Annotated in this window: 49 protein-coding genes; 26 read left to right on the top strand and 23 right to left on the bottom strand. The window is 71.6% G+C overall.

The window, feature by feature from the left end:
• From ACLL9L_RS11090 to ACLL9L_RS11080, 3 genes are all read left to right on the top strand, one after another.
• Positions 1 to 185, top strand: a 185-nt coding sequence (locus ACLL9L_RS11090) for a hypothetical protein (protein ID WP_411284716.1), incomplete at its 5' end; no start/stop codon positions are given.
• A gap of 29 nt (positions 186 to 214) precedes the next feature.
• Entirely contained in the window at positions 215 to 1,723 is a 1,509-nt protein-coding gene (mptB, locus tag ACLL9L_RS11085) for a polyprenol phosphomannose-dependent alpha 1,6 mannosyltransferase MptB (RefSeq protein ID WP_411284715.1), read from the top strand.
• A 23-nt stretch (positions 1,724 to 1,746) separates the two neighbouring features.
• Positions 1,747 to 2,964, top strand: a complete 1,218-nt coding sequence (locus ACLL9L_RS11080) for a pyridoxal phosphate-dependent aminotransferase (protein WP_411284714.1) — start codon at positions 1,747 to 1,749, stop codon at positions 2,962 to 2,964.
• Positions 2,965 to 2,973: 9 nt separating this feature from the next.
• Here ACLL9L_RS11080 and ACLL9L_RS11075 read toward each other — a convergent pair whose 3' ends face one another.
• From ACLL9L_RS11075 to ACLL9L_RS11060, 4 genes are all read right to left on the bottom strand, one after another.
• Positions 2,974 to 3,339, bottom strand: coding sequence for a DUF4190 domain-containing protein (locus ACLL9L_RS11075; RefSeq protein ID WP_411284713.1), 366 nt, complete (start codon positions 3,337 to 3,339; stop codon positions 2,974 to 2,976).
• Positions 3,340 to 3,705: 366 nt separating this feature from the next.
• Entirely contained in the window at positions 3,706 to 4,932 is a 1,227-nt protein-coding gene (locus tag ACLL9L_RS11070; protein ID WP_411284712.1) for an RNA polymerase sigma factor, read from the bottom strand.
• Positions 4,929 to 5,327: a YciI family protein gene (locus tag ACLL9L_RS11065; RefSeq protein WP_411284711.1), complete on the bottom strand. Its 399-nt coding sequence runs from the start codon at positions 5,325 to 5,327 to the stop codon at positions 4,929 to 4,931. Before ACLL9L_RS11065 ends, ACLL9L_RS11070 begins: the two co-directional genes overlap by 4 nt.
• A gap of 117 nt (positions 5,328 to 5,444) precedes the next feature.
• The gene (locus tag ACLL9L_RS11060; RefSeq protein ID WP_411284710.1) at positions 5,445 to 6,632 is read right to left on the bottom strand and encodes a cysteine desulfurase-like protein; all 1,188 of its coding nucleotides are present in this window, start codon (positions 6,630 to 6,632) and stop codon (positions 5,445 to 5,447) included.
• A 95-nt stretch (positions 6,633 to 6,727) separates the two neighbouring features.
• Between ACLL9L_RS11060 and ACLL9L_RS11055 the strand changes: the two genes are divergently transcribed.
• From ACLL9L_RS11055 to ACLL9L_RS11040, 4 genes are read left to right on the top strand one after another with little or no spacing between them, the layout of a single operon-like run.
• Positions 6,728 to 7,186, top strand: coding sequence for an OsmC family protein (locus tag ACLL9L_RS11055; RefSeq protein ID WP_411284709.1), 459 nt, complete (start codon positions 6,728 to 6,730; stop codon positions 7,184 to 7,186).
• On the top strand, positions 7,187 to 8,200 hold the full coding sequence (locus tag ACLL9L_RS11050; protein ID WP_411284708.1) for an LLM class flavin-dependent oxidoreductase: 1,014 nt from the start codon (positions 7,187 to 7,189) through the stop codon (positions 8,198 to 8,200). It abuts the gene before it with no gap.
• A gap of 49 nt (positions 8,201 to 8,249) precedes the next feature.
• The gene (locus tag ACLL9L_RS11045; RefSeq protein WP_411284707.1) at positions 8,250 to 9,122 is read left to right on the top strand and encodes an aminoglycoside adenylyltransferase domain-containing protein; all 873 of its coding nucleotides are present in this window, start codon (positions 8,250 to 8,252) and stop codon (positions 9,120 to 9,122) included.
• The gene (locus ACLL9L_RS11040) at positions 9,119 to 10,129 is read left to right on the top strand and encodes a Gfo/Idh/MocA family protein (RefSeq protein WP_411284706.1); all 1,011 of its coding nucleotides are present in this window, start codon (positions 9,119 to 9,121) and stop codon (positions 10,127 to 10,129) included. Before ACLL9L_RS11045 ends, ACLL9L_RS11040 begins: the two co-directional genes overlap by 4 nt.
• Here ACLL9L_RS11040 and ACLL9L_RS11035 read toward each other — a convergent pair.
• Positions 10,114 to 11,388 carry a GAF domain-containing protein gene (locus ACLL9L_RS11035; RefSeq protein ID WP_411284705.1) on the bottom strand — a complete coding sequence of 425 codons (1,275 nt, stop codon included), beginning with the start codon at positions 11,386 to 11,388 and terminating at the stop codon, positions 10,114 to 10,116. The genes ACLL9L_RS11040 and ACLL9L_RS11035 overlap by 16 nt on opposite strands.
• 151 nt (positions 11,389 to 11,539) lie before the next feature.
• Here ACLL9L_RS11035 and ACLL9L_RS11030 point away from each other — a divergent pair, with 151 nt between their 5' ends.
• Positions 11,540 to 13,357, top strand: a complete 1,818-nt coding sequence (locus ACLL9L_RS11030; RefSeq protein ID WP_411284704.1) for an NAD(P)-binding domain-containing protein — start codon at positions 11,540 to 11,542, stop codon at positions 13,355 to 13,357.
• A gap of 25 nt (positions 13,358 to 13,382) precedes the next feature.
• Here ACLL9L_RS11030 and ACLL9L_RS11025 read toward each other — a convergent pair whose 3' ends face one another.
• Positions 13,383 to 14,174, bottom strand: coding sequence for a thioesterase family protein (locus ACLL9L_RS11025; RefSeq protein ID WP_411284703.1), 792 nt, complete (start codon positions 14,172 to 14,174; stop codon positions 13,383 to 13,385).
• 119 nt (positions 14,175 to 14,293) lie between these two features.
• On the opposite strand from ACLL9L_RS11025, the gene ACLL9L_RS11020 reads away from it, so the two are divergent.
• Entirely contained in the window at positions 14,294 to 14,944 is a 651-nt protein-coding gene (locus ACLL9L_RS11020) for an LON peptidase substrate-binding domain-containing protein (protein ID WP_411284702.1), read from the top strand.
• On the opposite strand, the gene ACLL9L_RS11015 is transcribed toward ACLL9L_RS11020, so the two are convergent.
• Positions 14,937 to 15,458, bottom strand: a complete 522-nt coding sequence (locus tag ACLL9L_RS11015) for a MarR family transcriptional regulator (RefSeq protein WP_411284701.1) — start codon at positions 15,456 to 15,458, stop codon at positions 14,937 to 14,939. The two genes, ACLL9L_RS11020 and ACLL9L_RS11015, sit on opposite strands and share 8 nt — an antisense overlap.
• A gap of 115 nt (positions 15,459 to 15,573) precedes the next feature.
• Here ACLL9L_RS11015 and ACLL9L_RS11010 point away from each other — a divergent pair, with 115 nt between their 5' ends.
• Both ACLL9L_RS11010 and ACLL9L_RS11005 read left to right on the top strand, forming a co-directional pair.
• Positions 15,574 to 17,724 (top strand): MMPL family transporter, encoded by a 2,151-nt coding sequence (locus ACLL9L_RS11010; protein ID WP_411284700.1) that lies wholly within the window; start codon positions 15,574 to 15,576, stop codon positions 17,722 to 17,724.
• Between the two features lie 4 nt (positions 17,725 to 17,728).
• Positions 17,729 to 18,118: a TIGR03618 family F420-dependent PPOX class oxidoreductase gene (locus ACLL9L_RS11005; RefSeq protein ID WP_411284699.1), complete on the top strand. Its 390-nt coding sequence runs from the start codon at positions 17,729 to 17,731 to the stop codon at positions 18,116 to 18,118.
• A gap of 65 nt (positions 18,119 to 18,183) precedes the next feature.
• On the opposite strand, the gene ACLL9L_RS11000 is transcribed toward ACLL9L_RS11005, so the two are convergent.
• The 7 genes from ACLL9L_RS11000 to ACLL9L_RS10970 form a co-directional block, all read right to left on the bottom strand.
• Positions 18,184 to 18,345 carry a hypothetical protein gene (locus ACLL9L_RS11000; RefSeq protein WP_411284698.1) on the bottom strand — a complete coding sequence of 54 codons (162 nt, stop codon included), beginning with the start codon at positions 18,343 to 18,345 and terminating at the stop codon, positions 18,184 to 18,186.
• 124 nt (positions 18,346 to 18,469) lie between these two features.
• Positions 18,470 to 18,610, bottom strand: a complete 141-nt coding sequence (locus tag ACLL9L_RS10995; RefSeq protein WP_411284697.1) for a hypothetical protein — start codon at positions 18,608 to 18,610, stop codon at positions 18,470 to 18,472.
• A gap of 2 nt (positions 18,611 to 18,612) precedes the next feature.
• Positions 18,613 to 21,906: an SNF2-related protein gene (locus tag ACLL9L_RS10990; protein ID WP_411284696.1), complete on the bottom strand. Its 3,294-nt coding sequence runs from the start codon at positions 21,904 to 21,906 to the stop codon at positions 18,613 to 18,615.
• A gap of 171 nt (positions 21,907 to 22,077) precedes the next feature.
• Complete coding sequence (locus ACLL9L_RS10985) at positions 22,078 to 23,511, bottom strand: DUF222 domain-containing protein (protein ID WP_411284695.1); 1,434 nt, start codon at positions 23,509 to 23,511, stop codon at positions 22,078 to 22,080.
• Positions 23,512 to 23,664: 153 nt separating this feature from the next.
• Positions 23,665 to 23,868: a hypothetical protein gene (locus ACLL9L_RS10980; protein WP_411284694.1), complete on the bottom strand. Its 204-nt coding sequence runs from the start codon at positions 23,866 to 23,868 to the stop codon at positions 23,665 to 23,667.
• Between the two features lie 223 nt (positions 23,869 to 24,091).
• The gene (locus tag ACLL9L_RS10975; protein ID WP_411284693.1) at positions 24,092 to 24,925 is read right to left on the bottom strand and encodes an SDR family oxidoreductase; all 834 of its coding nucleotides are present in this window, start codon (positions 24,923 to 24,925) and stop codon (positions 24,092 to 24,094) included.
• 43 nt (positions 24,926 to 24,968) lie between these two features.
• Positions 24,969 to 25,634 carry an SDR family NAD(P)-dependent oxidoreductase gene (locus ACLL9L_RS10970; protein WP_411284692.1) on the bottom strand — a complete coding sequence of 222 codons (666 nt, stop codon included), beginning with the start codon at positions 25,632 to 25,634 and terminating at the stop codon, positions 24,969 to 24,971.
• Between the two features lie 55 nt (positions 25,635 to 25,689).
• On the opposite strand from ACLL9L_RS10970, the gene ACLL9L_RS10965 reads away from it, so the two are divergent.
• Positions 25,690 to 26,466: an isocitrate lyase/phosphoenolpyruvate mutase family protein gene (locus tag ACLL9L_RS10965; RefSeq protein ID WP_411284718.1), complete on the top strand. Its 777-nt coding sequence runs from the start codon at positions 25,690 to 25,692 to the stop codon at positions 26,464 to 26,466.
• A gap of 15 nt (positions 26,467 to 26,481) precedes the next feature.
• Here ACLL9L_RS10965 and ACLL9L_RS10960 read toward each other — a convergent pair whose 3' ends face one another.
• Both ACLL9L_RS10960 and ACLL9L_RS10955 read right to left on the bottom strand, forming a co-directional pair.
• The gene (locus ACLL9L_RS10960; protein ID WP_411284691.1) at positions 26,482 to 27,732 is read right to left on the bottom strand and encodes a globin domain-containing protein; all 1,251 of its coding nucleotides are present in this window, start codon (positions 27,730 to 27,732) and stop codon (positions 26,482 to 26,484) included.
• Between the two features lie 280 nt (positions 27,733 to 28,012).
• Positions 28,013 to 29,185 carry a glycosyltransferase gene (locus ACLL9L_RS10955; RefSeq protein WP_411284690.1) on the bottom strand — a complete coding sequence of 391 codons (1,173 nt, stop codon included), beginning with the start codon at positions 29,183 to 29,185 and terminating at the stop codon, positions 28,013 to 28,015.
• Positions 29,186 to 29,284: 99 nt separating this feature from the next.
• Here ACLL9L_RS10955 and ACLL9L_RS10950 point away from each other — a divergent pair, with 99 nt between their 5' ends.
• Entirely contained in the window at positions 29,285 to 29,824 is a 540-nt protein-coding gene (locus ACLL9L_RS10950; protein WP_411284689.1) for a hypothetical protein, read from the top strand.
• Between the two features lie 24 nt (positions 29,825 to 29,848).
• On the opposite strand, the gene ACLL9L_RS10945 is transcribed toward ACLL9L_RS10950, so the two are convergent.
• Complete coding sequence (locus ACLL9L_RS10945; protein ID WP_411284688.1) at positions 29,849 to 30,565, bottom strand: class I SAM-dependent methyltransferase; 717 nt, start codon at positions 30,563 to 30,565, stop codon at positions 29,849 to 29,851.
• Between the two features lie 363 nt (positions 30,566 to 30,928).
• Between ACLL9L_RS10945 and dnaK the strand changes: the two genes are divergently transcribed.
• The 6 genes from dnaK to ACLL9L_RS10915 all read left to right on the top strand — a co-directional run bounded on the left by dnaK (position 30,929) and on the right by ACLL9L_RS10915 (position 37,828).
• Entirely contained in the window at positions 30,929 to 32,827 is a 1,899-nt protein-coding gene (dnaK, locus tag ACLL9L_RS10940; protein ID WP_411284687.1) for a molecular chaperone DnaK, read from the top strand.
• On the top strand, positions 32,824 to 33,429 hold the full coding sequence (gene grpE / locus ACLL9L_RS10935) for a nucleotide exchange factor GrpE (protein WP_411284686.1): 606 nt from the start codon (positions 32,824 to 32,826) through the stop codon (positions 33,427 to 33,429). Before dnaK ends, grpE begins: the two co-directional genes overlap by 4 nt.
• Positions 33,430 to 33,496: 67 nt before the next feature.
• Positions 33,497 to 34,672 (top strand): DnaJ C-terminal domain-containing protein, encoded by a 1,176-nt coding sequence (locus ACLL9L_RS10930; protein ID WP_411284685.1) that lies wholly within the window; start codon positions 33,497 to 33,499, stop codon positions 34,670 to 34,672.
• Positions 34,672 to 35,121, top strand: coding sequence for a heat shock protein transcriptional repressor HspR (locus ACLL9L_RS10925; protein WP_411284684.1), 450 nt, complete (start codon positions 34,672 to 34,674; stop codon positions 35,119 to 35,121). Before ACLL9L_RS10930 ends, ACLL9L_RS10925 begins: the two co-directional genes overlap by 1 nt.
• Positions 35,122 to 35,502: 381 nt before the next feature.
• Complete coding sequence (locus ACLL9L_RS10920; RefSeq protein WP_411284683.1) at positions 35,503 to 36,831, top strand: hypothetical protein; 1,329 nt, start codon at positions 35,503 to 35,505, stop codon at positions 36,829 to 36,831.
• Positions 36,832 to 36,838: 7 nt separating this feature from the next.
• Positions 36,839 to 37,828 carry an Abi-alpha family protein gene (locus ACLL9L_RS10915; RefSeq protein ID WP_411284682.1) on the top strand — a complete coding sequence of 330 codons (990 nt, stop codon included), beginning with the start codon at positions 36,839 to 36,841 and terminating at the stop codon, positions 37,826 to 37,828.
• A gap of 30 nt (positions 37,829 to 37,858) precedes the next feature.
• Here ACLL9L_RS10915 and ACLL9L_RS10910 read toward each other — a convergent pair whose 3' ends face one another.
• The gene (locus tag ACLL9L_RS10910; RefSeq protein ID WP_411284681.1) at positions 37,859 to 39,355 is read right to left on the bottom strand and encodes a response regulator; all 1,497 of its coding nucleotides are present in this window, start codon (positions 39,353 to 39,355) and stop codon (positions 37,859 to 37,861) included.
• 200 nt (positions 39,356 to 39,555) lie between these two features.
• On the opposite strand from ACLL9L_RS10910, the gene clpB reads away from it, so the two are divergent.
• A complete protein-coding gene (gene clpB, locus ACLL9L_RS10905) occupies positions 39,556 to 42,144 on the top strand; it encodes an ATP-dependent chaperone ClpB (protein WP_411284680.1) in 2,589 nt (862 codons plus the stop codon).
• 158 nt (positions 42,145 to 42,302) lie between these two features.
• Here clpB and ACLL9L_RS10900 read toward each other — a convergent pair whose 3' ends face one another.
• The gene (locus tag ACLL9L_RS10900) at positions 42,303 to 42,821 is read right to left on the bottom strand and encodes a MarR family winged helix-turn-helix transcriptional regulator (protein WP_411284679.1); all 519 of its coding nucleotides are present in this window, start codon (positions 42,819 to 42,821) and stop codon (positions 42,303 to 42,305) included.
• Positions 42,822 to 42,914: 93 nt separating this feature from the next.
• Here ACLL9L_RS10900 and ACLL9L_RS10895 point away from each other — a divergent pair, with 93 nt between their 5' ends.
• From ACLL9L_RS10895 to ACLL9L_RS10880, 4 genes are all read left to right on the top strand, one after another.
• Positions 42,915 to 43,562 (top strand): YceI family protein, encoded by a 648-nt coding sequence (locus ACLL9L_RS10895; protein WP_411284678.1) that lies wholly within the window; start codon positions 42,915 to 42,917, stop codon positions 43,560 to 43,562.
• A gap of 3 nt (positions 43,563 to 43,565) precedes the next feature.
• On the top strand, positions 43,566 to 44,468 hold the full coding sequence (locus ACLL9L_RS10890) for a dioxygenase (protein ID WP_411284677.1): 903 nt from the start codon (positions 43,566 to 43,568) through the stop codon (positions 44,466 to 44,468).
• Between the two features lie 340 nt (positions 44,469 to 44,808).
• Positions 44,809 to 45,717, top strand: coding sequence for a zinc metalloprotease (locus ACLL9L_RS10885; protein WP_411284676.1), 909 nt, complete (start codon positions 44,809 to 44,811; stop codon positions 45,715 to 45,717).
• 4 nt (positions 45,718 to 45,721) lie between these two features.
• Positions 45,722 to 46,030, top strand: a complete 309-nt coding sequence (locus ACLL9L_RS10880; RefSeq protein WP_411284675.1) for a hypothetical protein — start codon at positions 45,722 to 45,724, stop codon at positions 46,028 to 46,030.
• Between the two features lie 87 nt (positions 46,031 to 46,117).
• Here the strand turns inward: ACLL9L_RS10880 and ACLL9L_RS10875 are convergent, their stop codons facing one another.
• Together ACLL9L_RS10875 and ACLL9L_RS10870 are read right to left on the bottom strand one after the other, a co-directional pair.
• Positions 46,118 to 48,214 carry a M14 family zinc carboxypeptidase gene (locus ACLL9L_RS10875; RefSeq protein WP_411284674.1) on the bottom strand — a complete coding sequence of 699 codons (2,097 nt, stop codon included), beginning with the start codon at positions 48,212 to 48,214 and terminating at the stop codon, positions 46,118 to 46,120.
• Positions 48,215 to 48,381: 167 nt separating this feature from the next.
• Positions 48,382 to 49,179, bottom strand: coding sequence for an MOSC domain-containing protein (locus ACLL9L_RS10870; RefSeq protein ID WP_411284673.1), 798 nt, complete (start codon positions 49,177 to 49,179; stop codon positions 48,382 to 48,384).
• Between the two features lie 98 nt (positions 49,180 to 49,277).
• On the opposite strand from ACLL9L_RS10870, the gene ACLL9L_RS10865 reads away from it, so the two are divergent.
• Entirely contained in the window at positions 49,278 to 50,297 is a 1,020-nt protein-coding gene (locus ACLL9L_RS10865; protein ID WP_411284672.1) for an App1 family protein, read from the top strand.
• A gap of 19 nt (positions 50,298 to 50,316) precedes the next feature.
• On the opposite strand, the gene ACLL9L_RS10860 is transcribed toward ACLL9L_RS10865, so the two are convergent.
• Positions 50,317 to 50,634: a putative quinol monooxygenase gene (locus ACLL9L_RS10860; protein WP_411284671.1), complete on the bottom strand. Its 318-nt coding sequence runs from the start codon at positions 50,632 to 50,634 to the stop codon at positions 50,317 to 50,319.
• A gap of 108 nt (positions 50,635 to 50,742) precedes the next feature.
• Between ACLL9L_RS10860 and ACLL9L_RS10855 the strand changes: the two genes are divergently transcribed.
• Positions 50,743 to 51,642, top strand: coding sequence for an NAD-dependent epimerase/dehydratase family protein (locus ACLL9L_RS10855; RefSeq protein WP_411284670.1), 900 nt, complete (start codon positions 50,743 to 50,745; stop codon positions 51,640 to 51,642).
• 21 nt (positions 51,643 to 51,663) lie between these two features.
• Here ACLL9L_RS10855 and ACLL9L_RS10850 read toward each other — a convergent pair.
• The coding region (locus ACLL9L_RS10850; protein ID WP_411284717.1) for a peptide-methionine (R)-S-oxide reductase at positions 51,664 to 51,780 on the bottom strand (117 nt) is incomplete at its 5' end.

Here is a 51,780-nt window from a genome sequence, read left to right as displayed (position 1 = left end):
TTGTCCTCGTCGGCGAACTCGACCTCGTCGAGTTCCAGGCGCGGAGCGAGTCAGCGGCGCAGCGGATCCGCGGCGCGACGTGTGTCAGGCTGCCCGGCGTCGCTCACCTCCCGACCCTCGAGGGTGACCCGGGCTGCCTCGAGGCCATCGCACGGTTCGTCGGGTCGATCGCCGGGGCGCCTTAGGATTGCGGGGCCCCCCGAGGAGGAGATCCGTGAAGCTGGCTGTGCCCGATCGGCTGCGACCGTCGAAACAGCAGCTGCCCCCGGGGCGGTGGCGGTTCGTGGGCTTCGTCGCGGGCCTCGTCCTCGCGCTGACGTCATGGTTCTGTGCGGCGGTCCCGCGTGAGTTCCCGGGGGTCTGGCCGGGCCTGGTCCCGTGGCGGGCCGTCGGCGGCTCTCCCCTCGCGGCCTCCTTCGTCTTCATCGCGCTGGGCGCGATGATCTACGCCTGGTGGGCCCTGCGGGACCTCGACGTCACGGTCCGCTGGCTGGCCCATACGGCGCTGCTGTGGTTCGGGCCCCTCCTGCTCAGCGCGAGCCTCTTCAGCCGGGACATCTACTCGTATGCCGCGACGGGGCTGATGCTGGACGTCGGCCTCGACCCCTATACCCAGGGCGTCCAGGACCTCCAGTCGCCGTGGGCCCTCTCGGTCTCGCAGGTGTGGCTCGACACCCCGGCACCCTACGGGCCGGTCTTCATGCTGCTGGCGCGCGGCGCCGCGTCCGTCTCGGGGGGCCACCAGCTCGTGGCCCTGTTCCTCCTGCGCCTGCTCGCCGTCGCCGGCGTGGTCGTCATGGTGTGGGCGGTGCCGACCATCGCCCGCCGGCTCGGCGTCGACCCCGTGCGTGCAGCCTGGCTCGGCTTCCTCACGCCGATCGTCGGGGGCCACCTCGTCTCCGGGGCCCACAACGACGCGTTGATGGTCGCCGGCATGCTCGCCGGCCTGGCCCTCGCCCTCGGGCGGCACTACGTCTGGGCGCTCCTGGCGGTCGCGCTGGCCATGACCATCAAGGTCCCGGCTGTCGTCGTGGCGCCGTTCATCGCCATCCTCTGGGCCGTCGACCACGACGGCGCGAGGGCGATGACCTGGCTGCGGCTCATCGGTCGCAGTGCCCTCGCGGGCGCCGCGACCCTGGCGGCCTTCACCGGGCTGAGCCTCGCCACCGGGCTCGGCTTCTCCTGGCTGCCGGCCCTCGGGACGCCCGGCAAGAGCATCCAGTGGACCTCGGTCTCGACGTCGTTCGGGATGGCCGTGGGGGCGATCGGCCACCTCTTCGGCGCCGACGTCACGGACGGCGCCATCGAGGGCTTCCGAGCCGTTGCCCTGCTCGCACTCGGGGGCCTTCTCGTGGTGATCTGGCTGCACGCCGTCAGGCACAGCCACGACCGGCGCCTCGTCTGCCAGTCGGCCGGGCTCGCCGTCCTGGCCGTCGTCGTCCTCGCGCCGGCCTTCCACGGGTGGTACCTCCTGTGGGCCCTGCCGATCCTCGCTGCGACGACCACCGACCGTCGGGGCCTCACCCTCCTCGCGGCGGTCGCGTCGCTCCTGGCCGTGGCCGTCCTGCCCGGCGGCTACGGACTCGCCCTGACGACGACCTGGGTGGGGGTGCCGCTGATGATCGCTGTGACGGTGGTGCTGGCCGTGCGGGCCGTCCACACCGTGCGGCGCTACCCCTGGCGCGATCTGTTCCGCCTCGTCGAGCCCGCGCCGCAGCGCTAGGCGAGCGTGGGAGGGTTGAGCCCATGCGCCGGATCGTCCAGAGCAAGAAGCTGCAGCACGTCCGCTACGACGTGCGCGGCCCCATCCTCCAGGAGGCCCAGCGGCTGGAGGCCGAGGGACACAAGATCCTCAAGCTCAACATCGGCAACACGGCGCCCTTCGGCTTCGAGGCGCCCGAGGCCATCCTCGCCGACATGATCCACAACCTGCCCGAGGCGCAGGGCTACAGCGACTCGCGCGGCATCTACTCGGCCCGGACGGCCGTGGCGCAGTACTACCAGTCCAAGGGCCTGACGGAGACCGTCGTCGAGGACGTGTTCATCGGCAACGGCGTGTCCGAGCTGATCTCGATGGTGCTGACGGCGTTCGTGGACGACGGCAACGAGGTCCTCGTGCCGGCGCCCGACTACCCGCTGTGGACCGGGGCCGTGACCCTGGCCGGCGGCACCCCGGTCCACTACCGCTGCGACGAGGCCGACGGCTGGAACCCCGATCTCGAGGACATCGAGTCGAAGATCACCGAGCGCACCCACGCCATCGTCGTCATCAACCCCAACAACCCGACCGGCGCGGTCTACAGCGCGGACGTCGTCAGGGGACTCATCGACATCGCCCGCCGGCACCAGCTCGTCGTCATGGCCGACGAGATCTACGAGAAGATCATCTTCGACGACCACGTCCACCACCACGCGGCGACGTATGCCGGCGACGACGTCCTCTGCCTGACCTTCAGCGGGCTGTCGAAGGCCTATCGGGTCTGCGGCTTCCGCGCGGGCTGGGTCATGGTCTCCGGCCCGAGGCACCTGGCCGAGGACTTCCTCGAGGGCATCACCCTCCTGGCCAACATGCGGATGTGCGCCAACGTCCCGGGGCAGCACGCGATCCAGACGGCGCTCGGTGGCTACCAGTCGATCACCGAGCTCATCGTGCCGGGCGGTCGCTTCCACGAGCAGAGCAAGCTCGCGTCCGAGCTGCTCAACGCCATCCCCGGCGTCTCGTGCGTCGAGCCGCAGGGCGCGCTCTACTGCTTCCCCCGGCTCGACCCCGCGGTCTACCCGATCGAGGACGACGAGCGGTTCGTCATCGACCTGCTGCGCGCCAAGAAGATCCTCGTCACGCACGGGACCGGCTTCAACTGGTTCGAGCCGGACCACTTCCGGCTGGTGACCCTCCCCGATGTCGACGTCCTCACGGAGGCCATCGGGCGGATCGCCGACTTCCTCGAGGGCTACAGCCAGTAGGTCAGGTCGTCAGGGGGTCCGGGTGCCCGCGACGACGAACACCACGAACGCCACGACGGCGAAGACGACCACGACGAGCATCACCGTCCCGATGATGCCGAGGACCATGCCGGCGACGGCGACCCCACGGTTGCTCCCCGCGGTCTCGTCGGCGGCATCTGCGGCCTGCACGGCCCGGCGCCCGAGGATCCAGGCCACCGGCCCGAAGAACGGCATACCGACGACCGACAGGATGCCCAGCACGAAGGCCACCGTCGCGCTGGTGCCCGCAGTCGCCGCCCCGACCCCGCCGTCCTCGCGGTCGTAGGCCGGCATCGGCGCGCCGGGGACCACGTCCTGCACGTCGTCCGGCTGGTCCCGCGGCGGTTGGCTCACATCGGCACGATACGTCAGCGGGTGGGCCCGCGGTTGGCGAGCATGAGGATCCTGTCATCGAGCACACCTCCGTCCCGTATGCCGTGCCTCGCCCTGGCGGGGACTCCCGCCAGGAGGTCGGCGCGCGAACCCCCTGGCCGTCAGGTCGCGGGCGGCGTCACCGTGCCGCTGCCGACCTCGTCGAGGGTTGGGGTGACGTCCTCTTGGCGTCTCGATGGTGCCCCACTACTGGCGGAGGGTCTCGTCCCACACGGGCGTGCGCATGTGCGTGAATGGTTTCGGATGGACCAACCGAGCACGTTCTGTCCACCCGGGGTCTCACGGGCTCCCCGAGGCCGTCGTGGCCGGCGTCACTCCGGGGTTGAGTTACTCGCCCCGTGCGCTCAGGTTGGCGGCGCGCGCCATCCGGTAGTCGCGCTCCGCGACGCTGGTGGTGCGCGCGGCTGCACGAAGGTAGAGCGTGATGGCCTTCGGGTGGTCGCCGGCCATCTCGAACAGGTGCGCCCGCACGGCATCGAGGCGGTGATGCCCGGACAGGCGTTCGTCAAGGTCGGTGAGAAGCTGCAGCCCGGCCGTCGGCCCGTCGACCATGGCAGTGGCGACCGCGCGGTTGAGCCGCACTATGGGGTTGCCGGTCATCTGTTCGAGCAGACCGTAGAGGGCAAGGATCTGTGGCCAGTCGGTGTCCTCGACCGAGGCCGACTCGTCGTGCACGGCCGCGATCGCGGCCTGCAGCTGGTACTCGCCGACCCTTCCCCGGGGCAGGGCGGCAGACACCATCGCAACCCCCTCGGCGATGAGGGCCCGGTCCCAGCGCGAGCGGTCCTGCTCTGCAAGGGAGACCAGCTCGCCATGCGGTCCGCTCCGAGCGGGTCGGCGGGCCTCGTCCAGAAGCATCAAGGCCAGCAGACCGGCCACTTCGGGATCGTCCGGCAGGGAGGCGTGCGCCATCCGGGTCAGGCGGATCGCCTCCACAGCCAGGTCGCTGCGGGCCACGAGGGTGCCGGTGCTCGCGGCATACCCCTCGGTGAAGAGCAGGTAGAGCACGTGCAGCACCGAGCTGATCCGGTCGTCCCAATCGTCACGACCCGGCGGCATGAAGGGCACACCCGATGCCCTGATCCGCTGCTTGGCGCGGCTGATCCGTTGCGCCATGGTGCTTTCCGGGACGAGGAAGGCGCGGGCGATCTCGGCGGTGGTCAGGCCACCGACGGCACGCAGAGTCAGGGGGATGGCCGAGGCAGGGGTCAGTGCCGGGTGGCAGCACAGGAAGAGCAACAGGAGCGAGTCGTCGCGATCGGGCACGGGCGGGTGTCCGGCCGTCGGCTCCTGCGCGACCACGAGGTCCTCGCGTCGCCTGCGCGCCTGCTCGCGTCGCACGCGGTCGATCATCCGACGGCCGCCGACCACGATCAGCCAGCCGGACGGATGGTCAGGGATTCCGTCGACCGGCCATTGCGTCGCCGCCGCCAGGAGCGCTTCCTGGACGGCGTCCTCAGCGTCGTCGAAGTCGCCAAAGCGTCGGGTGAGGGCCGCGAGCACGCCTGGCGCCAGGTGCCTCAGCAGGTCCTCGATCCCGGAAGCAGCTGTCACGGCTGCATGTCGGGTCGGACCATCACCGGCCGCACCTGGATCTCGCGGGCCGTGGGCGCTCCGCCGGGGCCTGGCGCCGCAGACGTCCTGGCGGCGATCTCGATCGCTCTCGCCTCGGATTCGACGTCGATGAGCCAGTAGCCGGCGAGGAACTCCTTCGACTCAGGGAACGGCCCGTCGGTGACGACTGGCGCACCAGCACCGTCGAACGTCACGATCTTGGCGGCGTCAGGCCCGGTCAGCCCCTCGGCCCCGACGAACTCCCCGCGTTCGGTGAGCTCCTGGTGGATGGCGCCCATGGCCTCGCCGCTTGCCTTGGCGTCCTCGGACGTCCACTCGGTTGCCGGCGCCGTGGCCGGGGTCTGGATGTGGTTCATCAGCAGCATGTACTTCATTGTGCGCTCCTTGGTCACGGCGACGCCCGAATGGCATCGTCATGAGTGTGTCGAAGCCGGCGCTGCCCGCTCGACAGCCCACCGTCCGAGCCGTGGTGACCTGGCCGGGCCGATACCTCACAGGGTGGCGAGGGCGGCAAGCAGCCGGTCGACGTCCTGGTCGTCGGTGTAGGGGGCGACCCCGATCCGCAGTGCACCGTCGTCGCCGAGACCGATCCGGCGGGAGGCCTCGAGGGCGTAGAACGACCCCGCCGGCGCGTTGATGTCGGCCTCGGCCAGGTGCTGTCGGACGGCCGCGGACTCGTGGCCCGCGATGGACGCCAGCAGGGTGGGGGTGCGTCGGGCTGCCCGTGAGTACACCGTCGCGCCGAGGTCCACGAGGCCCGCCTCGATCCGGTCGCGGAGCCGGTCCTCGTGCTCCTCGATCGAGGTCCAGGCCGCAGCCAGCGCTGCTCGCCGGCCCAGCCCGTCGTCCGCGCCGATCCCGGCGAGGAAGTCGACCGCAGCGGTGGCGCCGGCGAGGGCCTCGTAGGGCAGCGTCCCGAGCTCGAACCGTTCTGGCACCACGTCGCTCGACGGCAGGAGCTTGTCCGGGTGCAGCGACTCCAGGAGCTCGGGGTCGGCGGCGAGGACCCCGCAGTGGGGGCCGAGGAACTTGTAGGGCGAGCAGACGAAGACGTCGGCGCCGAGGGCGTTGCGGTCGACCAGCGCGTGGGCGGCGTAGTGGACGCCGTCGACGTAGCTCAGCGTGCCGGCACCACGAGCGAGGTCCGTCATGGCCCGCACGTCGGGCATCGTCCCGATGAGGTTCGACGCGGCCGTGACGGCGACGACCCGCGTCCGGTCGGTCAGGAGCGGTTCCAGCGAGTCCAGCTCTCCCGTCTCGGGATCGAAGTCGAGCCATCTCACCGTGGCGCCCACCGCCTCCGCTGCCTGGACCCACGGACGGATGTTCGCGTCGTGGTCGAGCCGGGTCACGACCACCTCGTCACCTGGCCGCCACGTCTTCGCCATGGCCCGCGACAGGTCGTAGGTCAGAGCGGTCATGCTCCGCCCGAGGACCACCCCCCGCGGGTCGGTCCCGATGAAGTCGCCGAACGCGGCCCGGGCCTCCCGGACGACGTCCTCCGCACGCTGCTCCGCCCGGGTCACCGTCCCCCGGTTGGAGATGCCCGACGTGAGCACGGCGGCCATCGCCGCGCCGACGGCCGACGGCACCTGCGAGCCGCCCGGTCCGTCGAAGTGGGCGGCGCCGTCAGCGAGGGCGGGGAACTGGGAGCGAATGGCGGTCACGTCGTAGGTCACGGGGCCGATCCTCGCACCCATCATCACCGCACGAGCGCGAAGAGCCGGGTATCCCGCCAAGATCCCCGACGGGCGCGAGTCCTAGGCTGGACAACATGTCGACCGAACAGGGGCGCCCGGCGGATCTGCCGCCGGAGAAGCCCTCCCACCGCAGCATCAGCCTCGGACGTCGCGACAAGGGGCACTACACGGTGACCAACCCCCGCGGCGGCACGATCCCCGTCTCGAGCGGCGCCAACGACGACTTCACGCCCGTCGAGCTGCTCCTGGCCGGGATCGCCGGGTGCACGTCTGTCGACGTCGACTTCCTCACGGCCCGGCGGGCCGAGCCGGAGTCCTTCGTCGTCGACGTCTCGGCGCAGAAGGTCGCGGACGAGCGGGGCAACCACCTCCAGGACATCGTCGTGACCTTTCGGATCGCCTACCCGGAAGGGGACGGCGGCGATGCGGCCCGGGCGATCCTGCCCGACATCGTCCAGAAGTCGCACGACCGGCTCTGCACGGTCAGCCGCACCGTCATGATCGGGACCGACATCTCCACGGTCATCGCCTAGGTGGCCACCGACCGGGACCGGCCCGTCCTCAACGTCCTCGACCTCGTCCCCGTCGTCGAGGGTGGCGATGCCGCCGACGCGGTCCGGGTCACCGTCGAGATGGCCCGCGCCGCAGAGGAGCTCGGCTACCGGCGGTACTGGATGGCCGAGCACCACAACATGACCGGCGTGGCCTCGTCGTCGACGGCCGTCCTGATCGCCCACGTCGCCGCGAGCACCTCGACGATCCGGGTCGGGGCCGGCGGGATCATGCTGCCCAACCACGCTCCCCTCGTCGTGGCCGAGCAGTTCGGCACCCTGGCGACGATCCACGGCGACCGGATCGACCTCGGCCTGGGGCGCGCTCCGGGCACCGACCAGCTGACCGCGCTCGCGTTGCGCCGCGACGACCGTGCGGCGATGGACTTCGCCAGCGAGGTCTCGCAGGTGCTGCGCTTCATCGGGCCCGCCGACGAGACCGCCCGAGTCCGGGCGGTCCCCGGCGAGGGGACCAACGTGCCGGTGTGGATCCTCGGGTCCAGTCACGGCGGGGCCCAGGTCGCCGCCGCCCTGGGGCTGCCCTACTCGTTCGCCTCCCACTTCGCGCCCCGGATGCTCCTGAGCGCGCTCGACGTCTACCGGCAGGGCTTCCACCGCTCCGACCGGAACGGCGCGATCGAGCGGCCACACACCATGGCGGCGGTCAACGTCATGGTCGCCGACACCGAGGCCGAGGCCCGTCACCTCTGGGGCTCGACACTCCAACGCTTCCACAGCATCGTCACCGGACGCCGGGGCGCCCTGCAGCCCCCCGCTCAGGGGGAGGTCACGACGGCCTGGTCGCCCGCCGAACGGGCGGCGGTGGAGCAGATGACGAGCTGTTCGTTCGTCGGGACCCCCACGCAGGTCCGCGAGGGCCTGCACGAGTTCGTGCGGCATACGGGTGTGGACGAGGTCATCGTCGCCAGCTCGGCGCACGCGACCGCGGCCCGACGGCGTTCCCTCGAGCTCCTCGCGCAGGCGTGGGCCGCCTGACCCGAGTGGCGCCACGGGATCGGGCCGCCGCGCACCTATTGTCGGACCCGTGACGAGCTCGCTCTCTGCCGATGCGCTGCCCGTCAACGTCTCGAACAGCGTGGCCAGGGTCGTCGAGGACTATCTCGCCGACCTCGAGGCCACCGTGCCCGGCCTCGTCGACGGGGTCTACCTCACGGGATCGGTGGCCCTCGGGGACTTCCACGGCACGTGGAGTGACATCGACTTCGTGACGGTCGTGGCAGAGCGGCCGGGCACGGACCACCAGTCGCTCCTCGCGGACGTCCACGAGCGGATCACCAGCAGGCACACCAGGCCCCGGCTGGACGGTCACTACCTCACCTGGGACGACCTCACGTCCCCACCGGACCGCGACACCACCCTCGGACTCCAGGCCCACGACGGCGTCCTGCACGCCGGCAAGAACTGGGTGCCGTCGATCCTCGTCTGGCACGAGATGCACGACCACGGCCTGCACGTGCACGGACCGAGCCTCGCGGACCACGACATCGCCCTCGACCCGGCAGCGTTGCGGCAGTGGTGCCTGGCGGAGCTGGCCGAGCACTGGACCCCGTGGTGGTTCCGCACGGCCAAGCTGCTCTCGACCCCGGGCGTGGGCAGTCTCGGGTCGTGGGCCCCGGCCGCCGGGGTCCTCGGCGTCGCCCGGCTGCACTACATGCTCACCACCGGCCGGATCACCTCGAAGTGCGGCGCCGGCGAGTGGGCCCTGGCGATCTGCGAGCCGGAGTGGAAGCGCCTGCTCGAGGAGTGCCTGCGCATTCGCAACCGTCCGGACAAGCGCTCGCTCTACGGCACCCCGTTCCGGCGGCGTCGCGACGCGCTCACCTTCATGGACCTGCTCATGACCGTCGACGAGGAGACCTTCGGCGACGCAGCCTCGACCCAAGGGATGCCCCGATGACCGTGCCCGACCCCCAGGACGCTCCGCCGCTGCGTTGGGGGATCCTCGCCCCCGGCGGCATCGCCAACAAGTTCGCCGAGGCGGTGCGCGGCCTCACGGCCGGGACCGTCGTCGCCGTTGGCTCGCGCGACGGGGGGCGGGCGGTTGACTTCGCCGCGCGCCACGGCATACCCCGCTCGTATGCCGGGTACGAGCAGCTCGTGCGCGACGACGAGGTCGAGGCCGTCTACGTCGCGTCACCGCACTCCGCCCATCGCGACCACGCCCTGCTGGCCATCGGGGCCGGCAAGCACGTCCTCATCGAGAAAGCGCTGGCGCGCAACGGCTCCGAGGTCGAGGAGATCTTTACCGCAGCCGAGGCGGGAGGGGTGTTCGCCATGGAGGCGATGTGGACCCGGCACCTGCCGCACATCGCCTGGGTCCGCGACCGGATCGCCTCTGGCGCCATCGGCGAGATCGTCACCATCACCGCCGACCACGGTCAGTCCCTCGACCTGCCTGCCGCGCACCGGCTCAAGAACCCGGACCTCGCGGGCGGGGCGATCCTCGACCTCGGCGTCTATCCCGTCTCCTTCGTCGTCGACCTGCTCGGCGCCCCGCAGGAGGTCAAGGCGGTCGGACGGCTCACCGAGACGGGCGTCGACGGCCACGTGTCGATGGTCCTCGGCTATCCCGGCCGCACGCTCGCCCAGGTCGACACGACGCTGTGGACCAAGACGCCGACGACCGCGGTGGTCTCCGGCACCGAGGGCAGCATCGAGATCGACGGCGACTTCTACGGCCCCGGCCTCGTCCGGCTGCGCAGAGCCGACCGCACCCGCTCCGTCGTCGAGGAGTGGGACGGCAGCGCTGACAACGGGTTTCAGTTCCAGGCGGCTGAGGTGGCGAGGGGTGTCGCCGCGGGCAGGCACGAGAGCGTGCGGATGACGTGGGACTCCTCACGCGCCGTCATGGCGGTCATGGACGAGGCCCGGCGCCAGGTGGGTGTCGTCTACCCGGGGGAGTGAGCAAACGCCAGGGCGCGGACGCCGGGGCTCGTTGACGACGACAGGAACGCGCACTCGCCCAGCGACCCGGACGGCCCGAGCGCCAGGGTGAGACGGACCCCGTCCGCCATCCGGTAGGGCTGGGTGTCGACGAGGGCGCCGAGGCTACGGCGCAGTCGTGAGACCTCGGCCCGCGTCGTGACGAGGTGCGCGCCGTCGCCGTAGAGACGACGGCTCAGCTGCTCGGTGGTGAGGCCCGGCGCCCCGGCGTCGTGGAGCAGCAGGAGGATCTCCGCGTGCCGGGTCGTCAGGGTGGTGCGCCACGGCGCCGCGCCCGCACGCACCTCCAGCATCGGCGTCCCGGTGAGGTGGAGCTCGGCCACGACGGAGTGCTCGGCGCCCGAGGGGCGGATCAGCCAGCCGTCCGCCAGGGGCTCGGGCAGGCACAGGCCGAGGCCCGGGACGGCGAGCGCCCGGTCGGGCCGTGGGGCCGCGATCCGCTCGCGGACGGCGATGCCCGAGCTGTGCGCGACCCAACCGTGGTCGTCGACGAGCAGCATCGGCCCGCTCAGGGTGGCCAGCAGGGGGGCGGCCGAGCGACGCAGCCGTTCGAGGCCATCCTCGTGGTGGCGCCAGAGGCGCGCCTCGGCCAGGCGCACGCCGGTCTCGACGAGGGCGCTGATCGCCGGGTGGAGCGTCATCGCCGGCCCGCTGACGTCGACGATGCCGAGCAGCTCGCCCGTGCGGGGGTCGTGGATGGGCGAGGCGGTGCAGTACCACGGGTGCTGGTTCTGCTCGAAGTGCTCTGCCGAGAACAGCTGGACCGGTGCGGCCTCGGCGAGGGCGGTGCCGATCGCGTTGGTCCCGACCATCGACTCGGTCCACAGGGCCCCCTCACTGAAGCCGAGGGTGTCGGCCTGGCGCCGGACCGACGAGGCTCCCTCGCGCCAGAGGACGATCCCGTCCGCGTCGGTCACGACCATGAGGAAGTGGGACGCGTCGGCGACGGATGACACGACCTGCGTGAGGTCGCCGATGACATGGCGCAGCGGCGAGTCGCGCCGGCGGCGCTCGACCTCGTCCATCGGCAGCGGGTCGCGGGTGTTCATCCCGTCCGGGTCGAGCCCGAGCTCGAGGGCGCGCCTCCAGGAGCGGGCGACGAGGTCTCGGGGGCGCATCGACGGACGGGTGCCGCCGAGGACCGCATCGTGGGTGCGCGCGAGGTCGCGCGCGTGCTTCGACAGGTCGGTGCCCGGCCGGATCGCGCTGAAGTTGCTCACGGTCAGCGTCTCTCTTCGTTGAGTTCCTGCGAGCAGTTGACTTCCTGTGAGCATAAGCAGCGCAGGGAGGCGATGCAACGCGCTGCAACCCTTGCCACGGCATACCCCGAGGGTCTGGAGTCAGGGCAGGCCCAACGACAGGAGCTCCACCATGACCCAGACCATCGAGCAGAGGGAAAAGACCGCAGGCCCCCAGGCCCGGGTCGACACGTGGCTGGCGGACTTCGAGGGGGCCCTGGCCGCCCGGGACGTCGAGCGTGCCGCTGCGATGTTCGCCACCGACTGCTACTGGCGCGACCTCGTGTCGTTCACCTGGAACCTCAAGACGCTCGAGGGTCGGGACGCGGTCGCGGCCATGCTGCGGGCCACGCTCGACGAGATCGACCCGTCCGGGTTCCGCACCAGTGAGGAGCCGAGCGAGGGCGGGGGCGTGACGGAGGCGTGGATCGAGTTCGACACGGCGGTCGGGCGCGGCCGGGGCCAGCTGCGCCTCAAGGAGGAGGGGGCGTGGACCCTGCTCACGACGCTCTACGAGCTCAAGGGCCACGAGGAGCCCAGGGGGAAGGGGCGCCCTCGAGGGGCCGAGCACGGCGCCAACCGCGAGCGGGAGACCTGGAGTGAGAAGCGGGTGCGCGAGGCGGCCGAGCTCGGGTATGCCGCGCAGCCCTACGCCCTCGTCGTCGGTGGCGGCCAGGGCGGGATCGCCCTCGGCGCCCGGCTGCGCCAGCTCGGCGTCCCCACCATCATCATCGACAAGCGGGGCCGTCCGGGCGACCAGTGGCGCAGCCGCTACACGTCCCTCTGCCTGCACGACCCGGTCTGGTACGACCACCTGCCCTATCTGAAGTTCCCCGAGAACTGGCCGGTGTTCGCGCCCAAGGACAAGATCGCCGACTGGCTCGAGTCATACACCAAGATCATGGAGCTCAACTACTGGACCAACACGGAGGCCACAAGCGCCCGCTGGGACGAGGGCACCCGCGAGTGGACGGTCGAGGTCGAGCGCGACGGCCAGCCGCTGGTCCTGCGGCCGAAGCAGCTCATCCTCGCGACGGGGATGGCGGGCAAGCCCAACGTCCCGGCCTTCCCGGGCATGGACCGCTTCCGCGGCGAACAGCACCACTCCTCTGCCCACCCCGGCCCCGACGCCTACGCCGGGAAGAAGGTCGTCGTCGTCGGGTCGAACAACTCGGCGTTCGACATCTGTGGTGCCCTGTGGGAGAAGGGCGCCGACGTCACGATGGTGCAGCGCTCGTCGAGCCACATCGTCAAGTCGGACTCGCTCATGGACATCGGTCTCGGGGCGCTCTACTCCGAGGAGGCCGTTGCCAGCGGGATGACGACGGAGAAGGCCGACATGGTGTTCGCGTCGCTGCCCTACCGCATCATGCACGAGTTCCAGATCCCGCTCTACGACCAGATGCGCGAGCGCGACAAGGACTTCTACGACCGTCTCGAGGCCGCCGGGTTCGATCACGACTGGGGCGACGACGGGTCCGGGCTGTTCATGAAGTACCTGCGGCGTGGTTCCGGCTACTACATCGACGTCGGTGCGGCTGAGCTCGTGGCCAACGGCGACGTCAGGCTCGTCGGCGGCCAGGTCAAGGAGCTGACCGCGGACTCGGTGGTGCTCCAGGACGGCACCACGCTGCCCGCCGACCTGGTGGTCTACGCGACGGGCTACGGGTCGATGAACGGCTGGGCCGCCGACCTGATCTCGCAGGAGGTCGCCGACCGGGTGGGCAAGGTCTGGGGCCTCGGCTCAGCGACGACCAAGGACCCCGGGCCCTGGGAGGGCGAGCAGCGCAACATGTGGAAGCCGACCCAGCAGGAGTCGTTGTGGTTCCACGGCGGCAACCTGCACCAGTCGCGCCACTACTCGCTCTACCTCGCGCTGCAGCTCAAGGCGCGCTTCGAGGGCATCCCGACTCCCGTCTACGGACTCCAGGAGGTCCACCACCTGTCCTGACACCGCGCCACACCGTGGCGCCCGTTCACCCCGTGGGCGGCGGCAGACGCCGCACGGTGAGGATCTGCTCGCAACGACCGAGGGCGCCCTCGACGTCGTGGAGGGTGGACGAGGTCAGGCCCACGCCGCCGGTCCCGAAGACCACCGTGGTGTCGAGCCCCACCCAGCCAGGGACCGGCTCGCGCCACAGGTGCACGGACAGGTCGACGTTGGGGAACATCCACTCGCGGGGGTCCTGCCGCACGGCAATCCCGTTTGCGGTGTCGACGACGCTGAGGAAGGCGGCGGTCGGGCTCACGTCGACGCCCTCGACGAGCGTGGTGTCGGTGCGGAGCCAGACCTGCCCGCGTCCTGCCTCGTGGCCCGGGCCGACCCGCCCGTCCAGCGAGGAGATGAAGCCACCGGCCCACGTGGCCGCGCCGTCCCAGACGGCCAGGGAGTCCGGCGCCGGAAGGGGGTCGGGGTGGCCGCCGCCCACGTCACCGCTGTCCTGCGAGGCCAGGCGCCACGCGGTTGCCCGCACGACCGGACGCCCACCGGCGACGAGGGTCGCCTCCACGAGCTCGATGGTGCGTCCCGGTCGCACGGTCCGCACCGTGATCTCACTGCGCTCTGTGGGGATCATCCCGAGGATCTCGTAGGTGAGCCGCGCCAGCACCATCCCCTCCCTCGGCTCGTGCTCGTCGATCGCGTGGGCGATGAGGCCCGAGACCGGTCCCATGTGCTGCTCACCGGGGTTCCAGACCCCTTCGACGTGGGGGGTGGGCTGGTAGGCCCCGGCGCCGAGCGGCACGTAGTAGGCGTTCTCCTGGGTCACCCGGCCACTCTAGGCACGGCGCCCGAGCACCCAGCCCGCACCTCCCGCGTCGAGGTGGTGGACCTATCGGGTTGGTCACCCGCGATGACGGCTGCGATCGAGGAGGCTTATCGTCGGGCATGGCCTCGCTCCCGCTCTTCCCGTTGGGCACCACCCTCCTGCCCGGAGGTCAGCTGCCGCTGAAGGTCTTCGAACCGCGCTACGTCGTCATGCTGCGGGATCTCCTCGCGGAGCCGCGCGAGGAACCGGGCTTCGGCGTCGTGGCGATCCGGCGGGGCTTCGAGGTGGGCGTGGAGCGTGCGAACGACCTGCACGGGATCGGGTGCTTCGCCGAGCTCGACCAGATCGCCGAGATCGCTGAGGCCGTCTTCTTCGTCCACGCCACCGGGTCACGCCGGTTTCGGCTGGACAGCATCGACACCGCCGCGGGGACGCCGTACCTCATGGCCGACGTCACGTGGTTGGAGGAACGGGACGGGGACCCGGCGACGTTCCCGGCCCTGGCCACCCGCCTGCGTGCCGCGGTGACGGCATACCGGGAGGTCCAGGACCTCGAGGAGGCCGAGGCCCCGACGGATCCCACGGAGCTGTCCTACTGGGCCGCGCCGGCCGCCGGCCTCGGCGCCGGTGACCGTCAGCTGCTGCTGGCGTGCGGGGAGACGAGTGCCCGGCTCGGCCTGGCACTGCGGATGGTCCAGCGTGAGGCGGCCCTGACGCAGAGCCTCGGCGTGGTCGGACTGCTGCCGGGCGGACCGGCCAGCCTCAACTGAGCTGCTCGCGCGACGGTCCGGCGTCGCGCGGCATCGCGTCGATCCTCGTCGAGTGGCTGTCGTAGACCCCGACGACCTCGGACAGGAAGCGCTCGACGACCGCGAGCTCCGCGTCGGTGAAGCCGTCCAGCACGGCGGACACGCCTGCGCCGAGGGGCCCGAAATAGCGTTCCCCCAGCGCCCGCGCGCCAGCGCCGTAGCGCAGGTGGACGCGACGGCGGTCCACGGTGTCGCGGTCGCGGCGGGCGTGGTCGAGACCCTCCAGGCGGTCAATCACCGCCGTCGTCGCGCCGGAGGACAGGCCGAGGATGCGCTGCAGGGCCCCGGGCGTCATGGCCCGGCCCGCGTTGTCGGCCTCCATGATGTGCATCAGGGCCGCGAGGTCGGTGTGGTTGACACGCTGGTGGGCCGCGACCGCGGTCGCGAGCCGGTCCCCCTCGGCCTTGAGCCGGCGCAGGAGCGTGACCACCGCGAGGACCCGGGCCCGTCGAGGTGCCTCGGCGCTCGCGGTCATGGCTGACGTTCCTTCGGGTGCGGCGGGGGGTGGGGTGGACTCCGGCGGGGTCTGTGCATAGTATTCCGACCAGCGTACATCTCGAATTTCGAGTAACACGATAAGTGAGGCAATCATGGACGCGTTGTCGAGGGCCGTCGGTCGAGTCAGCACGGGTCGTTGGGGAGCCCGGGCCACCGCGGTGCTGTTCGTCGCCATCGTCGCAGTGATGTTCTCCATCACGGTGGATGCGCCGATGTCGAGTCCCTCCGCGTCGGACCTGCCCGCCGACGTCGAGTCGGTCCGGGTGAGCCAGCTCGCGACGCAGCTGCCCGGGTCGCGCTACAACCCGGCCCTTGTGGTCGTCAGTCGGGCGGATGCCCCCCTCACCGGCGAGGACCGGGCCGCGGCTGCCTCTCTCGCCGGGTCGCTGGCCACCGTCACGGGCAGTCCCCCGCCCACGACGGTCCCGGCGGCCGACGGGAAGGCCGTCCTCGTCACCGTGCTGCTCGAGCGCCGACTGGTCGACACCGACCTCACGTCGATGGTGGCGTCGATCCGCTCCACCATCGCGCAGGCCGGGCTGCCCCAGGGCCTGACCGCCCAGGTCACCGGCGGCCCAGGCATCGTCGCCGACGTCTCCTCTGCGTTCGCCGGGGCGGACACGAGGCTGCTCGCGACGACGGCGGGGATCGTGGCTCTGCTGCTCCTGCTGACCTACCGCAGCCCGGTGCTGTGGATCGTGCCGCTCTTCGTCGTCGGCATCGCCGACCAGCTCGGGGCCAGGCTCACGACGGTCGTCTCGGCGATCACGGACCAGCCGACCAACGCCTCCAGCGCCGGGATCGCCAGCGTGCTCGTCTTCGGGGCAGGGACGAACTACGCGTTGCTCCTCATCGCCCGCTACCGCGAGAACCTGCGCCACGAAGAGGATCACCGGGTCGCCCTGCGCGAGGCCGTGTCGTCGGCCGGCGGGGCCATCGTCGGCAGCGCCGTCACGGTGACGCTCTCACTCCTCACGCTGCTGCTCGCCGTCAGCGGCAGTTTGCGTACCATCGGCTGGACGAGCGCCGTGGGCGTGGTCGTCGTCCTCGTCAGCGTGATCGTCGTCATGCCGGCGGCGCTGGCCCTGTGCGGGCGAAGGCTGTTCTGGCCGTTCATCCCCCGCGTCGGCACCGACGACCCCAGCCACCAGGGGGTCTGGGCCACGGTGGCGGGAGCCGTCGCCCGCCGACCGGCACTGGTGTCCGCCGCAGCGGTGGTCATCCTGCTCGTCCTCGCCTCCGGGATCGCCGGGGCGCGGATCGGCCTGTCCCAGACCGAGCAGTTCCGGGGTGCGTCCGAGTCGGCCACCGGGCTGGAGAACATCGCGGCCCACTACCCGGCGGGGGCCTCGGCGCCGGCGCAGGTCATTGCTCGCTCGGGCGCCGAGCAGGCCGTGCTCGTGGCTGTCACGGCGACGACGGGGGTGGACTCCGCCCGGGTCAGTGACCGCGGCGGAGAGCTCGTGCAGATCAGTGCCGTCCTCAAGGACCTGCCCGGCACGCAGGGCAGCTATGCAGCCGTCGACGCGCTGCGCGCCTCGGTCCACGCCATCGACGGGGCCGATGCCTTGGTCGGGGGGTCGGTGGCCGACACCCTTGACGCCAAGAACGCGGCGGTCCGCGACCAGGCGGTCATCGCCCCGCTCATCCTGCTCGTGGTCCTTGCGATCCTCATCCTGCTGCTGCGCTCGCTCGTCGCACCCGTTCTGCTCATCCTCACCGTCGTCCTCAGCTGTGCGGCCGCGATCGGTGCCGGCCACTGGTCCTTCGTGCACCTCTTCGGCTTCCCCGCCCTCGACACGAGCGTGCCGCTGCTGGCATTCCTCTTCCTCGTCGCGCTGGGCGTCGACTACAACATCTTCCTCACGACGCGGGCCCGTCAGGAGGCCATCCGCATCGGCACGCGGGCGGGCGTCCGCACCGCGGTCGCGGTCACCGGAGGGGTCATCACCAGCGCCGGAGTCCTGCTCGCCGCAGTGTTCACCGTGCTCGGGGTCCTGCCCCTCATCACCCTCACCCAGATCGGGATCATCGTCGGCTTCGGGGTCCTGCTCGACACGCTCCTCGTGCGGACGGTGCTTGTCCCGGCCCTCATCACCCTGCTCGGTCGCCGGGTGTGGTGGCCGAGCCGGATGAGCCACGTCGAGGCGGAGGCGGCGGCAGGAGCAGAGGCCGGGCTCGGGGTCACGGCAGCGACCGAGCCCGTGGCCCGAGACGGGGTCAAGGTCGAGCAGCGACAATAGGTCCATGCGCCTGCGCCCCGACGACCTGCCCGCCGCCGCGATCGACTTCCTGACCGAACGCCACCTGGCCACGCTGACGACACTGCGGGCCGACGGCTCGCCACACGTCGTGGCGATCGCGTTCACCTTCGACGCGGCGACCGCGACAGCGCGGGTGATCACCAACGGTCCGAGCCTCAAGGCGCGCAACGTCGGGGCCGGAGGGCCGACGGCCCTGTGCCAGGTGGAGGGCCGTCGGTGGCTCACCCTCGAGGGGCGCGGCGTCGTTGTCACGGACCCCGACGAGGTGCAGGACGCGGTGCAGCGGTATGCCGTGCGCTTCCGCCAGCCCCGGGTGAACCCGCAGCGGGTGCTCGTCAAGATCGCCGTCGACCGGGTCATGGGCAACATCTGACGGCGGCCGACGGGTCGCGGGTCGACGCTCAGCCGGCCAGGCCGCTGCCCTCTCACGCAAGGACTTCAGGTCGCTGAGGACCCAGGGGGGCCGCCGCCGATGATCGCGGCGAGCCGCGCGGCGCCCTCGACCTCTCGGGTGAGGGCGAGCGCCCAGGAACCGTCCGGGACCCCCGCGATCGCGTAGGTGGCTCTCGTGGCCTTCTCCGCGGCCGTCGTCGGGTCCATGAGCATCCGGAAGGTGCGGACGAGCCTGCGGCGGGTCCGACTCGATGACCGGGCCGCAGGTCGACGTCGACGAGCCCGGTGTAGGCACAGCGTGCCGTCCACTCGGGCTGGGTGGTGTCGGTGCTCACGTGCCGTTCTCCAGCTCCTTCGTGAGGTTCACGAGCACCGTGACGCGGTTCTCCGCGTCCCTGTCGATCCACCGGTCGTGGATTAGACGGATCGGCACCGGGTTGAGGTGGCGCAGCCTTGCCCGGGGTGACCTCATGGTCACCTGTCAACGGTCAGCAGCCCGCGGATGTCATCGGCCGTGATCGTGCCGCTGGTCAGGGCGCCCTCGTCGACGACCTGGCTGAAGAGCTCGCGCTTGCGCTGCTGGAGGGCGACGACCTTCTCCTCGATGGTGTCGGTGGAGACGAGTCGATAGACCATGACGTGCTTGCCCTGACCGATCCGGTGGGTCCGGTCGATGGCCTGGGCCTCCGCCGCGGGGTTCCACCACGGGTCGAGGAGGAAGACGTAGTCCGCCTCGGTCAGGTTGAGGCCGAAGCCGCCGGCCTTGAGGCTGATGAGGAACGCGGGCGCCGTGCCGGTCTTGAAGCGCTCGATCGCCGCCTGGCGGTTGCGGGTGCGGCCGTCGAGGTACTCGTGGGCGATGCCGGCGCTGTCGAGCCGGGCGCGCACCGTGGCCAGGAACCCGGTGAACTGGCTGAAGACGAGCGCCTTGTGGCCCTCCTCGACGACCGGCTGGAGCAGCTCGAGGAAAGTGTCGACCTTGGCCGACCCGATGCCGGCGTGGGCGGCGTCGACGAGACCGGGGTCGAGGCTGAGCTGGCGCAGCAGGGTGAGGGAGCGGAAGATGGCGATCCGGTTGCGGTCGGCGTCCTCGAGCAGGCCGAGCAGCTTCTGGCGCTCGCGCTGCAGGTGGGTGTCGTAGATCCGGCGGTGCCGGGGCGACAAGGTCACGGCGATGGTCTGTTCCTGCTTCGGCGGGAGGTCGGTGGCGACGGCCTCCTTGGTGCGCCTCAGCATCACGGGGCGGATCCGGCGGCGCAGCGTCTCGAGGCGCTCGGGGGCGAGGCCGCTCTCGATGGGACGGCGGTAGAGCTCGTTGAAGCGTGACGGGTTGGGGAAGAGTCCGGGCGCGACGATCGACAGCAGCGACCACAGCTCCATGAGGTTGTTCTCCATCGGCGTCCCGGTGATGGCGAGCTTGACCGGAGCCGGCAGCCGTCGGGCGCACTGGTGGACCTGCGACTGGTGGTTCTTGGCGAACTGCGCCTCGTCGAGCACCAGCGCCGACCAGGACTGCTTGCGGAAGGCCTCCTGGTCGAGGCGGAACACGGCATACGAGGTGAGGACGAGGTCGCTGCCTGCGGCCTCGTCGGTAACGGCGGTCCCGCGCTTGCGGGAGGTCTGCCCGAGGGTGGTGACCCGCAGGTCGGGGCAGAACTTGGCCGCCTCGCCGGACCACGTCGACAGCACGCTCGTGGGGGCGACGACGAGGAACGGTGGTCCGTCTGGCTCGGCGCCGCGGGTCTGGAGGACCATCGCCAGGGTCTGGATCGTCTTGCCGAGTCCCATGTCGTCGGCAAGGATTCCGCCGAGTCCGGCCCGGCGCAGGAACGTCAGCCACTGGAAGCCCTCGAGCTGGTAGGGCCGCAGGGTCGCCCGCAGCCCGGTCGGTGCGTCCGGAGCCGGGAGGCTGTCGCTGCCGCCGAGGGCCTTGACGGTCGCTGCCCACCGCTCGCTCTGTTCGTCGACGACGCCCAGCTCGACGAGCTCGGCCCAGAGGTCGACCTGGTAGGGCGTCAGCCGCAGTGGCTGGTCGGGGTCGTCCTGCAGGGCGCGAGCCTCGTCGAGCAGGCGCCGCAGGTCCTGAAGCTCTGGCTGGTCGGTCCGGAACCACGTGCCGCTGTCGAGGATGACGTGGTCGTCCCCGTGGGTCAGGGCGGTCAGCAGTGCGGCGAGCGGCACCGACTCACCACCGACCGAGATGTCTACGCCGAGGTCGAACCAGTCGGTGGCGCCCGGGGTGCTCGCCGCGGTGGCGCTCTCGGAGACGGACAGGCGGATCAGCGGCGCGTCGCCAGCCTCCTCGTAGTCGAGGGCCTCGCCCATGACCATGACATCGACGCCGGCGTCGTCCTCGAGGGCGGGCAGCACCTCGTCGATGAAGGTCAGCATGTCGAGGCCGTGCAGCACCTGGTCCGGGACGATGCGCGGTCGTCCCCCGACGGAGATCCGCAGGCCGGCGACGCGGTCGAGGACCTCCGGGCCGATGAGCAGGTCGCGCTCGGCGGCATGGTCGCGAGGGACGCGCCCGGCAGCCTGGGAGCCGGGGTGGACGCACACGACGTCGTCCCCGATGACGTAGGCGTAGGACCACTGCAGCCGCAGGTGGTGCCCTGCCTGGTGGGTCACGGTGAGGCTGAGCCGCGGCGGCTCGACCTCGAGGAAGGTCACGCTGTCGTCGGAGGAGATGAGCGTGACGCGCTCGCGCAGGGTGGGGACGTGGCTGACCAGGAAGGTGGGGATGTCGGCCGCCGGGATGGGCACCGACCCCAGCTGCAGGAAGCCGGCCTGCGCCCGGTCGAGCGGCGGGTCGAAGCGCATCAGGGTGAGGTCGCCGTCCCGATGCTCCACAAAGGCTCCGGCGGGAGGGTCGCCGATGAATGTCGCCTCGTCGTCGTCCGTCAGATCCGCCTCGTCGGGGAAGCTGACCACGGGCGCGAGGTGGGCGTCTCCGTCCGGGTCGTCACGGCACACGTCGAGGGCGAACCGGGCCGGCTCCTCGACGAGGTGCACCGCGCCGATCTGCTGGGGGTCCGTCAGCAGCGGTATGCCGTGCCGGTGCACCTCGTGCAGCGTGGACCACCAGCCCGCGCCGAGCTCGTCGAGGTGGATCGTGTCGTTCTGGGTGAGGTAGTACTTGCGGTGCCGGCGCTGATAGGTCTGGGCGATGTCGGCGAGGACGAGACGCTGCTCGGGGTCGAGGTTGGTGCGGTTCGCGTAGGAGTGCTCGATGCTTCCCCAGCTGACGAGGTTCTTGACCCAGGACGTCCGGCCCCGGGTGACCGGGCGGAGGCGGATGCGGGGCTGCGAGCGAGCGGGCACGACCTCCAGCAGCAACCCGAACGGGGTGGTCTGCGCCCGTGAGGGACCGTGCGGGTCGGTGGTCAGGCCGCTGAGGACGTCCTGCCAGCTGGGGGGCGGGGTGACCCGACGTGGGCCCGAGCCGCTCGTCGGGTAGGGGGTCAGCCGCGAGCGTGCGGCAGCGACCAGGGCCACCGTGTGCTTGCAGTCGTGCTCCATGGGGCAGGTGCAGGTGCTTCGCCAGTAGGAGACGTCCGTCTGGGTGTCGGGGACCAGCTCGACGGTGGTTCGGTAGCTGCGACCCTGGCTGCCCTGGACGCTGCCGTCGATCCGCGAGCCTCCATCGGCCGCCGCGACGGCGAGCACGTGACCGCGCTTGGCATAGATCAGGCCTCGGGCCAACGTCGCCGGGCCGGCAATGAGCTCGAGGTCCTCGTCGTCGAGGTCGATGACAGTGTCAACGAGCACCGGTCGGCTGTAGTCCACTCCCACCTCCTCAGCTCTCGACGGGTCTGATGGGGTCTCATCCGGGTCTCTCGGCCTGGACGCCATCGTAGGGCGCGAGGCAGACAGGGCGCGGGTCCGTGCGTGACCTGTGGACGGTGCGGCCCGGATCCTCGACAGGCTCGGGTGGCACGATCAGGCTGCGCGAATGAGCGCCTCGAACGCGGTAACCAGGGCTCCCTCATCGGCCCCACCTGGGATTCCCGGCAGACCAGGACTTCCCGGCATACCTGGCATTCCTTGCGTGTCCAGCAGATCGTGGTCGCCGGATGAATACCGCCCAGGTGGCGCCAACCCGCCAAGGACCAGGACGGGCGGCGCGGTCGACTCATAGCTGTGGCCCGTCGGCGTCGTCGTGCGCACCCGGTGGCGCCCCTGCCCGGTCACGACCTCGCAGCGCCAGCCGGGGAGCTCCTTCGCGTAGTTGCAGCGCGCACACAGGCCCTGGCCGTTGTCGGCCATGGTCTCGCCGCCCTCTGCGCTGGCCCGGACGTGGTCGGTGTGGCAGATCGGCGCATCGCACCACCGGGTGCGGCAGACCTGGTCGCGCGCGACGAGGAACCGCCGCAACAACCCGTCGAAGCTGCGGCGTCGGGAGTCCATCGCGACGAGGGTGCCGTCTGCCGGGGAGGTGAAGAGTCGACGCACCCAGACCCGGGCGACCTCTGCGAGGCGCGCCTGGTCCGGGTCGGCGCTGTGTCCGCCGGCGCGACCGGTGACGAGGTCGCGCGCGAACGCCGCTGGCACCGGACCGAACCCGGGGATCTGGGCGGGGGTGTCGTCACCCTCCAGCGTCCGGTCGGTCATGACGAGCTGGACCTCGAAGGGCACGGCGTCTGCGGTGGTCTGCCCGGTGAGGCGCTGCACGAACGTGTGCGCCATGATCTGGCCCTTTGACCGCTCGTCGCCCAGGGCCTTGGCGCTCGCGGCGGCGGCGGTGAGGGCGGCGTGGACCGCGACCCCCTGCGCCACCGGCAGGAACCCCGTCACCAGCGCCATCGTGTCCGGCGCGGGGCGGATCCTGACCCGGCGGTCCCTGATGGCTCCCCGGACCCGGCGCAGCACCGACTCGGCGTCGAGCTGATATCCGATGGCGCGAGCCCGCCGGGCCAGCTGCGCGTCGCCGAGGTGCGGCATCTCGGCCACGAGCCGGGCGTCGACCTGTCGGCGGTCCGCTGCGCTGAGGACTGCCGTCTCGCGGACCACGATGGTGGCCCGCCACTCGCTGATGGCGCCCGAGGTCAGGGCGGCCATGGTGTGCGGCATCTCCTTGACGAGCGCCTTCGCCAACCCGAGATGCCGGGACCCCTTGACCTTCGAGTCGTGACGGGCCAGGGCGATCTGGTCAGCGACCCCCCGTCCCTGCTGATCGGCAGGAAGTCCGGCGGCGGCCTGCTCCCTTCGCTGCGACGCCTCGAAGTCCACGCTCACCCGAGCCTGCGCCGCAGCCGCCGCACCCTTGAGCCGCTCCAGCAGCCCGAGCTGCGTGATCCGCTGGGTGTCGTCGATGTCGGAATCGAGGTGAGCAAGGCGCCCGACCATGGTCTCCAGCTCGACCGTCGAGAGCATCGACGGTGCGGACGTCCCGGCGGGCGGCTGCCCCGGCGTTCCGTGGGCGACGATGGACTCGAAAATGTGTCCTATTCTACGTCGTGCCGAAGACCGGGGCACGAGGTTGTGCACAGGTCAGTCCGACGGGGGCGCCCGCCCCCGCGCCCCCGCTCAGGGCGACGGCGTGTCCCGTCGGCCGCGCACGCCGCGTAGGACCAGCAGGATCCCGAGCAGGGCAACCACCGGGCCGATCACGGCCCACACGGTCACCCCGGTCATCACGCTGCCCGCGACGTACCCCAGGCCCTGCAATGTCCACAGCACGCCTACCAGCACGAGCAGGACACCGACGGCGACGAGTCCGGGACGTTTCATGGCCCGACCCTAGCCCCGGGGGGACGTTCCTCGAACATGTCGATCCACGCCCGGAGCGACGAGCTCGACGTGGGGCGGCACGGCGTCGAGCCACGCTCTGTATGCCGCGTCGAGGACCCAGAGCTCCGCGTCGACGACACCCGCAAGGCAACGGCGTTGCTCGTCCCGGTCCCCCGGGGATGGGCCCAGACGACGTGGCTCGGGGCACCCGCACACGATAGGCCTACGACGCGGAGCCGCCGTGGGCCTCGACCGAGACGTGCTGCCACTCGTTCCAGGTCGCGAGCCGGGACTCGTAGTCGGCGGTGGCGATGGCCAGCGGCGCCTCCCCGAAGAAGACCCGCAGCGGGGGGTTGTCGGAGTCCACCAGGGTGAGGATCGGTCCCCTCGTCGCGACCGGGTCACCCGGCGTGCCGCGCCGGCTGGGCCGGTTGGCCGCCTGCTCGCGCACCCCGTCGTATGCCGCGATCGCGGTGGCGTGCTTGGCCGAGCTGCCGCCCCAGTCGGTGGAGTACCCGCCGGGCTCGATGAGGGTGACCTTGATGCCGAAGCCGGCGACCTCCTGGGCCAGCGACTGGCTGAAGCCCTCCAGCGCCCACTTCGACGCGTGGTAGATGCCGACCGTGGGGAACGCCGAGATGCCGCCGATGGAGGAGACCTGGATGATGTGCCCGCTGCCCTGGGCGCGCAGGAACGGCAGCGCGGCCTGGGTGACCCAGAGGGCGCCGAAGAGGTTCGTCTCGATCTGCGCGCGGGACTCGGCCTCGCTGAGCTCCTCGACCATGCCGAACTGGCCGTAGCCGGCGTTGTTCACGACCACGTCGAGGCGGCCGAAGTGCTCATGGGCCTCGGCGACGGCGGCGAAGACGGCGTCGTGGTCGGTCACGTCGAGCGAGAGGGGGAGGATCTTGTCGCCGTGGACGGCCACGAGGTCGTCGAGGCTCGCGGCGGCACGGGCGGTGGCGGCGACGGAGTCACCGCGCTCCAGTGCGGCGATCGCCCACTCCCGACCGAAGCCTCGGGACGTGCCGGTGATGAACCAGGTCTTGGTGCTCATGTCGTTCTCCTTCAGGTGGTGGGGGTTCGGGTGCATCGCCGGGTCAGTCGTCGCTGACCTGGTGGCGGAAGCGGTCGCGCCTGGTGTGCAGGTCCCACAGGTGGCCGGCCAGGACGTCGGGGTCCTTCTCGGTGTCCCCGGCGATGATCCGGCCACCGATGACCAGCTGCGACACCTGGATGCCCTCCTCGCCGAGGACCTCGTTGAGCAGCTGCGCGTATGCCGCCTGGCCGGCGAACGCGACGGAGGTGCCGGTGACGTTGCGGCCGGGTTTGACCGCAGAGCCGCCGTTGACGAACAGGATGGTGCCACGGTTCTCGCCAAGGAAACGCATCCCCGGCAGCACCTGGTGCACCGCCGCGACGGGTCCGTAGATCGAGAACTCGACGGGTCCGACGAGGTCGGCCGGCGTGGTCTCCAGCACCGGGCGCATGAAGTCCTTCTGGGGCAGCGGGCTGTACTGCAGGACCTCGATCGGGCCGAGGGTCTCGCTCACCTGCTCCAGCGCTGCGGCGATGGACGAGGGGTCACGGACGTCGGCGACGAAACCCTCGGCCCGGACGCCGTTCTTGACCAGTTCCGCGGCCAGCGCGTCGACGCGTCCCTGGTGGCGCGCGATGAGGCCGACGGTGAAGCCCTCCGCGCCGAAGCGTCGTGCGACGGCTGCCCCGAGTCCTGGTCCTGCTCCGATGATGGCGATGGATGTCATGAAGGGTCCAAGTCACGGCGACCTCGACGTGTTCCCGGTGGGGTACGTTCTCGTCGTGACCACCAACGCCGAGAAGGCCCGCGAGCTCCTCCGTCTGCACACCGCCCCGGAGCTGCTGCTCCTGGTCAACGTCTGGGACGTCATCACGGCGCGGGTCGTGGCCGACACCCCGGGCACGCGGGCGCTGGCCACCGCCAGCCACTCGATCGCCGCAGCACACGGATACCCCGACGGCGAGCAGATCCCTCGGGACCTGATGATCACGGCCGTCGGCCGCATCGCCGCCGCCGTGGACATCCCGGTCACGGCGGACCTCGAGGCGGGGTACGGCGACGCGGGTGACACGGTGAGTCGCGCCATCGACGTGGGCATCGTCGGCGCCAACCTGGAGGACCAGCTCAAGCCCCTGCCTGACGCGGTCCGGGCCGTCGAGGCCGCGGTCGCCGCCGGTGCGAGTGCCGGGGTGCCGTTCGTCCTCAACGCCCGCACCGACGCCTTCCTCAAGGCGGGCGACAAGGACCCCGAGGCGGTCCTCGCGGACGCCATCGAGCGTGGGCGTGCCTACCTCGGCGCCGGTGCCTCCACCTTCTTCGTGCCGGGCAAGCTCGACGAGCCCACCGTGACCCGTCTGGTGGAGGCACTCGGGCAGCGAAGCGTCAACGTCATCGGCGTGCCCGGGTCGTTGGGCCTGGACACCCTCCAGCGCCTCGGCGTGGCCCGGGTCTCCTACGGGCCCTGGAGCCAGAACGTCGCCCTCACCGCGTTGGCGACGCTGGCCGAGGACGTCTACCGCGGTGGCGGGCTGCCGGAGGGCACCCGCAAGCTGAACTGAGCCCGCTCACCCGCGTCATCCGACGGGCAACGGCTCCGCGTTCTGCGCCGCCCACAGGTCGGGGCCGAAGACCTCGTAGCGGATGTTCGCGGCGGGCACCCCACGCGCCCGCAGGGTCGAACGCACGTGGCGCATGAACGGCAGGGGCCCGCAGGTGAACACCTGGAGCCCCTCGGGCAGGGGCACCTCGGACAGGTCCATGTAGCCCTCGTGCGACCGTCGGTCCGAGAGGTCGACGTGCTCATACCAGGTGTGCGCGGTGAAGTCGTCGAGCTGGCGGCCGACGTGCAACACGATGTCGCGCAGGGCGTGGTCCTGGGCGGTCCGGTCGGCGTGGGCGACGATGACCTGGCGGGTCGGCTGGGTGCGGGCGATGTGCTCGACGATCGGGAGCACGGTGGTGATCCCCGCTCCCGCGCTGGCCAGCAGGAGCGGCGCTTCCGAGTCCTGGACGACGAAGTCCCCGGCGGGGGCGCTGACGTCGAGGAGGTCACCGACCTGTGCCTTGTCCTGCAGGTAGGACGAGACCCGCCCGTCCGGGGCACCGCCCACGCCGCGGACCCGGCTCACCGTGATCTGCAACCGGGTCCCCGTGGCCGTCGAGGACACGGTGTACTGGCGCGGCTGCCGGTCTCCGTCGGGCAGGTCGACGAAGACCGAGACGTACTGGCCCGGAGTGATCTCCGGCAGCGGGTCGCCGTCGCCCGGTTCGAGCACCAGCGAGACGACGTCATGGGTCTCCTCGATGCGTCGCACGACCCGGTACGGGCGCAGGGCGTGCGAGGGGTCGACGCCGGCCTGCTGGTAGAGCCGGGCCTCCTCGGCCACCAGCTGGGTCGCGAACAGCCAGTACACCTCGTCCCAGGCGGCGGCCACCTCGGGTGTGACGGCGTCCCCGAGCACCTCGGCCACCGCGCCCAACAGGTATCGGCCAACGATGGTGTACTGCTCCGGGCGGATCCCGAGCGAAATGTGCTTGTGGGCGATCCGCCGCAGCACGTGGTCGAAAGGTGGGGCGGCTGGGTCGATCAGCTGCACGGCATACGCGACGACCGACGCAGCCAACGCCTTGCTCTGCTCTCCGGTGGCCTGGTTGCCCTGGTTGAACACCCGGAGGAGCTCGGGGTGTGCGGCGAACATGCTGGGGTAGAAGCGGGCAGTGATCAGCTCGGCGTGCTCGGCGACCACGCCCGCCGTGCTGCGGATGATCTCCGCGGACTCCAGCGACAACAACGAGACGGGGTGGGCTGTGGGGGTGGGGGACAAGGAAGGCACTCCAAGGGTCGCGGGGACTGACTGAGGTCGCCGAATCGGCGGCCGGGTTCATCATCGGACGGGAGAACGCCGGCAACCCGGGACCAACGGCCCGAGCCTTGGGAAACGAATCATTGAACAAGACGCACGAGTACTTCGAGTTCGGGACTTCGAGCTGGCCAGCGGCGTCCTTCGCCCGCAGGCGCGAGAAGGACACCGCCGCGATTGACGGGTCTACGCCGAGGCGTTGTCGGGATAGGCCGGCACCCGTCGGCGTCGGCGTCGGTGCCGGTCAGGTGAGGGCTTCGATGAGGGCCACGGCGTGCACCGCGGTGGGCAGGGAAGCGGTCTCGTCCCGGATCCGCTCGGCGGCGGTGCGGAATCGGGAGTCCTGCAGGACGTCGAGGACGGCCCGGCCGAGGTCGTCGTGGCGGGCTGTGGAGGGGTCGAGCACGCGGGCGACGCCGAGCGCCTGGCACCGGTCGGCGTTGAGCGGCTGGTCTGCGCCGAGGGGCAGCAGCACGAGGGGGACTCCCAGAGCAAGGGCGCCGATGACGCTGCCGGATCCAGCGTGGCAGACGACGACGTCGCAGTGGGGCAGCAGTGCGCCCTGGGGGGCGAAGTTCGTGACGCGCACGTTCGGCGGCTGGGGACCGAGCTCGCGCGGGTCGATCTCGCGGCCCACGGTGACGACGACGTTCGCGTCGAGCCCCGCCACGGCGGCCACGACACGGGGAAACAGGTCGCCGGACTCCTGGTGGAAGACCGTGCCCAGCGTGATGTATGCCGTTGGTCGGCTGGGTCGTTCGGCCAGCCACGCGAGCACGCCGGTCGTCGACTCGTCGTCCTGCCCGGCGGCGCAACGGGGGTCGAGCACCGGAGGCTGGATGTGGCGGGCCGTGGCCGGCAACCGGTCGTCAGGGTTGCGATAGCTCGGAGGGACGGGCACGAGGGTGAGGTGGCGGTGCAGCATCTCCAGGCCTGGGTCTGCTGGCAACCCGTGCTCGGCGCGAAGCAGGTCGAGCGAGTCCGCGACCAGGTCCGGACGGAGAAGCCCGCCAGCGGCCAGCACGACGATCGAGGCGTGCGGGAGCCCGAGTCGCTCAGCCGCCACGGCGGCGCCGAAATCGACCTCGTCGCGGACGATGACCTCCGGGCGCCAATGGGCGGCGACGTCCAGCAGCCTCGAGGTGCGCCCGCGGGCGGTCCGTCCAGCGAAGTTGTCCCGGATGACCTGCTCCTCGTGAGCGCGCTCGACGGGGACCAACCGCCCTCGCGCGGCGGGGTCGGCGAGGGTAGGGCCTCCACTCGGGAGGAAGGGGAACCCTGCGGCCAAGACGGCGCTGAGCATCGCCTCCTGGCCGCTGAACATCACCTGATGGCCGCGCGCAGACGCCGCCCGGGCGATTGGCAGGGCGGGAAGGAAGTGTCCGCTGCCGCCAGTGAAGGTGAACAGGATTCGCACGACCCCAGCATGCACGCCGCGGGAGTCCGGCCGCCGCTGGCGCCTGCCCGCATGCGTCACTGACCGCCGCCGCACGGCATACATCCTCGGGGGTTTCCGATGTCTCGCTCGCTCACCCTCACAGCGGTGCTCGTCGCCGTGCTCACGGTCGTGGCCGTCGCCGGGTGCGGCGGTGCGGCGGGCACCGGTCCGGGTGGCGCGACCTCGACGGCCGGCGTCGCGTCGGCCAGCGGGCAGTCCCTGGCCGGGCTCGACCCGGCCCGGCTGCCGGACACGTCCGCGGCGGTGGCGGCGCTCCTGGCCAGGATGCCGGCGACGGTCGTCGGGCACACCCGGACGAACAGCACCACCCGGGAGGTGCACTACGCGGACGGGTCGGCGTTCAGCATCGCGCCGCGGTCCGGGGTCGACGCGGCCTCGCCGGCCGCGGCGGACGAGATCGGGCGGTGGGTTCGGGGTCGGTCAACGCCGCGGGCAGCGCCACGACGAGAGCCCATGCCAACGCGACCGGGCGGGCCTTCCGCCGAAGCGGCGATGGCCAGCGTCGAGCTCGGCTCGGCTCGGAGGACGACCTCCGTGCGACGGCCTGAATCGTCAGCACGATGCCACGATGACGGCCGCAGCCAGCACTGCCCCTGACCGGCTTGCGAGTCGGCCCGACCGTCACCTCGCTCGTCGCGCAACGACAACGAGCTCCCGGCCTGGACGGTCGGGGGCGTCGCGCACGTCCTGAACCTCGTAGCCGTGGGCGGTCAGATCCGCCTCAATTTCGGAGCGCTCGTGAAACCGCAGGGTTGAGCCGGAGGTCAGCACCTGCCCGTCAGAGCCGAAGACGTAGGTCCCGCAGAAGGTGACCAGGGGCCAGGACACGTCGGTGACTTCGACCCAGTGCTCGACCGCACCGACGCCGGGGACCGTGGTCGTCGTGCGCGTCCGCGCTTCCGTCCACTCCTCCCAAGCGCGACGGGCCGGGTCGCGGGTCTCGAAGACGGAGCGACCTCCCAGCCTCAGCGCCTCCCGGACCCGGTCCAGGGTCGCCGCCCAGTCCTTCGAGTCGACGATGGCCTGCGCGGCGTTGCCGGTCATCACCGCGAGGTCGACCTGCATCCGTGGGAGCGTGGTCGCGTCGCCGTGGATCCATCGGACCCTTGAGGAGCCTCGCTTGGCGTGCACGTCGAGGGAGCCGGCCGCTGGATCGACCCCGGTGACGTCGCTGCCGCACTCAGCCAACAGCAGGGCGAACACACCCGTGCCGCAGCCGAGGTCAAGGACCCGGCGGGCTCTGAACTCGCGCGTGATGTCGAGGTAGGGCTCGAGGTGGCTGCGGTCGTGGTGTCCCGTGACACCCGCTCGGCGAAGATTCCCGCACGGATACGTCATACGGGACCCCATTGGCCTGCGCGTCGAGCCCTCGCCGCACGCGTTCTTGTCACCGACACAAACCTGGGACACCGACACGCCGGCGACACGAAATTGAGAATCGGACACGAAATCTGACTCCGACTCCTACGGCTTCAAAGTCGTGGCGTATGCCGGGAACACCTCGACCACGCACAGAGTTGAGCCTGATGTACGCAGGTTTGCCGAGCGTGGTTTTGACAACCAGGGCCTCGTCGGAGCAGATTGAGCGTCGAAGTTTCACCCTGTCGGTCAGCGAGCCCAGCGCGCGAGTGCTAGCCAGCAACCCGGCATACCGGGGACCACCATCAGCGCACCACAGCAGAGAGCATGAGGAGAACAACCATGGCACGTGCGGTCGGAATTGACCTCGGCACCACCAACTCGGCCGTCGCCGTCCTCGAGGGCGGCGAGCCGACGATCATCGCGAACGCGGAGGGTGGACGCACCACGCCGTCCGTCGTTGCGTTCTCCAAGAGCGGCGAGGTCCTCGTCGGCGAGATCGCCAAGCGTCAGGCCGTCACCAACGTCGACCGGACGATCCGTTCCGTCAAGCGCCACATGGGCACCGACTGGAACACCGAGATCGACGGCAAGGACTACACCCCGCAGGAGATCAGCGCCCGCATCCTCCAGAAGCTCAAGCGCGACGCGGAGTCCTACCTTGGCGAGGCCGTGACCGACGCGGTCATCACCGTGCCCGCCTACTTCGACGACCACGAGCGCCAGGCCACCAAGGAGGCCGGAGAGATCGCGGGCCTCAACGTCCTGCGGATCATCAACGAGCCCACCGCGGCCGCGCTCGCCTACGGCCTCGACAAGGGCAAGGAGGACGAGCTGATCCTCGTCTTCGACCTCGGCGGTGGCACTTTCGACGTGTCCCTGCTCGAGGTGGGCAAGGACCCCGAGGACGGCTTCTCGACCATCCAGGTCCGCGCGACCAGCGGTGACAACAAGCTCGGTGGTGACGACTGGGACGAGCGCATCGTCAGCCATCTGCTCACGACCGTGAAGAACACCAGCGGGGTCGACCTGTCCAAGGACAAGATCGCCATGCAGCGGCTGCGTGACGCGGCCGAGCAGGCCAAGAAGGAGCTCTCCTCCTCGCAGAACGCCAACCTCAACCTGCAGTACCTGTCGATGTCGGAGAACGGTCCGATCCACCTGGACGAGTCCCTCTCGCGCGCCCAGTTCGAGCAGCTGACCCACGACCTGCTCGACCGGGTCAAGGGCCCGTTTCAGAAGGTCATCGCCGACGCCGGGATCAAGGTCGGCGACATCGACCACGTAGTCCTCGTCGGCGGGTCGACCCGGATGCCCGCGGTCTCGAAGGTCGTCACGGAGCTGACCGGTGGCAAGGAGCCCAACAAGGGCGTCAACCCCGACGAGGTCGTCGCCGTGGGCGCCAGCCTGCAGTCCGGGGTCCTCAAGGGTGAGCGCAAGGACGTCCTGCTCATCGACGTCACGCCGCTCAGCCTCGGCATCGAGACCCAGCACGGCCGGATGACCAAGCTCATCGAGCGCAACACCGCCATCCCGACCAAGCGCAGCGAGATCTTCACGACCGCCGACGACAACCAGCCGTCGGTCCTCATCCAGGTCTTCCAGGGTGAGCGCGAGATCGCCCAGAGCAACAAGGGTCTCGGCACCTTCGAGCTGACCGGCATCGCCCCGGCGCCCCGCGGTGTCCCGAAGATCGAGGTCACCTTCGACATCGACGCCAACGGCATCGTGCACGTCTCGGCGAAGGACCAGGGCTCCGGCAAGGAGCAGTCGATGACGATCTCCGGCGGCTCCGCGCTGGGCAAGGACGACATCGACCGGATGGTCCGCGAGGCCGAGCAGTACGCCGAGGAGGACGCCCAGCGTCGCGCGGCCGTCGAGGCCCGCAACCAGGCCGACGGGCTGGTCTACACGACCGAGAAGTTCCTCGGTGACAACGCCGACAAGCTGCCCGAGGACGTCAAGACCGAGGTCCAGGCCGACGTCGACTCGCTGAAGGCCACGCTCGAGAGCTCCGAGGCCACCCCCGAGGAGATCACCCTCGGCACGACCAGGCTGAACGAGTCCAGCCAGAAGATGGGCGCGGCCATGTACGCCGCCGCGGAGGCCGAGAACGCTGCCGCCGGCGGGGCGGACTCCTCGACGGGCGGGGCCGACGACGACGTCGTCGACGCCGAGATCGTCGACGAGGAGACCGACGGCGACAGCGCCGGCGGCACCCCCGGGGACGGGTCCAAGTGACCCAGGACCCCCAGGACCCCCGGGACGCGGCTCCGCCGCCCGAGGACCCCTCGCCCGCCGACGTGGTCGGCGACGGGGCCTCGGCCGTGGAGGACGAGGTCGCCGAGGAACCCGCCGGGGTCGGCGGCGACGTGGAGACGGACGCGGCCGACCTGGTGATGGAGGACGAGCTGACGGTGGCCCGGATGGAGTCCGCCGAGCGGCTCGCCGACCTCCAGCGGCTCCAGGCGGAGTTCGTCAACTACAAGCGGCGGGTCGAGCGGGACCGCGACCTGCTCAAGGAGAACGCGACGTACGCCGCGCTCGCCCCCGTCATCGAGGTGCTCGACACCATCGACCGGGCCCGCGAGCACGAGCCGCTCGACGGAGGGTTCAAGGCCGTCGCCGAGCAGCTCGAGCGGACCGTGGCCGGCTCCGGGTTGCTGAAGTACGGCACGCCCGGTGACGCCTTCGACCCGACCGTCCACGAGGCCCTGTCCCACCTGGGCGAGGACCCCGAGGCCACGGTGACCACCTGCAAGGTCGTGGCCAAGTCGGGCTACAAGATCGGCGGCCGCGTGGTCCGCGCCGCGCAGGTGCTCGTCGTCGACCCGCCCGCCTGACGGCAGGAACAGCAGCACCAGGCGCCACGCCGGGACCAGCAGCACACACGAGGACGGGAGGTGCGCGATGGCAGACGACCAGGGCTTCCGGCCCGACTGGGCCGGCAAGGACTTCTACGCCGAGCTCGGCGTGGCCAAGGAGGCCTCCACGGCGGACATCAAGAGGGCCTACCGCAGGCTCGCCCGCGACAACCACCCCGACTCCAACCCCGGTGACAGCGTCAAGCACGACCGTTTCAAGAAGGTCGCCGAGGCCTACGACGTCGTCGGTGACATCGACAAGCGGCCCAAGTACGACGAGATGCGCCGTCTCCAGGGCGCCGGCGCGTTCGGTGGTGGGTTCGGCGGCGCCCGCCGCGGTCAGGCCGGCGGGGTCAACGTCGAGGACCTGCTCCGCGACCGGATGGGCGGCGGCGGGTTCGGCGACATGTTCGGCGACCTCTTCGGCGGCACCGGCGGCCAGCAGCGTCAGACCCCGCGCCCCCGCAAGGGCACGGACGCCGAGACCACCGCGACCATCTCCTTCGTCGACTCCCTCGAGGGCGTCACCATCTCGCTGCGCCTGGCCTCCGACGCCCCGTGCCCGAGCTGCTCGGGCACCGGCGGCAAGCCCGGCACCCGCCCCCACATCTGCGCCGAGTGCGAGGGTGCCGGTTACGTCGTCAGCACCTCCGGCGGCGCCTTCTCGATGAACGAGACCTGCCCGCGCTGCGCGGGGCGCCAGCTCGTCTACGACGAGCCGTGCCCGACCTGCCACGGGTCGGGACGCGGCCGCTCCAACCGCACGATCCAGGCCCGCATCCCGGCCGGCGTCAAGGACGGCCAGCGCATCCGCCTCAAGGGCAAGGGCACCGCCGGCGAGAACGGCGGCCCCGCGGGTGACCTCTTCGTTACCGTCAAGGTCGGCCCGCACCGCCTCTTCGGGCGCGCGGGTGACAACCTGACCCTCGACGTCCCGGTGTCCTTCGACGAGGTCGCCCTCGGCGCCGAGATCAAGGTCCCCACCCTGGGCGGCACCCCGGTCACCCTGCGGCTCCCGGCCGGCACCCCCAACGGACGCACGTTCCGGGTGCGCGGCCGTGGCGCCCCCCGCGCCGACGGCTCCCAGGGCGACCTGCTGGCCACCGTGGCCGTCCAGGTCCCGGCCGTGCTCGACCCGGCCGCCCGCGAGGCCGTCGTGGCCTACCGCGACGCGGTGGCCGACAAGCCCCTGCGCAGCAGGCTCTTCGAGGAGGCGGGGTGATGCCGCGCGAGCCGTTCCCCCCGCCGCCGCCGGACGCCGCGGTCTACGTCATCAGCGTGGCCGCCGAGCTCACCGGGCTGCACCCCCAGACCCTGCGCACCTACGAGCGGCTGGGCCTGGTCACCCCCGGCCGTACGGGCGGTGGCGGGCGCCGCTACTCCTCCCGCGACATCGAGCAGCTGCGTGAGATCGCCGAGCTGACCTCGGCCGGCACCGGCCTGGAGGGCGTACGCCGGATCCTCGCCCTCGAGCGGGACAACGCGGCCCTGCGCCGGCAGGCCGACGACCTGGCCGCCGAGCTCGAGGCCACCCGCGCCGCGCTGCACCAGGCCTCCCAGGCCGGTCTCGGCCGCCCCCGACCCGACACCCCGGGCCTGCCCAACAAGCTGCCCGTGCTGCGCCCGCGTGGCATGGACGCCTCCGTCGTCGTCTGGCGCCGCGGGCGGTAGCACCGGTCCTGTCGGGCCGCAGCACCGACCACCGACCGCGACGAGCCCGACCGGAGGTGCCCCGAGCCCGGGTCGGAGATGATCAGGACACGACGACGTCCGACGGGCACGTCCACGGCTACCGGCCTGAGGTGCACGAGCGCCTGCACGACCAGGCCACCGCGTCGGGTGCGGAGCCGGGGCCACCGCCCTCCTCGAGCGCAGCCCCGGCGCACGCCTGACCGCGATCGACGTCCCGCCCGGGTCGTCGGCCCGGTGGTGACGTGCACCGGCCCAGGGCAGGTCGGGGCCCCGTCCTGGGGACCTTCTCCCCTCCGGGGGCGGACGCACTAGCCTGCCCGGACGGGTCGCGGCGTCGTGCTCGTGGCCGGAGGTGCGGGCGTGGACTGGGTGGGCGTGGACGGGGCTACCGACGCCGTCGTCACCTGGTGGACCCACATCCACTGGGTCCACTTCCTGACCATCCCGCTGTTCACCGGCGTGGTGGGTCTCCTGATCAACTGGTCGGGGCTCTGGATGCTGTTCAGCCCGGTGCGTTTCCACGGCGTACGGGTGCCGGGCATGCGCGAGCTGGCGTTGGTGCTGCCGCGCAAGATCCAGGAGGTCCCCGGCGTCCTGCAGGGCGGCATCGGCTGGCAGGGCATCGTCCCGGCACGCGCGGCCAAGATGGGCAGCATCGCGGTCGACAAGGCGATCGCCAAGCTCGGCACGCCCTCGGACTTCTACCAGCAGCTCGAGCCGGAGCGGATCGCCGAGCACATCGTGGCCAGCTTCCGCCCCGAGATCCCCGCACTGGTCGACGAGGTGATGCGCCGCGAGCACCCGCGGCTGTGGCGCGACCTGCCCGGGCCGGTGCGCGACGCGGTCGTCGAGCGGGTGCAGGACCAGGTCCCGGCGGTGGTGAACCGGGTCACCGACGAGATCGGCGAGCACATCAACCAGCTGCTCGACCCCAAGATCATGGTCATCGACCACTTCCGCGAGAACCCCGCGCTGGTGGTGCGGATCTTCCGCGACTTCGGGCAGCGGGAGCTCGACCTGATGGTCCGTTTCGGGTTCGTCTTCGGCTTCGCGCTCGGGATCCCGGTCGCGGTGGTCGACAGCCTCGTGGGCCAGTGGTGGCTCCTGCCGATCCTCGGGGTGGTCGTCGGCTGGGTGACGAACGCGCTCGGGATGTGGCTGATCTTCGAGCCGACCGAGCCCCGCCGCATCCTGGGGATCCGCGTGCAGGGGCTCTTCCTTCGCCGCCAGGACCAGGCCGCGGAGGTGTACGCCCGGATCATCGCCGAGGACGTGATCACGCTGGAGCGGATCGGCGACTTCCTGCTCAACGGCCCGCGCGGCGACCGGACCCGTCAGATGTTGGCCACGGCGATGCGCCCGGCCATCGACCGTGCCGCCGGGCCGGCGCGGCGTGCGGTGCGGGTGGCGATGGGGGCAGAGCGGTTCGACAGCATCCGCGACTCGGTCGCCCGGGAGGCGGTCGGGCGCACCCTGACGCCGTTCCGCGACCGGGAGTTCAACCTCCAGCAGGGCGAGCGGATCCGGGAGCTCGTGGCGCGGCGCACCAAGGAGCTGCCCCCGCGTGACTTCGTCGAGATGATGCGCTCGGCCATCCGCGAGGACGAGTGGATGCTCTACGCCCACGGCGCGATCATGGGCCTCGGGGGTGGGTTCTTGCACCTGGCCTTCTTCGGGGTGGGAGGCTAGGGGCACCGTGAGCAACCTGGTCCCCCGTGAGTCCCGCGAACGGCTCGAGCGCGCCGCCGGGTCGGTGCCCGGCCTCGCCCGCGTGGCTGCGTCGGCCGCCTGGCACACCACCGGCTGGGGCGTGCGTACGGGTCTGCGCAGCAGCCGCCGCGTGGCGCGTGCGGCCACCTCGGCCGACGAGGCCGCGGCGCTGATCGACGACGTCACCGAGACCGTCGGTGTTGTCGGCGACCTGGCGCGCAGGTTCTCCGCCGGCATCCCGGTGGGGCGTGCCCTCATGGAGGCCGGTGCCGCGCTCGGCGGGCTCGCCGACGAGGGCCGCGAGCCTGGGTCGGCACCCGCCTACGACGGGGCCGGCTCCTTCGACGGTCGACCGCTCGTCCATGGCTCGGTGGTCGGTGACCACCGCAACGGGCACCGCAACGGCCACCACGAGGACCGGTCGGAGCAGGAGCAGCAGACCCTGCGTGAGCTCGGCCAGGACCTGCTGCGCCGCTCCCGCGACGTGTGGGCCACCGACGGGGACCACCCGGCGTACCAGCGGATCCTCACCGAGCTGGCCCCCGACGAGGGGCGCATCCTGCTGCTGCTCCTGGAGGGCGGCCCGCAGCCCAGCGTGGACGTGCGCACCGGTGGCCCGGTCGGCATGCTCTCCTCCCAGCTGGTGGCGCCGGGGCTGACCATGATCGGCAGCCGGGCCGGGTGCCGGCACGGCCAGCAGGTGCCGTCCTACCTCAACAACCTCTTCCGGCTCGGCCTGGTCTGGTTCTCCCGGGAGCCGCTGCGCGACCCGCTCGAGTACCAGGTGGTCGAGGCGCAGCCCGACGTCCTGGCCGCCCTGCACTCGGTGCGCTTCGCCAAGGTCGTGCGCCGCAGCATCCACCTGACGCCGTTCGGCGAGGACTTCTGCCGGGCCTGCCTGGTGGTCGAGGAGGCCCGGGCCGCGTCCTTCCCGCAGCACGCGACGCCGGACACCGGGGACCCCGGCTCGTCCTGAGCGTCCCGCCGGTGCGCGGGGAGGCCGCTGCTAGGCGGCCGGGGCCGTGGGCAGGTGCAGGCTGAAGACGGCCCCGCCCCCGGCCGCGGTGCCGCAGGTCGCGTCGCCGCCCATCGCCCGTACCAGCGAGCGCACGATGTAGAGCCCCAGGCCGGTGCCGCCGGAGGCGCCCTCCTTGCCACGGGTGAACTCGGTGAAGACACGCTCCACGAGGTCGGCCGCGACGCCGGGCCCGTGGTCGACGACGTCGAGGACGACACGGTCGGGGTGCTGGTCGTCCATGCGCACCCGCAGCTCGACCGGGTCACCGCCGTGCTGGAGGGCGTTCGAGAGCAGGGTGCGCAGCACCTGGGCCAGGCGTGCCGGGTCGGCCCGCACGGTGCGTCCGTCCTCGACGGTGACGACGACGCCGTGGGGTGCGCCGGTCGCGGAACCGGTGTCGACGGACCGGTCGTGCTCGGCCGCGACCCGGCGGGCGACGGCGCCGGCGTCGACGTCGACGACCTCCACGCGCAGGGTGCCGCGCTGGATCTGGGCGGCGGTGAGGAGGTCGGCGGTGATGCAGTCCAGTGCGCGGGTCTGGCGCACGACCGCGCCCACCCAGCTGTCGCGGTCGGCGGACCGCCGGGTCGGGTCCGTCCCGTCGTCGGCGGCCAGGGTCTCGGCGATGGCGCTGAGCACTGCGACCGGCCCGCGTACCTGCTGGGCGGCGGTGCTGATCGCGCGGCGCAGGACCCCGACGTCCTCGCGGGCGGAGTCGAGGTAGACCAGCACCGACCGGCCCGTCCGCCGCAGCGTCGCCAGGGCCCGGCCGCCCTCGAGCTCGACCTCGAAGGAGGCGTCGGCGTCGAGCCGGTGGTAGGAGACCATCGAGGCCAGCTCGGGCGCGGAGACGGCCAGCGGGCTGCCCGGCCTGGCCGAGCCGAGCAGCCGCTGCGCCACGGCGTTGACGGTGAGGATCCGGAAGAGCGGCTCGTCGGCGAGCTCCATGATCCCCAGTGGCGCCAGGGCCAGTGCCTCGTTGCCGCCGGCAGGGCGCTCACCGGGGTCGACCTCGGCGGCGGGCTCGACGCGGTCGGAGGAGACGGCGCCGGCGGCGGGGACCACGCCGAGGGTGCGTCCGCTGCGGCCCGCGGGGGCGTCACAGACCGTACGGACGTAGTCCAGGATCGAGGGCAGCGGCGCCCCCTTCTGGACGTAGCCGTCGGCGCCGACCGCCACGGCGCGCGCCGACATCTGTTGGGCGCCGAAGCCGGAGAGCACGATGATCTTCGCGGTCGGCACCAACCGCCGGATGGCGGGCAGGGCCTCGATGCCGTCCATCACCGGCATCGCCAGGTCGAGCAGGACCACGTCCGGGCGGTGCTCGCGCACGGTCTCGATGCCGGCCCGGCCGTCACCGGCCTCGGCGACGATCTCGAAGCCGCCCCGGGTCAGCGCGAGGGACAGCAGCTGGCGGAGGTCGTCGGTGTCGTCGATGACGACGACGCGCGGAGCGGGCGCGGCCGCGGAGATGTTCAAGTTCATCGACTCCGATCGCGGTGGACCCGGCAGACGATACGCAGCGCAGGGCCCGCGTGCGGCGGTTTGCCGGCGGCGCGTCCGGGACCAGGTGGCCGGGGCGCCCTCGTGGCCCCAGCGCGGGGCGGAATCCCCTCGTCGGAGGGGCTAGGATGACGCTTAGCAAACTTGAGTGGGTTCCACTCAGGTAAGAACCAGGAGGAGCCATGGCCCAGTTCGGCGCGGAGAAGTTCACCACTCGCAGCAGGGAGGCCGTCGAGGCCGCCCAGCTGGCCGCGACCACGGCGGGCAACAGCACCACCGACCCCGTCCACCTCCTCGTGGCCCTGCTGCGCCCCGACGACGGCACCGCCCGCACGCTCGTGGGGCGTACGGGTGCCGACCCGGCCGCCCTGCTGGCGGCAGCCGAGCGCTCGGCCGCCGCACTGCCCCGCGCCTCCGGCTCGACGGTGCAGCAGCCGGCCGCCTCTGCGGCGCTGACGCGGGTGCTCGCCGGGGCGCTCGACCTGGCCTCGTCGCTCAAGGACGACTACGTCGCCACCGAGCACCTGCTGATCGGGCTCGCCGCCACGGAGTCCGGTGCGCAGCGGCTGCTGACCGACGCCGGGCTGAGCGAGCAGGGCCTGCGGGAGGGCCTGGCCGCCGTCCGGGGCAGTCGTCGGGTGACCAGCCAGGACGCCGAGTCGACCTACGAGGCGCTGGACAGGTACAGCGTCGACCTCACCGCGCTGGCCGGGTCCGGCGACCTCGACCCCGTGATCGGGCGCGACGCCGAGATCCGCCGCGTCATCCAGGTGCTGTCCCGGCGTACCAAGAACAACCCCGTCCTGATCGGCGAGCCCGGAGTCGGCAAGACCGCGGTCGTCGAGGGCCTCGCCCAGCGCGTCGTGGCCGGCGACGTGCCCGACTCCCTCAAGGGCCGCCGAGTGCTGTCGCTGGACCTGGCCGCGATGGTGGCCGGTGCGAAGTACCGCGGTGAGTTCGAGGAGCGGCTCAAATCGGTCCTGGAGGAGATCAAGGACGCCGGCGGGCAGGTGATCACCTTCATCGACGAGCTGCACACGGTCGTCGGCACGGGCGCCGGCGGTGACTCCGCGATGGATGCCGGCAACATGCTCAAGCCGATGCTGGCGCGTGGCGAGCTGCACATGATCGGCGCGACCACGCTCGACGAGTACCGCGAGCGGATCGAGAAGGATCCCGCGCTGGAGCGGCGCTTCCAGCAGGTCCTGGTCGGCGAGCCGAGCGTCGAGGACACCATCCAGATCCTGCGCGGCATCCAGGAGAAGTACGAGGCCCACCACGGCGTGCGGATCACCGACGCCGCCCTGGTGGCGGCGGCGACGCTGTCCGACCGCTACATCACCGGGCGCCGGCTGCCCGACAAGGCGATCGACCTGATCGACGAGTCGGCCTCCCGGCTGCGGATGGAGATCGAGTCGTCCCCGGAGGAGATCGACGAGCTCCGCCGTCGGGTGGACCGGATGAAGATGGAGGAGTTCGCGCTGGCCAAGGAGTCCGACGACGCCTCGGTCGAGCGGTTGTCGGCCCTGCGTGGCGAGCTCGCCGACGCCGAGGAGGAGCTGCGCGCGCTCGAGGCCCGCTGGGAGCAGGAGAAGAGCTCCCTGGAGGGCGAGGGGGAGCTGCGACGCCAGCTCGACCAGCTGCGCACCGAGATGGAGCGCCTGGAGCGCGACGGCGACCTCGAGCGCGCCAGCGAGATCCGCTACGGGCGGATGCCCGAGCTGGAGCGCCAGATCGAGGCCGCAGCCGTCGCGGAGAAGAACATCGTCGAGCCGATGGTCGGCGAGGAGGTCGGGCCCGAGCAGATCGCCGACGTCGTCGAGGCGTGGACCGGAATCCCCACCGGCCGGCTGCTGCAGGGCGAGACCTCCAAGTTGCTGCAGATGGAGGAGATGATCGGGCGGCGGCTGATCGGCCAGCGCGAGGCCGTCGCCGCGGTGAGCGACGCCGTACGCCGCTCGCGGGCCGGGATCGCCGATCCGGACCGGCCGACCGGCTCGTTCCTCTTCCTCGGCCCCACCGGGACCGGCAAGACCGAGCTGGCCAAGTCGTTGGCCGACTTCCTCTTCGACGACGAGCGCGCGATCGTGCGCATCGACATGAGCGAGTACGGCGAGAAGCACTCGGTCTCGCGGCTGGTCGGGGCGCCTCCCGGCTACGTCGGTCACGACGAGGGCGGCCAGCTCACCGAGGCGGTGCGCCGCCGGCCCTACAGCGTGGTGCTGCTCGACGAGGTCGAGAAGGCGCACCCGGAGGTCTTCGACGTGCTGCTGCAGGTGCTCGACGACGGACGGCTGACCGACGGTCAGGGCCGCACGGTCGACTTCCGCACCACGCTGCTGGTCCTGACCTCCAACCTGGGCTCGACCTACCTCGTCGACCCGACCCTCGACCCGGAGAAGAAGCGCGACGCGGTGATGGCGACCGTGCGTGCCGCCTTCAAGCCCGAGTTCCTCAACCGGCTCGACGAGGTGGTGCTCTTCGAGGCCCTCAGCCGCGACGAGCTGACCCACGTGGTCGACCTGCAGCTGGCGCTGCTGGAGAGCCGGCTGGCGGTGCGGCGGATCACCGTCGACGTCACCCCCGCGGCGCGCACCTGGCTGGCCGGGACCGGGTACGACCCGGCGTACGGCGCGCGCCCGCTGCGCCGGCTGATCCAGACCACCATCGGCGACCCGCTGGCGCGGCTGCTGATCGGCGGTCAGGTCGGGGACGGCTCGACCGTGCGGGTCGACCTGGCCGAGGACGGCGGCGGGTTGGTCGTCGGCTGACGGACGGACGTACACAAGGCTGGACGGGCCCTCGGCGACCGTGCAGACACGCTCGCGACGGGGGTCGCGAGCGGCTTGTGCACGTTCTTCGGTTCCCTGCCCCGCAGGTCGGACGGTCGGCGCCCGGTCGGTCGCGTCGGCGGAGCCTGGCGGGTCGGTCAGCCCGGGTCGGTGACCACGGATCGACCCTCGGGGTCGACCCTGTCGAGGACCTTCAGCAGCGCATTGCGCAGCTGGGTGAGCTCGCGGGGTCGCAGTGCGTCGATGACGAGGTCGCGCACGTGCTCGACGTGGGCCGGGGCGGCGGCGACCAGCGCCTCCCACCCGGCGTCCTCGAGGTGGACGACCTTGACCCGGCGGTCGGCGGGGTGGCCGTCGCGGCGCACGTAGCCCCGGGCCTCGAGCCGCTTGATCACGTTGGACAGCCGCGACAGCGACCCGGCCACGACCGACGACAGCTGCGACATGGGCAGCGCGCGCTCGGGCCGTTCGGAGAGCATGGCGAGCACGATGTACTCGAAGTAGGTCAGGCTCGCGTCGCGCTGCAGCTGGGCGTCCAGGGCCGCCGGCAGGATCAGCAGTGCCCGGGACGTCGCGAGCCAGGTCTGCCGCTCGTCGGCCGAGAGCCACCGGGGCTCCGGGACTCCCGGTGCGCCCCCCGCCGTGTCGTCACTCACAGGACGAGCGTAGTGCATTACTTGCATCTTGAACTTTCAACCGCTACGGTTACATCAATCTTGAACCATTACCTCTGACACCAGGAGCTCCCCATGGGCATCTTCAGCCGCAAGAACACGTCCGCCTCGCACGCCGCGACCACCGCGCCGTCGAACCCGGCCCAGGCCGCCGGCGTCGCGACCGCCGTCGCCGACGCCCCGGTCTCGGTCGACCTGACCGGCGACTACACGATCGACCCGAGCCACACCCGCCTCGGCTTCTCCGCCCGCCACGCGATGGTCACCACCGTCCGCGGCGCCTTCCCCGAGTTCACCGGCACCGCGCACGTCGACGCCGCCGACCCGGCCGCCTCCACGGTCGCGCTGAGCATCTCGGTCGCCTCGGTCGACACCGGCTCCGCCGACCGCAACGGCCACCTCGTCTCGGGCGACTTCTTCGACGTCGAGACCCACCCCACCCTGACCTTCACCTCGACCAAGGTCGAGCGCGAGGGTGACGACTGGGCGATCACCGGTGACCTCGTCATCAAGGGCACCTCGCGGCCCGTCACCATCGACTTCGAGTTCACCGGCACCGCCACCGACCCGTTCGGCAACCAGCGCGCCGGCTTCGAGGGCAGCACCACCATCAACCGCAAGGACTGGGGCCTGACCTGGAACGCCGCGCTCGAGACCGGTGGCGTGCTCGTCTCGGAGAAGATCAAGCTCGAGTTCGACATCTCCGCCATCAAGAACGTCTGACCCGTGCTCGACGCCCCGCACTCGACGACGGCCCGGGCCGACGCGCGGATCGACCCCGGTCATCCGTTCGCGGCACACCTGCGCACCGCCGCCACGCTCGCCGGCGCCCGCCCGCACCGGGCGTGGACGCCGGCGGACGGGCCGCTGCCGGCGCTCTACCTGAGCCACGGCGCGCCGATGCTGTTCGAGATGACGAGCTGGATGGGCGAGCTGCACGCGTGGGCGCAGCGGCTGCCGCGCCCGCGGGGGATCGTGGTCGTCTCGGCACACTGGGAGAGCGCGCCGACGTCGTTGTCCGCCCCGACCCCGAGCGACCTGGTCTACGACTTCGGTGGCTTCGCGCCGATGTACCGCGAGATGCGGTACGACACCCCCGACGCCACCGCGCTGCACCGCAAGGTGGCCGCGATGATGCCGGTGGGCGAGGAGCTGCATCAGCACCGCTCCCGCGGCCTGGACCACGGCGCGTGGGTGCCGCTGAAGATCATGTACCCCGAGGCCGACGTGCCCGTGGTCCAGATGAGCATGCCCACGCACGACCCGGGCCGGCTCATGCAGCTCGGCCGCCGGCTGCGCGACCTGCGTGCGCGGGGTGTCCTCGTGGTCGGGTCGGGCTACATGACCCACGGACTGCCCCACCTCGACTGGTCGCGTCCCGACCAGGTGCCCGGCTGGTCCTCGGACTTCGACCTGTGGGCGGCCGACGCGCTGCGCGCCGGCGACGTCGACGAGCTCGCGGCCTTCCGCGACCGGGCGCCGGGCATGCCGTACGCCCACCCGACCGTCGAGCACTTCACCCCGCTCTTCGTGACCCTCGGCGCGGCCGACGACCCCACCGCCGCGCCGACCACGGCGATCGACGGCTTCGAGATCGGGCTGTCGAAACGGTCGCTGCAGGTGGTCTGACCAGCGCAGGCCCGGAGGTCGGGGAGCGAGCGCAGCCCCGGAGGTCGAGGAGCGAGCGCAGCGAGCGTCTCGAGACCCGGTGAGGTCTCGTGGGTCGGGCCCAGCGGCCCTCCCACCTCGACCAACGACGGCCCGGGGGTCGAGGAGCGAGGACCTCGCGCGTGAGCTCGACCCCACCCAGCGCGCCGACGCCGACGTCCTCGCCGCGCACCATGCGCAGCACCGCTGAGGGTCCCGTGCCGCTCCTCCTTGACAGGTCACGGCGTCGCGAGGAGCGTCCGAAGGGCGCCGCGCGCCGCCGGGAGCGAGGCGGTCAGCCATCCAGGTGAGGGGAGGGGTGATGGCCCCCAGACGTCGTCAGTGCGGTGCGATGGCGGAGTTCGAGCGGCTCCTGGAGGAGCAGCCGTCGTTCCGCGGCAACCAGCAGCGCGCCGAGCTGTTCACCGCCCGTGCGGTGACCTCGGGCGAGGCCGAGCGGGTCGCCCGCCGCCTGATCACGGTCCCCGTCGTGGTGCACGTGGTGCACCACACGGAGCAGGAGGACGTCAGCGCGGCCCAGATCAAGAGTCAGATCGACGTGCTCAACCAGGACTTCCGGGCCACCAACCCGGACACGTCGACGGTGCCGGCCCCGTGGAGGGGCCTGGTCGACGACGCCAGGATCGAGTTCCGGCTCGCGACCAAGGACCCGGTGGGCACGCGGACCGACGGGATCGTCCGGGTCCGGACCGAGCGCCGGTCCTTCGGCCCCGGTGACGACGTCAAGCGTGCCGGTAGGGGCGGCTCACCCGCCTGGCCCACCGACGCCTACCTCAACATCTGGGTGTGCACGCTGCGCGACGGGTTGCTCGGGTACGCCCAGTTCCCCGGCGGCCCGAAGGCGACCGACGGCGTCGTCGTGCTCAACACCGCGATCGGCACCGAGGGGACCGCGGCCGCGCCGTTCGACGGCGGCCGGACGCTCACCCACGAGATCGGGCACTGGCTCAACCTGCGCCACATCTGGGGCGACACCCTGGACTGCAGCGGCGGTGACCGCGTCCCGGACACCCCGAACTGCGAGGGACCCAACACGGGTCGGCCGACCTTCCCGGTGATCACCTGCAGCAACGGCCCGCACGGCGACATGTTCATGAACTACATGGACTACGTCGACGACGCCGCGATGTGCATGTTCACCGCGGGCCAGGTCACCCGGATGAACGCCTGCCTGGCGGGTCCGCGCAGGTCCTTCGTCGGGGCCTCGTGATCGCGTGAGGAGCGAGGAGGTCAGCGGGCGGTGGGTGCACGCCCACGAGGAGGACACCGAGGACGAGATGGTCTTCCGTCCTGCTGGCACGCACCTGCCCCCGTCCCGTGGTCGGAGGGCGTTCGACCTGCGCCCGGACGGCTCCTTCGCGGAGGCCGGTCTGGGCGCGACCGACGTCCCCGAGCAGGCCACCGGCCGCTGGGAGCTCACCGGCGACACGATCACGCTGAGCGAGGGGGCGTCGCAGGGGGTGCCCCGCGAGATGGACGTGGTGGCCGCCGACGCCGGTCGCCTGGTGGTCCGCAAGCGATAGCGGTGGCCGCCCGCGACACCACAGCAGCGGACCGCTGCCATCTGCTGGCGGCGATCCGCTGCGGTCGGTGCGGAGCGGTGTCGGGTGTCAGCGTCGCTTGCGCGGCGCGCAGGCCCGCCCGACGTCGACCACGTCCCCGCGGTCGACCACGACCCGGCGGCTGGCGTACACCTTGCCGTCACGGTCGGTGCAGGTCAGCTGCCAGGCCTCCTTGATCCCGCTCGTCTGCGGCGGCTCAGGGCTGGAGAAGGAGACCTCGCCGGCCCACTCCGCGGCGCCGCCCTCGTAGTTCTCGGCCGTCACGGTGTACGTTCCGGCGACCGGGTCGGGGATGGTGATGACCTCGGGGTTGTCCAGGGTCGCGCCGGAGCCGACCGTCTCGCCGTCGGGGCCGGTGACGTAGAAGTCCCAGTCGGCGCCGTCGGGCCACTCGATGCTGAGCCTGGCGAAGCCATTGTCGGCCTCCGGCAGCCCCTGCACCTCGAACGTGGTCTCCTCCGACTCGCCCTCTGCGGGCACGCCCGCCGGGTTGGTCAGGGTGATCGCCTCCTGCGGAGGCGCCTCGGCCTCGCGGCCGTAGCGGCCGGCGACCAGCGGTCGCGTCGAGGGGTTCACGTCCATCCGGAACCGGCCGCCGTCGGAACGGTAGTCGGTCGTCAGGTGGTCCTCGAAGTAGATCTGGCTGCGTGTCGTGCCGTCCGGCTGCAAGACCGGCGAGGTGGGCGAGACGTGGGTCTTGCTCACCGTGACCGTGCGTCCGGCAGGCGCGCGCCCGATGATCCGGGAGTGGTACTTCGGCGCCATCGCCGCCTCCATCGCCTGGAGGTACGCCTCCCGGTTGCCGCCGCCGTTGCCGGCCGCCTCGGTCGCGCCGGTGTACTCGCCGACCACGGCGTCCTCGTAGGCCGGGTGGAAGCTGTTGGGGCCGATCTCGAAGGTGTAGCCGAAGCCGCCGGTGATCCAGTAGCTCCAGTCTTCGGTCGAGCCGGAGGTGTCGTAGAGCTGATAGGAGGCCTGGCTGGTGTAGCCGTTCTCGGCGGCCCACGAATCGGCGAGCTCCTTCAGGGCGAGCTCGTCGGGGGACTTGCCCGTGGACGCGATGGCCGGCGGGCGCAGGATCAGGTTCGAGTACGTGTGGTTGCTGATCATCATCGTGACCGCGCGCTCGGAGATGAACGTGCGCACGGCGTCGCTCTCCGGCTCGCTGCCGGGGGCGTCGCCCCGGAAGGTGTCGCTCGACCAGTTCGGGCTTGCGCCGCCACCGCCCCAGAAGCCGGGGTAGTTGCGGTTCAGGTCCGTGCCGCGCAGGCGGCCGGCCGGGTTCTCGTCGCAGGTGCCGCCCAGGAACGCCTCCGGGGTGCTCTCGGAGATGGCGCAGTTCTTGCGCTTCATCTCGTAGTCGAAGGTGGAGAAGTCGCCCAGCGGCTCGGCGCCGCGCGAGACCTTGAAGCCGTCGACGTTGACCACCGGCACGATCACCAGCCGTGAGCGCCCGAGCAGCTTCTCGGCGCGCGGGTCGCCGGCGGCGTACGACTGCAGCATGTCGAAACCGAACTCGATGGTGTTCTCCGAGCTTGGCCACTCGCGCGCGTGGTGCGCGCCGAGGAGCAGGAAGACCGGCTTGCCGTCGGCGACCCGGTCGGCGCCGGCGGTGATCTCCAGGCCCTTGATCGGCTCGCCGAGGACGGTGCGCCGCTCGAGGGTCAGTGGCTTGGTGAGGCCGGGGTAGCGCCGGGCCAGCATCCGCATGTCGGAGAGGTACTCGTCGTAGGTGCGGTAGGCGGTCCGGCCGCTGGGCAGCGGCGACTCGGCGACGCGGGCGGCGTACGCCGCGTCGGCCTCTCGCTGGCGCTCGGACTGCGCCTCGAGGTCGCGCACCTCGACCGTCCACGTGAAGCCCGCGGCCCGCAGGGTCTCGCGGTCGGCCTCGTTGTAGAGCACGACCTCGATGCCGTTCTGGTCCGCGTGCTCGGTCGGGTCGAGCCCGAGGGCGAGCACCTCGTTGCGCTGGAGGACGGTCGGCGCGTCCACCTTGACGACCTGCACCCGGTCGTCGGGGCCGTTGCCCGGCTCACCGCTGGCCGGACCGGTGACCACGGGTGAGGCCAGCGTGAGGGCGACGGCGCCCGTCACGGTGGCGCCGAGCACCGCCAGCCGGCGGCGTGAGCGGAGTCGTGGACGCATAAATTTCCTCCCGAGAACGCGGTACGCCGGAGGCTCCGCAGTGTGAGCCACCCAACACCGGACGGGCCTTCTTGTCGAGACCCCTCAGAAGACCTCCCCAGGTTCATCAGCCCCCGGTGGTCGAGGAGCGACGATGCGGGTGCATCTGGGGAGTACGCGAAGCCGATTCAGGGGGGCGGGCGCTCGGTACCGAGTTTGAGTCTGTCGCCGAGCGAGACGGTCCCCGGCTCGACCACCTCGGCATAGACCCCGAAGTTGGCGCCGAGGCCGAGGGCGGACTCCTGGCGACCGCGGTAGCCGGTGATCAGGCGGAGCGTCTGGAGGTCGACCGCCCCGCGGTCCGGGTCGCGGGTCGTGGCGGCACACCGGTGGACCGGACCGCCGGCACGCAGGACCGCACCGCCGGCGTGGAGGAGCTCGCCGGCCCAGGAGTCCTCGACGTGCGGGTCGCCGCCGGTGAACTCGAGCAGCATGCGGAAGCGGCGCGGGTCGATCTGCGCCAGGCCTGCGTGTCTCGTCAGTCGTGCCAGCGAGGCACCTCCGAGCAGCGTCACGGGGTGGACGTCGAACGCGGACCCGCGGGCCCGGACCAGCCGGACCCCTCGACCCACCACCTCGGAGAACAAGGACCCCCAGGTCGGGTCCGCGACGACGTCACCGGCCAGCATGCGCAGGCCCCACATGTCGGTGTCGACGGTGTCAGCGGCCTCGACGACCCCACCGTGCAGCACCTCGCCCCCGCGGCTGACCTCGAGACGACGGGTCTCCTCGTCGTAGGCCGCGCTCAGGGCGTACAGACCAGGGTTGCGCGTGCAGCTCTGCACCCCTCCCTCGTCGTCGACGAGGTAGAACAGCCGGTCGCCACGGGCTCCCTGGGGTGTCAGGTGGATCGAGTCGGGGTGGTGGATCCGCAGTCCCTTGACCGGGGTGGTCGACAGGCGGGTGATCGTGTATCCGGTCGGCACGGGCCCACCCTTGCACGGTGGGTCGGCCACGCCCGGGACCGTCCCGGCCAGCCTCGGTGGCCGCACCCGGGCCGTCCGCGGTGCCTAGGGTGTGCCCCATGGGTGCGAGTCACTGGGTCCGCCGGCTGGAGCAGGCGTGGGACGGGGCCCGGTTGCGGCGGGCCGGCTCCCGGACGCCCGGCGACCTGCGGATCGAGCCGTACATCGGCCACGGCAGCGACCAGGGCGTCGTGACGCGTGGACGGGTCCTCGACAACCCCACTCCGTCCGAGGCCGTGCAGGGCGAGGGCGTCGGTGCGGCCGTGCGCCGTACCGTCCGACAGTTCCTGACCGACGACCTGCCCGGTGTGCCCCTCCGGGTCACCGTCGCGGGCACGACGGTGGAGACCGTCACCGACCACGACGGCTACTTCCAGGTGTCCCTGCGGCCGGAGCCCGACCAGCTCACCGCCCCGTGGACCCGCGGGACCGTCGAGCTCGCCGACGCGTACCGCGGCGTCACCGACCCGCGGACCACGCCGCTCGAGGTCCTGGTCCCGAGTCGCGACGCGGCGTTCGGGGTGGTCTCGGACGTCGACGACACGATCCTCGAGACCGGTGTCCAGCGCGTCGGGCGGATGATCCGGCAGACGATCACCGGCTCCGCGCTCACCCGGACGCCCTTCCCGGGCGCCTCGCAGCTGTACGGCGACCTCGCCGCCGGCATCAACCCCGTCTTCTACGTCTCCTCCAGCCCCTGGAACCTGCACAGCTTCCTGGTGGCGTTCATCCGGCACCGCGGGTTCCCGATGGGCCCGGTCCTGCTCCGCGACCTGCTCGGCACCTCGGCCGGCCGCGAGCAGAAACCGGGCCGCATCCAGGAGGTCCTCGACCTCCATCCCCGGCTGCGCTTCGTGCTGATCGGCGACTCGGGGGAGAAGGACCCGGAGATCTACGCCGCCATCGCCCGGGCGAACCCGGGACGGATCCGCGCGATCTACATCCGCGAGGTGCGGCGCGACCCGGGCGACGGCCGGGTGGAGGAGGTCTCGGACACGTGGGACGAGGACGTGCCCTTCGTCCTCGTGGCCGACACCGACGGGGTGCGCCGGCACGCCGTCGCGCTCGGACTCCTCTGACCGGCCGCCCCCGGTCGGCTCAGAACTCCGACATCTTGTCCCAGCCGTCGCGGTCGACGTCGATGTACATGATGTCGGGACGCTCGGCGACGTACTGCTTGGCGTCGCCGTCGACCCCGTTCTGGAAGTGGTCGGTGTTGACGTGGGCCTCGCCGGCCGCCTTGTCGTCGAAGGCCTCGATGGTCAGGATCGTGTCGGGGTCGTCGACGCTGCGGTAGTGCTCGTAGAACTTGTTGCCGGGCTCGGCGCGGGTCGCGTCGGTGTAGGCCTGGCTCGCGGCGAGGTAGGCGTCCGCGGTGCCGGGCTTGAGCTTCTTCTTCACGGTGATGTAGATCAAGGTCTCTCCTCGGTCGGGGGTGTGCAGGGTGGGGTCGCACTCTCCCACGACCGGCACGCCCGCCGGTCGGGTGAGAGCCGACCCCTGGCCGCACTGTTGACTCCTCGCATGCGCATCTTCTTCACCGGCGGCAGCGGCAAGGCCGGCAAGCACGTCGCCGCCCACCTCGCCGACCAGGGTCACCAGGTCACCAATGCCGACCTCGCCCCGCTCGGGCACCCGGAGGTGGCCGACCTGACGGTCGACCTCACCGACGCCGGGCAGACGTACTCCGCGCTGGCGGGCCTGGCCACGATGGACGAGCTAGACCTGCCGGCGGCGCCGTCGTACGAGGCGGTCGTCCACTTCGCCGCGGTGCCGCGGATCTTGCTCACCACCGACACGACGACGTACGCGACGAACGTCCTGTCCACCTACCACGTGCTCGAGGCAGCCACCCGGCTCGGCATCCCCAAGATCGTCTTCGCGTCCTCGGAGACGACCTACGGGATCTGCTTCGCCCAGGGCGAGCGCAAGCCGCTCTACGTGCCCGTCGACGAGGAGCACCCGGTGGTCCCGGAGGACTCCTACGCGATGTCGAAGGTCGCCGGCGAGGTGACGGCGCGCTCCTTCCAGGCCCGCACCGGCACCGACATCTACGGCCTGCGGATCAATAACGTCATGGAGCCGCACGAGTACGCCGAGATGTTCCCGGCCTTCCTCGACGACCCGGCGCAGCGCCGCCGCAACGTCTTCGCCTACATCGACACCCGCGACCTCGGCCAGATGGTGCAGCGCTGCCTCGAGACCGACGGGCTCGGCTACGAGGTCTTCAACGTCGCCAACGCCGACATGTCGGTGGCAGCCACGACCTCTGATGTCATCGAGCAGTTCTACGACGGGGTCGAGGTGCGCCGCGAGATGGGTCGTGACGAGACGTTCTACGCCATCGACAAGGCGCGCGAGATGGTCGGCTTCGACCCGCAGCACTCGTGGCGGGACGTGCTGACCGATCCCGGGACCGAGTGATCCGACGCCGGGGTTCGGGGTTCAGTCGGTCGTGGTGTCGAGCACGAGCGCGGCGCCGTTGATGCAGAACCGCTGACGGGTGGGCGCCGGACCGTCGCCGAAGACGTGGCCCAGGTGCCCTCCGCAGCGGACGCACGT

Source organism: Lapillicoccus sp., assembly GCF_046595215.1.
Classification (GTDB): Bacteria; Actinomycetota; Actinomycetes; order Actinomycetales; family Dermatophilaceae; genus Lapillicoccus.
This window is presented reverse-complemented; position numbering and strand designations above follow the sequence as displayed.

Coding starts and splice junctions, on each gene's coding strand:
- ACLL9L_RS11080 (WP_411284714.1), top strand. CDS start 1,747: ATGCGCCGGATCGTCCAGAGCAAGAAGCTGCAGCACGTCCGCTACGAC.
- ACLL9L_RS11065 (WP_411284711.1), bottom strand. CDS start 5,327: ATGAAGTACATGCTGCTGATGAACCACATCCAGACCCCGGCCACGGCG.
- ACLL9L_RS11055 (WP_411284709.1), top strand. CDS start 6,728: ATGTCGACCGAACAGGGGCGCCCGGCGGATCTGCCGCCGGAGAAGCCC.
- ACLL9L_RS11040 (WP_411284706.1), top strand. CDS start 9,119: ATGACCGTGCCCGACCCCCAGGACGCTCCGCCGCTGCGTTGGGGGATC.
- ACLL9L_RS11030 (WP_411284704.1), top strand. CDS start 11,540: ATGACCCAGACCATCGAGCAGAGGGAAAAGACCGCAGGCCCCCAGGCC.
- ACLL9L_RS11020 (WP_411284702.1), top strand. CDS start 14,294: ATGGCCTCGCTCCCGCTCTTCCCGTTGGGCACCACCCTCCTGCCCGGA.
- ACLL9L_RS11015 (WP_411284701.1), bottom strand. CDS start 15,458: ATGACCGCGAGCGCCGAGGCACCTCGACGGGCCCGGGTCCTCGCGGTG.
- ACLL9L_RS11010 (WP_411284700.1), top strand. CDS start 15,574: ATGGACGCGTTGTCGAGGGCCGTCGGTCGAGTCAGCACGGGTCGTTGG.
- ACLL9L_RS11005 (WP_411284699.1), top strand. CDS start 17,729: ATGCGCCTGCGCCCCGACGACCTGCCCGCCGCCGCGATCGACTTCCTG.
- ACLL9L_RS11000 (WP_411284698.1), bottom strand. CDS start 18,345: ATGGACCCGACGACGGCCGCGGAGAAGGCCACGAGAGCCACCTACGCG.
- ACLL9L_RS10995 (WP_411284697.1), bottom strand. CDS start 18,610: ATGAGGTCACCCCGGGCAAGGCTGCGCCACCTCAACCCGGTGCCGATC.
- ACLL9L_RS10985 (WP_411284695.1), bottom strand. CDS start 23,511: ATGCTCTCGACGGTCGAGCTGGAGACCATGGTCGGGCGCCTTGCTCAC.
- ACLL9L_RS10980 (WP_411284694.1), bottom strand. CDS start 23,868: ATGAAACGTCCCGGACTCGTCGCCGTCGGTGTCCTGCTCGTGCTGGTA.
- ACLL9L_RS10975 (WP_411284693.1), bottom strand. CDS start 24,925: ATGAGCACCAAGACCTGGTTCATCACCGGCACGTCCCGAGGCTTCGGT.
- ACLL9L_RS10970 (WP_411284692.1), bottom strand. CDS start 25,634: ATGACATCCATCGCCATCATCGGAGCAGGACCAGGACTCGGGGCAGCC.
- ACLL9L_RS10950 (WP_411284689.1), top strand. CDS start 29,285: ATGTCTCGCTCGCTCACCCTCACAGCGGTGCTCGTCGCCGTGCTCACG.
- ACLL9L_RS10945 (WP_411284688.1), bottom strand. CDS start 30,565: ATGACGTATCCGTGCGGGAATCTTCGCCGAGCGGGTGTCACGGGACAC.
- dnaK (WP_411284687.1), top strand. CDS start 30,929: ATGGCACGTGCGGTCGGAATTGACCTCGGCACCACCAACTCGGCCGTC.
- ACLL9L_RS10930 (WP_411284685.1), top strand. CDS start 33,497: ATGGCAGACGACCAGGGCTTCCGGCCCGACTGGGCCGGCAAGGACTTC.
- ACLL9L_RS10925 (WP_411284684.1), top strand. CDS start 34,672: ATGCCGCGCGAGCCGTTCCCCCCGCCGCCGCCGGACGCCGCGGTCTAC.
- ACLL9L_RS10910 (WP_411284681.1), bottom strand. CDS start 39,355: ATGAACTTGAACATCTCCGCGGCCGCGCCCGCTCCGCGCGTCGTCGTC.
- clpB (WP_411284680.1), top strand. CDS start 39,556: ATGGCCCAGTTCGGCGCGGAGAAGTTCACCACTCGCAGCAGGGAGGCC.
- ACLL9L_RS10895 (WP_411284678.1), top strand. CDS start 42,915: ATGGGCATCTTCAGCCGCAAGAACACGTCCGCCTCGCACGCCGCGACC.
- ACLL9L_RS10885 (WP_411284676.1), top strand. CDS start 44,809: ATGGCCCCCAGACGTCGTCAGTGCGGTGCGATGGCGGAGTTCGAGCGG.
- ACLL9L_RS10875 (WP_411284674.1), bottom strand. CDS start 48,214: ATGCGTCCACGACTCCGCTCACGCCGCCGGCTGGCGGTGCTCGGCGCC.
- ACLL9L_RS10865 (WP_411284672.1), top strand. CDS start 49,278: ATGGGTGCGAGTCACTGGGTCCGCCGGCTGGAGCAGGCGTGGGACGGG.
- ACLL9L_RS10855 (WP_411284670.1), top strand. CDS start 50,743: ATGCGCATCTTCTTCACCGGCGGCAGCGGCAAGGCCGGCAAGCACGTC.